Here is a 57671-nt window from a genome sequence, read left to right as displayed (position 1 = left end):
GAGATTGAAAATGAGCGATCGCCCCAACATCTGTGTTTAAAACCTATACATAAATATTGATCCCTGTCCCCTATTCCCTTACCTTCATATGCAACTACCTAATACTCTCAACACTCCCTCTTTTCTCCAAAAACTTCATTGGGTTGCCGATCCGGTAGGATATATGGAAAGCGCTGCTCAAAAATATCCCGATTTATTTACGGCTGAGATCATCGGTTTTGGAGATACAGTGGTATTTGTACAGCATCCCAAAGCTATTCAAGAAATTTTAACCAATGATAGAAAGAAGTTTGCTGCTCTAGGTGAGCCAAACAAAACCCTGGAACCTTTAATTGGGAACTTTTCAGTCATCATGCTGGAGGGAGAACGCCACAAACGACGGCGGCAACTTTTGATGCCTCCTTTTCATGGCAATCGCATGAAAGCTTACGGCAAGCTTATTTGCGATTTAGTCGAAAAAATCTTTAGCCAGTTACCGCATGATCAGTTTTTCTTAGCTAGAACTGCGATGCAGCAGATTTCTTTGGAGGTAATTTTACAAGCTGTTTTCGGTTTATCTCAGGGAGAACGTTACCAAAAACTTAAGCGCTTACTGACGTTGATTACGGATTTATTTGAGTCTCCTTTTACTTCTGGCTTCCTTTATTTCTCTTTTTTACAAAAAAATTTAGGTGTTTGGAGTCCTTGGGGAAAGTTTATCCGTCTCAGGCAGCAAATTGATGAATTACTCTATGCAGAAATTGCAGAGCGTCGGTTGCAAGGCGATCCCAACCGCATCGATATTCTTTCTTTACTCATGGCAGCGCAGGATGAACAAGGCGAATTCATGAGCGATCGCGAGTTACGCGATGAAATGATGACATTGCTGTTGGCTGGACAAGAAACTACAGCATCGGCAATGGCTTGGGGTTTATATTGGATTCATCGTTTTCCAGAAGTACGCGAAAAACTGCTCCAAGAACTCAATACCCTTGGTGATTCTCCCAACCCGATGAGCATTGTTCAACTACCTTATCTGACTGCTGTTTGCAATGAAACTTTACGAATTCACCCTGTAGCAATGCTTACGTTCCCTAGAGTAGTACAAGAACCAACTGAACTTCTCGGACATACTTTAGAACCTGGGGCAATACTAATGGGCTGCATTTATCTTTTGCATCAACGAGAAGATTTATACCCGCAGCCCCAGCAGTTTTTGCCAGAACGCTTTCTCAACCGTCAATTTTCTCCTTATGAATTTATGCCATTTGGCGGTGGTGTTCGTCGCTGTATAGGCGATGCTTTGGCTCCGTTTGAAATTAAGCTTGTGTTGGCAACTATTTTGTCACGCTATCAACTAGCGTTGGTTGCTCATCGACTAGAACAGCCACAACGCAGAGGTATTACCCTCGCACCCAAGAATGGAGTCAAACTAAGATTTTGCGGTGAGGTAGCCGCTTTTGTGAGTGGGTACTAGGGACTAGGAAAGAAGCTTCAGGAGCACAGAGGTAGTAATGTGCTGATTGGTTCTCCGTGTCCTTAATTGCCCCGTTCCCTTTTCTTGAATATTCAAAGGAGAACATAACCAATGAAATCACTTGGTATTGCTTGTGCATCCGGTAGTTTTAAAGGTGTATTTGTTCATGGTGTTTTAAGCGCACTTGAGTCAATTAACATCCGTGCTAATGCTTATGCTGCTGCATCATCTTCTACTTTATTCACTGCCTGTGCAGCCATCGGTAAAGCGCGTGAGGTTGGTATTGAGTACTGGTATCAAGCAATTAAGTTCTCAGAACAATCAGCTAATAACATGAGCCAAACAGTTCTCCAAAGCATTAGAGAATATGCACCTATGTTACGCGATCGCCTATTTTTGCCGGGTACACCGCGTTTAATTGTTGCAACCAGTGCTGTTGTTACATCAGAAGGTGCTGAAGAAACACAAGGAAATAAAGCCAGACGCTTGGGGCGTCAATTATTGGTTAGCTCTGCACGAGGCGATCGCACATGGGTAGATAAGCATCTTGTGACTCATTTATTTGACAGTGCTGGCTCTGATAACGCTCTACAACTCACTGCAAATAACTTTGACGAAGTTGCTTATGCATCCACACGGATGTTACATGCATGGGATATTCCTGCTTGGATAGACAAACAGCCATATGTTGATGCTTCTTATACTTGTTCTTGTCCGGCTGTGGAATTAGCTCAATTAGGATGTAGCGAAGTAATTGCCGTGGCTACTGAACCAGGTGATTTGTATCGAGATTTATTTCAATCTGCTCTGGTTCCAACTTCCTGGAAAGATGTACCAATTCATATCATCAAACCAGATCTAGATTTAAAGGTTCTTGGCGTAGACTTTACTGGCGCGACTAAAGATGGTTTGCGTGCAGCGTATCAGTATGGTGAAAATCAGGGAAAAGAATTTATTAGGAAAAAAGGGAACAGGGTTGGAGGAAATTAGGGATTGGGAAAAGGACGCGGGGAAAAAGGGACGCGGGGACACAAAGAATCGTGATTTATGCTTGATTTTTCCTTTCGCTACATGAGAACGCAGAATCAAAAATGGCACCATTGATTGAACAACAATTGGTGCTTTTATTTATTATTAGCTAGTTCTATTCTGAAGATATGAATTGAAGAGAATTAAAGATTAAAAGGAAATACAAAAGCATTCCTCTCTTCAATAAAGCTTGTCAATAAAGGAGTTCAGCTATGAAGAACAACACTCCCGACAGCATTACTAAGTTAGGCACACAAGCACAAAGAGTAGCCATGAAATCTGCTGAAATTTTGGCGATCGCTCAACCCGTGCAAGAAGTCGAGCAACTAGAGGAACGACGCTACCAGGCAATGCTTGCTCAAGATATCACTTTACTGGAACATCTGTTATCTGAAGATTTGAGCTATGTGCATTCGACAGGATTAGTTGATAGTAAAGCGAGCTACATTACATTTGTGCGATCGGGTGGCGTTCAATATCAAAAAATTGAGCGTGAGAATGTGCTGGTACGTACTTACAGCGATACTGCTGTTGTCACAGGCAGGATCTTAATGACTGTTGTTATTAAAGGTGAAGTCAGGTTCATAGACAACGTTTTTGTGAATATTTGGGAAAAGCGAAATCAGGGCTGGCAGTTTGTCCATTGGCAATCTACGCCCATCTCAAGATAAGACGTTGCTGAATCGCGGCATGAATCGGGGTGTAGAGGCGCGATATATCGTGTCTGGTCAAGGGTTTTGGCATTAGGCGAAATTATTTTACAACATGATTTTCATTTAATCAGGAGTTAAGTCATGAATACTATTACTCTGGACAATATCACTCAGGCAGTGATTAATCATGGTGATGGAGCAAAGACGCATCCACGACTCTACGAAATTTACAAAAGCCTGATTACACATCTGCACGCCTTTGTGCAAGAGGTGAATTTGACTGAGCAAGAGTTGCAGATGGGGCGTGATTTTTTTACTCGTGTCGCTCGTTCTTCTGGTGATATGCCGGATGGAGAGATTGCTATGCTTACAGACTTGCTGGGAATTTCGGAATTGGTGGATTTGCTGCACCGCACGAACCATGACACAGTAACAGAAAGCACTCTGGAAGGGCCGATGTACGTACCGGATGCACCAGAGCGTCAGATGGGCGATCGCTTGGGGATTGATGAGGACGGCGATGTACTTTTCATGTCGGGACGCGTCTTGGATGTGAACGGCAGCCCAATTGCCAATGCACTCATTGATGTTTGGCAGACGAATTCAAAAGGTTTTTACGATATCCAAGATCTCAATCAACCAAAAGGTAACTTTCGAGGACGCTTCAGGACTAATGCAGACGGCTGTTATGCGTTTGAGACTGTAGTCCCAATCGGGTACGATATCCCAGCTAACGGGCCGTGTGGCGAGGTGCTGCGGCTCTTGGGAAGGCACACTCACAGACCTGCACATATCCATTTCAAGCTTAGTGCAACTGGCTTTAATCCGCTGACTACGCAGACATATTTGAATGATGATCCTTACATTTGTTCAGATACAGTTTTTGCGGTAGTCTCCTCCACCATAATTACGCTGCAAAAACATAATGTACCCAACGGAATGTTAGTACATAATCAGAATAAACTGTTTTATACTGTCAAGTTCAACTTTGTCCTAAGTCCTGTTACTGAAGATGTCTAATCTTCATTTGTTTTTATTTTTCAGATATCATCCGGAACCATACAATCTGATTGTGTATCCCTGTTTATCCTTCTAACACATACATGAGCTAGTCAAGACTAAGCAACTTTACAGCAAGCGATCGCTTTACTTATCTAATCTTGTGATAGAGGGTTATATTTCACAATTCAATATTTATTGAATTCACAAGCTGAAAATATACTATTTCTCAGCTTAGTTATCTATTGATGTATTTTCTACTAATTCAAAATCCATCATAGTTTAAACAACTCGTTCAAATCCTCTCAATTTAATGCAAATTAACAATCAAAAATAAGGAGAAACAAAAATGCAACTTTTAGTAAATTACAGTGATAGCATATTCACTTCTGTTACAACCAGTGTAATTCCTAAGCGGTCAAAACTTTCTATGATTTGGACAAAAGAATATAAAGGAGAGCGCGAAATTTTAGTTGCTAAATGGATTGTTAAAGACTAGTTGCTAAGTAACTTTTACTTAATTAGTTATTAACTATTTGGTATTGATTATCAATTATTAAGTTATTAATACTTAAGAAGGCAGAAGTACGAAGGCAGAGGGCAGAAGGAATCCCCATAAATAAATTTAGGGGATTTAACAAGGACGTTGTAGCGACTGGCGTCAACTGCCGTGGGCTTGTGACCCTTTTAGCAGAGGGCAAAATATAGTTTCTCCCTTCAGCATAGCTGCCTCATGCCCTCTGCCTTTCTTCGGTCAAACAACCAAATTAAAACTAATGTACAATGCCTTATGGCAAGATCCCCGGCTTCTTAGAGAAGCCGGGGATCTGAGTTTGTAAAGACTCTCTTGTTTGCCGCTTGCCATACCGCCGATAAGGTGCGTTAAAGTAGCGCGCAACGCACCGTCAGATTGTGTGGTGCGTTATGGCTAGTTTATACTCTCTTTAACTCTCACATTTTTGTTTAGCCATAACACACCCTAATTTAACTTTTATTAATTAGAGTTTTTTGCTTTTAGTCAATCTTCCTTAAGACAGATATTAATATGATTTGCTATGTATTTTTAGGAAATGTTACTAGTAGAATCCTACAATTTGCAGTTCTAAATTTGGCAACTAAGTTTACAGAAAGTGCAAATGACTTACCTATTGGCAACCGTATATCTTAGTAAACAAGCAAAGAAGTTGAGTCGCCGAAAGGCAATCAACTAAAGAAACAATCAACACCAATCTTTACACAAACGAAGGAGTTTAAAACTATGTCTAACCAAGATTTCGCAACTGAATTGTTTGCTGACGTAACTGAAGAGCAACAGCAAATGGTTGCTGGAGGATCTTACTACGGCTACGACGGTATCTATTTCTCGAAGTTTGCTTCTTTCTTCAAAGATGTTGATGTTAAGGAAGTAACTGGTGTAGTATCAGCTGGGCCCGGCGGAGCTTACTCTGCTAATACTATCTTGACCCTCAGTGACTATACAAGTTCTTACGCTAGTGACTTTGCAAACATCAAGTAGTAACTTTATATACCTCTACAAGTAGGTGATTAGATTAGGCAATTAAATAATTTATCAATTTAATTGCCTAATTTTGATTCCAGAACTATGAAGCTTTATTGCATCATAAATAGACTGAAATATTTTGGCGTATAATTCATCAAAATTATTCAAGTATAATTCTGGAATCTACTTGAATTTTGCTTCTTTTTTGTATGGTTTTTTTGTATAATTCAGTCAGCTATCAGCTAATTCTAGGGTAAATTCCGTAGATATCATGCAGAGTCATCGAATATCTAACCCTTTTTGGCTGGTAGCTTACTGCTTCTATGCAGAAAAATTCACAAGGGTTAATCAGTAAAGAGGTGATGGAGTGGCTAACCATAATGAGTTCAAAAACTCTGATTTATTTACAGATTTATCAGAGCAAGAACAGGAAATTGCTACTGGAGGATATAGTTTTTTCATTCAAAAAACAGATATAAACTCATTTGCAAATGATGAAAGCTCTTTATCTGATGGTTCCGTTAGCTTTTCTTCCAAGAAAAGTGCTGCATATAATCTTTCGCAAGTCACATTTGGATTTGATTTAAATTCTCTTTTGGGAGAAGGGACTATAAGCAGGGTACGTAAATATGGTCTTAGCCCATTAAATTTAATTTACCGCTTGCTTGCTTATATGTTCATGTAAAAGACATCCAAAATTTTAGCAAAGATAAATAGATTGATAACTCTTTTGATTTTTAGTTTTCAATCTTTTGGGCGGGTAACCAATGAAATATAAAGTTGTTAAACAGCATAGTGAAGAAGACTGCGGGGCTGCTTGTATTGCTTCCGTTGCTAAATATTACGGGCGTAACTTCACCTTAAATCACATTCGTGAAGCAGTAGGCACCGGACAGTTTGGAACGACTTTACTAGGGCTGAAGCGGGGTGCAGAAACACTTGGGTTTAACGCCCGCCCAGTTAAAACTTCACCAGAAATTTTGAACCGGATCAAGGAAGCACCTCTACCAGCAATTATTCACTGGCAAGGTAATCATTGGGTTGTCTTGTATGGTAAGAAGGGCAATAAATGTGTAGTTGCCGATCCAGCGGTAGGCATTCGTTATCTTTCTAAAAAAGAGGTAGCAGATAATTGGACAGATTGGTTAATGCTGCTAATGCAGCCAGATCCAATTCGTTTTTCTGCGCAAAAAGATGATGAAATCGGTGGTTTCTGGCGTTTCTTTAAACGAGTTTGGAATTTTCGCAGCATATTAGCGCAAGCTTTGCCATTAAATTTGCTTTTGGGGGTACTGTCTTTAGCATCCCCTTTTTTGCTGCAAATTCTAACTGATGATGTATTAGTTCGAGGAGATACAAGATTACTTACTACTGTAGCAATTGCTGTAGTAGTAATGCATTTTATTTCTAAGAGTCTTTCATTTGTACAGTCTAACTTAATCGCTCATTTTGCCCAACGTCTACAATTAGGTTTGGTGTTAGAGTTTGGGCGACAAATACTGCGTTTGCCTCTTTCTTATTATGAAGCCCGGCGCAGTGGCGAAATTGTTAGCCGCTTGCGAGATATTAATCAAATTAATCAGTTAGTTTCTCAAGTTATTATCGGTCTACCCAGTCAATTTTTTATTGCGGTAGTCTCTTTTGGCTTCATGCTATTTTATAGCTGGAAACTAACTGCTGTAGCTGTAGTTATAGCTTTGGCAATGACTATATCTACAATTTTATTTTTACCAACTTTACGCGTAAAAACTCGCGAACTTTTAGTCCAAGAAGCTGAAGCTCAAGGTGTTTTAGTAGAAACATTTAAAGGAGCTATTACACTTAAAACTACTACAGCAGCACCCCAATTTTGGGATGAATTTCAAAGTCGATTTGGTCGCCTCGCTAATCTAACTTTAAGTACCATCCAAATTGCAATTGTCAATGGTACCTTCTCTGGTTTTGTCGCAGCAATTGGTGGTGTGATTCTATTGTGGTTTGGTGGTAATTTGGTGATTCGACCAGAAGAAAATTTAAGTATTGGGCAATTATTGGCATTTAATGCAATGAATGCCAATTTTCTGGCTTTAATTAGTAGCGTTATCAGTTTTGTTGATGAATATACTCATGCCAAAACTGCTGTTCAGCGTTTAACAGAAGTAATCGATTCTACCCCAGAAGATGATCAGGATGGTAAAAAGCAGTTTGCCAAAATTCCTGGAGATGCAGACATTATTTGTACTAATGTTAATTTTCACTACGCTGGTAGACTTGACTTACTTCAAGACTTTTCATTAACAATTCCTGGTGGCAAAGTTATCGCCTTAATTGGTAAATCTGGCTGTGGTAAAAGTAGTCTTGCTAAATTGATTGCTGGTTTATATCAACTGCAATCGGGTAATATCCGGATCGGACTATATAATTTAGATGACCTTGCTCTTGATTGTTTGCGGCAACAGATAGTTCTTGTTCCCCAAGAAGCTCACTTTTGGAGTCGTTCGATTATTGAGAATTTTCGCTTAGGAACACCCCATGTTGCATTTGAGGAAATTGTTAAAGCTTGTCAAATTGCCGAAGCTGATGAATTTATTAGTAAGCTGCCTGACAAATATCAGACTATTTTAGGGGAATTTGGAGCTAATATTTCTGGCGGACAACGTCAACGATTAGCAATAGCAAGAGCTATTGTTAACGATCCACCAATACTTATTTTAGATGAATCGACAGCTGGACTTGATCCAGTGAGTGAGGCGCAAGTTTTAGATAGATTAATAGAGTATCGCCGTGGGAAAACGACGATTTTGATTAGTCATCGTCCTAGAGTAATTAATCGTGCTGATTGGATCGTGTTTTTAGAGCAGGGTAAGTTAAAAATTCAAGGCTCTTTGGAGGAATTAAGCTCCTTGCCAGGGGAGCATTTAGATTTTTTAACTCCTTAAACTTGGTAGTGGTTAGTAGATAGTAAAAATAAATATTATTAACTAGCTACTAATAATCAACCATTAATTGATAACTAACAACTAACAACTAATTAGTAATATGCTCTTCACTCACAATCAAAAGATACTCCCATCGGTTAGCACTGATGAATTTCTGCCTCCTGTCAGTCGTTGGACATCTCTAGCAGGGATATTTTTAATTATCAATTGTTGTGGAGCGATCGCTCTAGCTTCATATATTAAATATAATGTGACAGTCAAAACTTCTGCAACTGTGCGTCCGGCTGGTGATATTCGTATAGTACAGCCGGAAAGAGAAGGCACGGTTAAAGGAATATATGTTAAAGAAAACCAGATAGTCAAAAAGGGAGATATTATCGCTCGCCTCGATGACACGGAAATAGATATAAAAAATAGCCAATTACAAAGCAGTATTCAGGATAGCAAGTTACAACTAGATCAAATTGAAGCCCAAATCATAGCACTAGATAATCAGATCAATGCTGATAAAAGGCTGACAGAACGAACGATTATTTCGGCAGAAGCTGATTTGGTACGAAATCAAAGAGATTATCAAGATCAGCAAGTAAAAACTCAAAACGATTTGACAGTAGCACAAGCCAACTTGCAAAAAGCTGAGGCGGGCTTACAAAAAGCTAGAGCAGACTTAGATTTTGCTATCCAAGATCGCGATCGCTATCAGGAACTTTCACAGCTTGGTGCAATTGGCAAGCGTGAATATGAACAGAGAAAATTAGCTGTCAGGCAAGCAGAATTACAAGCTGAAGCTGAACAAAAGGCTATTGATATTGCTCGTGCTAACGTCGAAACGGCAAGAGCTGCTCTCAATCCCAGTACAGCAACTGTCGCTATTGCTCAAGAGAGAATTGCTCAAGAAGGTGCTAAAGGAGAATCAAGTATTGCTGCTTTTGTGAGGGAGAAAAATGCCTTAATTCAGCGAAAAATTGAAATGCGCAATCAAATTAGACAATATCAAAAAGAAATACAAAGAAATATTTTTCATAGGCAAACTAGCGTGATTCGTGCTACTAGTGACGGTGTTATCCTCAAGCTGAATCTACGAAATGCCGGGCAAGTTGTACGTGGCTCAGAACCGATTGCTGAAATAGTACCAGATTATGCGCCTTTAGTGATTAAAGCTATCGTTCCTGTATCTGAAATTAAAAAAGTCGAAATAGGACAAAAAGTACAACTGCGGATTGATGCTTGCCCCTATCCTGATTACGGCACTCTCAAAGGCACTGTTAACAATGTATCACCAGATGCGATCGCACCAAGTACTCAAAATACGGCTACAATGACATCAGCAGCTAGTAGTGGTGGTGCTAGCTACTTTGAAGCAAGCATTCAACCTGAGAAACTAAGTTTTGGAGATTATAATAAGACTTGCAATCTTCAAGTAGGTATGAATGCTACCGCTGATATCATCTCCAAAGAAGAAACAGTACTACAATTTATACTTAGAAAGGCAAGGTTGATGACAGATTTATAATTGAGATATTCCTTTGATTTTAAAATTTTCATTCTGACATTCTGTCTAGTGCTGTCAGCCTTTCTGTAGTATTCACTCTTTTCTTCAGCAATAAAATACTTTGGTTATTGATTATGCAGTTTTCTGTAATCCAAATATCTTATTCTGGCAATTATCTTGTCTGGTTTCAACGATTTATTTGGCGTATTTCTGCCATATTCTACTTAATATTGACCTCTTACAGTAGGAAAATAAATCAAAATACAATGGCCTGTGAACAACCAACTAACAATACAAATTATAATTTTAATTGTCTACATAATTACACTGATTTTGTTTGTTAAATCCTATTATAAGGTTCAACAAGCGATACAGTGGTGGTCTTGTCAACAATCTCTAAAACTCTTCCTAGAAGCAGAAAAAATTCGGGACGATTTATTACAAGAATCTTTTATAATTCGGCGGAGTTTAGAACTCTTACCAGTAGAGTCTAGGGAATTATCGACCAACAAAACTCAAGAATTTTTAAAAAAAATTGATAATTTTCATCAATCCTTAGCCCAATTGAGCGATCGCCTATTCCCGGTATACCTGCAAGATAGTCTACCATTCGCTATTCAATCTCTATTGGAGCCTTGGCTTATATCTTATTCGCATATATATTTTCATATCGATTTACCCAGTGCTTGGCGGCAAGAACCGACAGAACGTAGCTTAGTACTCTTAAGAGCTTTGGAAGAATTACTAAAAATTACTCTTTCAGAAGCTTTAACACAAACTTCTATTTATATCAGATTAGAACAAAAAGCTAATTTAGGATATTTATGGGTACAAATAAATTATCCTGATGTGTCTACTCTTGTATTTTATACGAACTTACCAGAGTTAGATTATCTTTGTGAAAGTTTTAAATTTTTAACATCAGGCAAATGTGTTTGTCGTAGTAAAAATCTGAGCTTAAATTGCCAATTTTCTTGGTAATTGCCAAAAATTTCCCTTTGTCGATAGTTTACTATCACATTCATTTAATTTTTTATATATAAATTTAAATTTACTACCTTTAACATAAGTGATTTTATTGGTGTAAATTAATAAACACAACACATAACACATAACAATTTACTCATAGTGGGGGGTGTGAGCTATGAGACAAGTTTTATCAAAAACAGCTTTACTCAAAATTCTCGTTATTGACGATCATGAATCAGTTGTGGGCGGAACTATTGATGTTCTGCGAAACAAATATCCAGATGCCGAGTTTATCACAGCTTTAACTGCTCAACAAGCGCTCTCTCAAGTGTCAAGCATACAACCTGATCTTGTTGTTATGGATCTTTCTCTTCCAGAAAGCCCTGGCAAAATGGCACGACCGGAGACAGGTGTTAAACTACTGAGAACTTTAATGCAACACTATTCTAGCCTCAATATTGTAGTCCAAAGCGCTCATGTCAGAACATTAGTGAGAATTCGACCCGATATTGATGCTCATAAAGGGGGTTTTACAGTTGCAGATAAAAGTCTTGCTAGCCAGGAAATGTTAACCAGAGTCGATTGGGCGCTACAGGGATTAACTCATACCAAAGACATTAAAGGAATTCATTCTGGATTTGAGGTGAAGCCAGAATGGCTAAGAGTGCTAACTCTTGCATTTGAGGAAGGATTAACAGATAAGGCAATTGCAGAGCGAATGTGTGTTGGCGAACGTATGGTGCGTCATTACTGGAGTAAATTGCAAGACGCTTTAGACGTTTATCCTGAAGAGGGAAAAAATATGCGAATTCAAACGGAAATGCGAGCCAGAGAAGAAGGATTAATAGATTAGTCATTGGTAGGGGCGGGTTTTATTTATAAGCTTTCACTGACATCGACAATTTATCTTTTAAACCCGCCCGTACTAGGGGCGGGTTTTGTTGATCATCTTGCCGTTCAAACTGATAATTTATCTTCTCAACCCGCCCGTACAGTAGTTAGTAAAGGCGGGTTTCTTATAGATATTTTGTCGCCCGTAAAGTAGAGATGGGAGGAACATCGCATCTGTACAATTACTGGCAGATAACCAACAATTAAAGACTGACCTTTGACAGATGACAAAACAAAAAAATTATGCGGCGATTGTGGAGCAGAGTCAAAGAAGAATTCCTGATTTGGCGGGTGGGTGTATTACCAGGCATGGCAGTGATTGGTCTGGTGATCATTGCCCGTTTGACTGGTTCTATGCAATCATTAGAGTGGCTAGCCTTCGATAATTTTCTCCGTCTGCGTCCTATTGAAGCTATTGACGAACGCATTGTCATTGTCGGAATTAACGAACAAGATATTCGCAATCTCAGAAAATACCCCATACCAGATCGAGAAATTGCAGCATTACTTTATAAATTGCATTCTTTGACTCCTAGAGTCATTGGTTTAGATCTTGTCAGGGATTTACCTGTAGAACCGGGACATACTGAACTTGTTGCTGCATTTAATCAAATCACAAATTTAATTGCGATTGAAAAAGTATTACCTGAGCAAATTGCCCCTCCGCCAACACTCTCTCCTGAGCAAGTTTGTTTTACAGATCAAATTACAGATGCTGATGGCAAGTTACGACGCAGCTTGCTCGCAACACCGACACCCCAAGGTTATAAATTTTCTCTGTCTCTTTGTTTGGCAAAAGCTTACTTAGCTCATGAGGGTTTGAGCTTAGAAAACGGTATTCGCGATCCTGAGACAATGAGGTTCGGTAGGACTGAGCTACCTAAATTTTCTCCAAATTCCGGGGGATATATTAGATCCGATGCTGGTGGAGTGCAGGTGTTGCTGAATTTTCGTAGTGGTGCAGAGCGATTTAGGATCTTATCTTTAAACGATATTAATACGGGGAATTTTAAACCAGAGTGGATACGCGATCGCATCGTCATTATTGGAATAACTGCCTCCAGTGTGAAAGACTTCATCACTACTTCTGCGGTTATATCAACCAAGCCTGCTAGCGGACGCATTTTTGGAGTAGAAGTTCAAGCACATGCTATTTCCCAAATTATCAATGCAGTACTTGATTCTAGAGCACTGTTTAATTCTTGGTCAGACTGTTGGGATTATATATGGATATTGGGCTGGGGCAGCTTGGGAATTGCTTTAGCCAAACTTACCAAGTCTCCATACATAAACCTCTTTGCTGTCATTGTTGCTGGCAGTGGTTTAATTATTACTAGTTACTTACTTTTGTTCTACTGGGGTTGGTGGGTTCCATTAATACCAGCAATACTTGTTTTAAGTTTGAATGGTATTGCAATGACTGCTTTGTATCAATACGATCAAGCATTACGTTCTAGAATTGAAGCCCGTCAAGCCTTAATTGAACGTACATTTGAAACTATTCACAACGGCCCTTTGCAAACTCTTGCTAAAGCATTAAAACGTGTACGAGAAAAAGATGCAAGTGATGAAGTACTTACAACACTAGAAAAAGATTTAGAAAAATTAAACTATGAACTTCGAGGAATATATGAATTTTTACAACGAGAACCTCTATCTCAAGATAGAAGTCTTTATTTAGGAAATGGTTTATCGATAAGTTTGGAAGATCCAATTCATGCAGTTCTTTATCAAGTTTATAGTCATACACTAGAGCGAGAATTTCCATGCTTTAGTACTTTGAAAGTAAAAATAGTAACATTTGACCCTATAGATGAACGCTGCTTAAGTATAGAACACAAGCGTGGGCTGTGTCGGTTTTTAGAGGAAGCTTTGTGCAATGTTGGCAAGCATGCTATCAGTGTCACTCGTCTAGAGGTTAGTTATACTAAAAACGAAGGCTGGTACACTCTAAAAATTATTGATGATGGTTTAGGAATAGTTTCTTTTAGAGAAGGCCGGGGAACACAACAATTTAGAAATTTAGCTAGACAATTGAAAGGAAAGTTTACGCGATTGCCCCTTTCTCCGAGAGGAACTCTATGTGAATTATCTTGGCCAGTGACTAAGTTCTTCCTTTGGAGACATTTTTAGTATAATTTGAGTTTAAGCCTCTAAGATTTAGTTGTAGCACTTAATTATTAGTTAATATTAATTTAATAATAAATTAATGTTTTTGTCGTTAAAAACTTTGCATTCCATTTCCTGGGAAAGTGAATAAGATATAGTTAAGTATATATATCGTCAAATCAAAAAAATAAAAAATTTATACTGCAGAGTTGTAGTTAAATAAAATTCAGATTTTTAGTTACTACTACGGAGTGAAGAAAACTTAGTCCTTATTTGCTAAACATGAAAGAGAGTGAGAGTTGAAAAGCACAATCGCGATTTCGCAAAAACTTATTTATGTATATGTCAAATTTTTATCAGGAAACCTAAACCAAGGAGAGTGATTATACTGGGAAAAGAAAAATTGGATACAAATCATAGATAGCAAAAGTCCATAAAAATTAATGTATTTTTCTGTAAAATAAACGGCTAAAATCAGAAGTGAATTGAGACGTTTCTAGTAATACAATATATGGTAAATAGTTCTTTAACCCTCTATAGTTACTCCTACCAAAGTGCTATATGTACTGCTAGAATGCAAGAATCTTGTCAATCATGATTCACAACCAAAGAATTTCAAGAATAATTCTTGAGTGTGAATATTCAACAGTAGATTAAACAAGCTTGTAGTAGTAGAACCGGTTTGTTGTCTGACTAGAGTAATCAAAGAGGGTAAATTTATAACCTTTTATTGATAACTTTCTAGTGCAATGCCAGAGGGAAAGATGATGATTCGCAGAAAGTGGCTCTTGCACAAATCTTTTAATCCCAGGGTTTTATTAATTAGTGCTTTGACAATAACGCTTTCGTTGACTCAGGTGACGTTAGCTGCTTATCAACCACCGCGCGATCAAAAATCGCCAAGTGGGTATACAGACTCATCAGGAACAAGAGGGAGGTGCAAGGCTTCCCAAGCTGCCTCTTTAAGGCTACTTGCTCCCATCACTCATGTTGGGCAGACTACTTCATCTCACCCAACTTTTGCTTGGTTGCTACCCGCTCAAGAAAAAATACCGATCGAATTTACGCTCTATCAAATAGATAACAATGATCAGCTCAATTTAGCTTATAAGCTGGAAGTAGAGAGTTCTCCTGGCATCATGAAGTTATCTTTACCACAAACTTTACCAGGTTTGACTACTGGTCAAAGATATTTATGGCAAGTAGAAGTCTTGTGTAATCGCAACCGTCCATCACACAATCTAGTTGCTAGGGCAGAACTTGATATTGTAGCAATGCCAACAAATTTGAAAAATCTACTAGCTCGCAGTCAAAATCGCTTGCAAAGAGCTAACCTGTATGCTGAAGCAGGTATGTGGTATGACGCACTAGCCGAAGCTCTAAATTGTAGCCAAGGAGAATTGGGAAAAGTTGCAACTAGTTTACTGCAAGACCTTGCTAATTTAGAAAAACCATCCAAAGATGGGATTTCTCTAGGTATGCCTTAGCCCAAATTATGGTGGTATACTATCATACTCTGTTAATCAAACTGAATAAAAATGTTTGCCTGTAGTGAGGAATAAAGTCCTTACTACAAAATGCCTTTGCATGGATTTTAGGATTCTGCAAAATATTTTCTACATGAAATTAGCAATGCCAATTATTGATTTTAATACTGCTTTTAGCAGAAGAAATGCGATCGCATGATGACTGCGATATCACCACAAACAGGCAGGCTTTTATCCAGTTGAACTATAAAAAGCTTTTATTGCTAGCTTTACTGCACCTACACAGCTAGTGTGCCAGTTGCGTAAGTTACACACCTATTGAAAGAAACCTATCTAAAAGTAGATTTCGCTAGGTTCTCATAAGGTACTACTGTGGGATGGAACTCTGTGAATGCAGATGCCAATACAGAAAGAAATAGTATTCTCAAAAAGCTAGAATGCTAAACGAACAAATCAAGTTGAAGTGGCAAAAGACTAGCAAGTTCAATCTCATCTCTAGTCTTCGCGCACGTTTATTTATACTGGTTTTGTTATCCATATTCCCGGCATTGGGATTGATTGTTTACACAGCTTTAGAACAACGGCGTTCAGCAATAGCAGAGGTGCAAAAACAGGCACTACGGCTTGTGCACTTAGTAGCTAACAATCAAACGCAAGCCACTGAGGGAACAAAACAACTGCTGATCATATTGTCCCAACTTCCGGAACTGCGCGAGGATAATACAGATGAGTGCGATCGCCTCCTAGCAAACTTGCTTAAGCAATATTCTGCCTATGATCATCTCGGTGTACTAAATACTGACGGAAAAACTGTTTGCAGTGCTGATCCTGCTCGCAAACACATTAATCTAGCACAAGAGAGCAGTTTCCAACGTGCCTTGAAAACTCGGAAATTTGCAGTCGGTGATTACCAAATTGATCGAGTAAGTAAAAAAGGGATTATTAACTACGCTTATCCGATCCTCGATCATACAGGTCAGGTTCAACTTATTGTGATCGCGGCACTGAATTTAGCTTGGTTAAACCAGCTAGCTATGCAAGTCAAGTTACCTGAAAATTCCGTGCTTAGTGTAGTTGATCGCCAAGGTACGCTGTTGGTTCGCTATCCAGAACCTCAAAAATGGGTAGGAAAAACTTTGCCCAAAGAAACCTTCGACAGGATGATTCAAACCCAGGAAAAAGGCGCTGCTCAGATCATTAGCCTTGATGGTGTTCCACGTATCTTTACACTAGTAGCAATAAACGATTTATCACAAAATACAAATTATTACGTTGGCATTGGTTTTCCCCCGTCAGTTGTCTATTCTCAAGTAAATGAGCATTTAGCATGGAACCTTACAGCGCTAGGAGTTGTTGCTGTTTTAGGGCTGATTGGTGCTTGGGTAGGAGGAGATATATTATTTTTGCGACAAGTAAAGTCTCTTGTACATTCAACACAACAACTAAAGAACGGCAACCTTAGTACCCGTAGTGAATTAACCGAGCAAGCCGACGAATTAGGTTTAATTGCTCGTGCTTTTAATGACATAGCAGAAGTACTTGAGCAGCAAGTTAACGAATTAAAAACATTATTTGATTTTATTCCCGTTGGAATCGCGATCGCCGAAGATCCAAACTGTCATTATATTCATTTCAACTCTACTGCTGCAAAGTTATTTCGATTAGCTTTTGACGCTGATGGTTGTAAAATCTCAACTCAATGTCTACAAGCTTCACCATCCAAGCTATATCATCAAGGTCAAGAAATACTGACTGACAAACAACCTTTACAATACGCCATTACCCAAGGTGTGAAAGTTAAAGACTTAGAACTTGATTTAGTGCATGAGGATGGCACATTAATTACTTTACTTTGCTATGCAGCGCCTCTTTTCGATCAAAAAGGCCAATCGAAAGGGGGAATTTGCGTTTTTCTGGATATTAGCGAGTGCAAGCATACGCAACAAAGATGTGAGCAAATACTAAAACGAGAACAAACAACCCGTGCCGAAGCCGAGGCAGCAATACGTGTTAAAGAAGAATTTCTCAGCGTTGTTTCTCACGAGTTACGCTCACCCCTAAACCCCATAATCGGCTGGGTACAACTTCTCAAATCACGCAAGTTTGATGAGAAAACTACTGCTTGTGCTCTAGATACTATCGAACGCAACGCCTTATTACAAGCACAACTCGTTGAAGACTTATTAAATCTCTCTCACACCTTGCGTGGCAACATGGTTTTAAAAGTTGCTCCAGTTGATATAGTGACTATAATTAATACCGCAATAGAAAGCATCCAAGTAGCGGCACAAGCTAAAAACATTACCATTAAAACCAAGTTTGAGTTGAATACAGGCATAGTATCAGCAGATACTGGCTGTTTGCAGCAAGTATTTTGGAATCTACTTTCTAACGCAGTTAAGTTTACGCCCAATGGGGGCAAAGTAGAAGTCCTATTTAATACAGTAGATGCAATGGCTCAAATACAGGTTAAAGATACAGGCAAAGGCATTGCTCCTAAGTTTCTACCCCATGTATTTGAGTACTTCCGACAAGAAAATAGTGCTACAACTCGTGAATTTGGCGGATTGGGGCTAGGGCTAGCTCTTGCCCGCTATTTTACAGAATTACATGGCGGTTCCATCCAAGCATATAGTCAAGGAGAAGGGCAAGGAGCAACATTTACAGTCAAGTTGCCATTGTTAAAGCGGCAGCAAAGAGAGTGGGAGTTAAGAATAGAAAAACAAGTTGAGCAAGCCTCTGTGCTAGAGGAATCCTTTAGGAGATGGGGCAGATATAGAGTATAAGATTTTGTGTTTAGTCGGTAGGTGCGCGATCGCAAAGCGCAACGCACCAATGATGAGTGTATCCGATTGCTTCTAACAATACACTCAATATCCCGACACCATAGAAGGGTGCAGCTATATAAACCCAGCCTGCATAGGCTAGTTAAGTTTATTACTATTGCCAAATTCTCTACTTGACTTTGGGCGATCACAACTCTATTGTTGGATGGTTTATACAAGACGTGCTCAGTACAGCTTGAAAAACTCTACATATCTACTCTGTATTAAGGTAAAACGCCTAATGCCTTGACTATGCTTTTAAACACTGCATTTTTCCGCTTAAATACTTGCACTTGCACTAAACTTAGGCTACAGATTTTCTGTTGAGCTTTATTTTCTCAGTAATATCTACTATTACATTTAGGAAGGGAGAATTTGCAGAAGTTGTTAAACTTAAATTTTTAATAGTCAAAAATAAAGTATGAATGTAGCGACTACCGTAAATTCAAATATACGAGTATTATTGCTTACTCTTAAATGTTAAAAGTGCGGAAAATCAATGATTTATCTGAGATTTTTTAGTCAGGAGTTGATATGAAAAGTGATATAGCAGTAGAACAATTACGTCGCTATCAAGAGTATGGGGAATCTATTCTGCAAAGCCTAGAACTAGTGTCACAGAATCCACCTCCTCAAGAAAGCTGGGTGCCTACAAGTATTCATGAAAACATCCGCTATCTGCAACAGTCAGCTCAAAGAGTAGTAGAACTTGCCTCCTCACCCGTGAAAATTGGGATCATGGGAGAATTTAGTAGTGGCAAAACTTTGCTACTTGGTAGTTTAATTGGCTATGCCGATGCTTTGCCAGTGAGTGAAACACCAACTACAGGTAACGTCACGGCTATTCACCTGCATCAACAATCAAACTTACAAACAACTCAAATTAGCAAGTTTACAGTAGAATATTTATCTCATGAAGGGGTGAAAGAGTGTCTGCGTTTTATGCTCAAGGAAGCAGAGGTACGAGCAAAAGCAGCAGATATATCTTCGACAGAGATTGCATCTGTGCAAACTTTGTACCCGACGATGGCTGTTGATAGTAACGCTATCCTCAGATGGTGTGAACTAGTCTGGAATCAAACGCAAAGTTTAGAATTACGCTCATTACTACGAGAATTAGTTGGATTTTTGCGTACGTATAGCGCCTACGGTAAAGAAATTGGCGGTAAAAGTTATCAGATCGACCATATTACAGCTAAAAAAGGGCTGAGACTAGCTGAACCACCCATGAATATTTTGGAACTCAGCTTTGCCCAACTACCACCCCCCCCCATGCCTTGGGAAAGTTTTGCCCAGCCTACAGCAATAGATTTGCAGAAAAGTTTTTCTTTGATTCGGCGGATTGATGTCACGGTTGAGGTAGCAAAGCAAGTTTGGGATTTGTCTGGGTTGCAAGGAACAAATGAATTTATACTTTTAGACTTTCCAGGATTGGGTTCTGCCGATTCTGGTGTGCGGGATGCTTTTTTATCGTTGCGAGAACTAGCAGATGTACAAACTATCTTGTTACTACTCAATGGCAGATATCCCGGTGGGGCGATCGCTTCCAAAATTCGCACGATGTTGGAACGAGATAAGGGACAAGATTTAAGAGATAGAATTATTGTTGGCGTCGGGCGTTTCAACCAACTGCCTCTAACTTTAAGTGACGAACGGGCGATTGATGAACTTGTAGATGAGCCGTTACTTTCAGAAGAAGCAGTCTTAGAACGATTAGGCATCCTTCAACTTACCATTGCCAGTGCCAGCAACTTAACAACAGAGAAAAAAAATATTGTTTTACTATCGCAACTTTACGGGTTAACGAAACTTGCCGAACTATCTTCACTGGTGCAAGTTTCCTCCCCAGAATTTTTACCCGAACTAGATCTGCCCAACAAATTTCAGGAAATAGAACTGCGAGAGAAATGGGAGCAATTAAGTAAAATGCTACCTACTTCTAGCACCCTGCACAAACAACTCAGCGACTATGTTGAAGATGGAGGCATGAGTCGGTTGCGATCGCTGCTTAGGGATCATGTAGCGCAGCATGGCATGAAACAACTTGTGGAAGATACCATTAGGGCTGCTCACGATTTGCGCAAACAACAGCATCACCTTAAAACTCTCTTAGAAGAAATTCCATCATATATTCCTGTCCAAGAAAACCCTGCTTTTCTGAACTTAAGAGAAGCAATCGAAAATATAGTGACTATCTACAGACAATTTCAAACAGATTTAGAAAAACAGCCAATATTACATAATCGTAACGGTATAGCTGTGAGTGATGTAGTGAAAGACGAACTCACTAATAAAATTTTCTTTGATTGGAGTGAATGGACATTACTGTTTGATCGAACTAAAAATGGCACGATCGCTCTCACCAAAAGCGAAAGTTTTTTTGACGATGAAGAGATAGAAGATTCCATCCCTACTAAAAGCGACGATTTTTATCCGGCATTTGTACAAACCGTTCAGGAAATGCAAGTTTTTGCCCACGATCGCACAAAAGAGGCAGTCACAGATTTGTTTAGCAAATTGTCACTAGAAGTGGCGAGCGATCGCAACACAGTCAATGCACTGATACTACCAGAGATGGAACAGTATATTCAGGAAAACTTTGGTAGAAATCAACTCCGCCTCTTCCGTAATCTTTTACGAGCAATTGAGCCAGCAAATAAATGGCAAAAATTGATTATCGAACACAGCGGGCTGGCTGGCGGTACTATCTCCATCAACGCCGATGCCTTATTTCCTCTAGCACGCAAAGATGATAGACATCCAAACGGTCAAATTTTTGATTGGAGTCCTGATAAAAAATCTCCAGTTCCCCCTAGACCATTTAATCATCAAATTGCTGTTTTGCGATTGCGCGATGAGATTACAGCCAGTGCTGGTTTGCATCTTGTTCAATACGTAAGCCAGTTAACAAAACAGGTGAAACTGTCTTTTTCAAGAGCACTAAAGGAAATTGTAGACAGCCTCCAAGAACTTTTGAAATCTAAACACGAACCATTACTGCGATATATTGCCGCCGCTGAAGAACGTAACTCAGGCTCTACCCCTACTTGGCTAAAGACACTCTCTCAAGTTGCAACTATTTCTGAGCCAGAGAGTTAGTGGTTAGTAGAGGCGGGTTTTGTTGATAATCTTGCCGTTCAAACGGATAATTTATCTTCTAAAGCCGCCCGTACAGTAGTTAGTGGTTAGTAGAGAATTTTTACTTGTTAACTACTATCCCCCCAGCCCTATCCCCTGTTCCCTATCCCCTATCCCCTATAAAAATGCCCGTCAAAATTGAACTTTTTAATCGCTATCAACTGCGTACTCATCAAAACGATCCATCACTGTTGCTATTACCAGCAATCGAAATCAAACCAATTCCCAGTCTCAACTTACCCTATATCTCCCGAATTAATATCTCTGTGAGCGGTTTGCCAAAAGACTTGGCAACACAGATGCAAGCGGCGTATAAAAGTGTAGACTTTGGCACTAATAGACTATTAAAACTTGCTACACCTCAAAGATTGCGTCAAAGTGATTGTCGATGGAATCAACCTTTACCACCAGGTGTCAACTGCACTTTACAGGTAACCGTGGAGTATTTTGACTCTGATAATATGGATCAACCAAATTTGTCTAGCAGCAAACGTACTCTCGCGGAATGTAATATCTGGACTTATCCAATTAAAGATTATTCCCTGAAAGAACCGCTAATGACTTTTACAGAATTTACAGATTCAGTCTTAAACCCAATTAAGAGTACAGCATCTCCACCATCCCCAGAAACAGAATTAGCACCAGAAACTCAAAAGTCAGAAATCACCTATCCTGGCTGGTTTGCCATTGATTTTGGCACTTCTAACTCTACAGTTACGCTTTACGATCCCAAAGTGATTGTTACACCCCATAGTTTGCCCAGCGAACAAGAATTAAAGTTACGCGATCGCCTCTCGGCATGGATAACTCAACGCCCTGTAGATGATGTGCTTGGTGTGAGTCGTGAGGCTTGGGTGCAAGAGTGGCAAAGATTTCTGGCAGAAGTTAGTAAAAACCTACAAGACAATACAGTAAATCTACGCAATCTGCATGGTGAAAATTTTTTAGAGGCAATTCGGCAGATAGAAATTGCTCTAAGCAAGCGCTTGCCTTGGTTTCGTCGTGCTGCAAGCAGGCGCTTAAATCAAATTTATCACGAAGTTTTTCGCGTTCCTGCTCTAGAGTGGCAAAGTTTGATACCAGTAGAATTAGATAAAGATCGTCGTTTAAGTGAAATTCCGAGTGAGTTAGAAGTTATTAGTCTGGAACCAACTTTACCAACAGACGATCCAGCCAAAGTTAAAGTTAGCTTGGGTGAACAAGCTAAACAGCATCGACTTGATACTATTAGGTTAGGAGAGGAAATTGGCGGTAGATTCTTGCATTCACCCAAACGCTATTTTGGGCAAGAACGCTCTTTTCCAATTACTCTTAATGATAAAGAAGATAATATTCCTGTAAATAAGCTCCTGCAAGCAGCTTATGCCCAATTAATGAATTTGACGGAAGAATACCGTCAGCGATCGCTCAAATGTTCTCAAGGTAAATTTTATCGGGCAGTTGTAACTTATCCGACAATAGCTTCACCATTTGTCCGCCGAGAAATTGAACAATTGGTAAAACAATTAGATATCGAAGATGTACAGATGGCTTACGATGAAGCTGTCTCGGTGGCGATATTTTTTTTGTGGCGAGAATTTGGCGGTGACTTAAACTTAGGAATTGAGTCTTTTAAAACTCGCTGCCGTCAAGATGGAGATAAATGGTGGCAAAATGTTCTAGTGTTAGATATTGGCGGTGGAACTACTGATTTGGCACTGATTCGCCTTGCCTTAGAAGAAATCAACCCCTTCGAGCCTGGTGAAGATAGAGGTGATGGTGGACGCTACTATAAACTTACACCAAAACTGTTGGGTTCTTCTGGTCATTTGCAATTGGGTGGCGAGTTGATCACACTGCGGTTGTTTCTGCTGTTGAAGGCAGCGATCGCCGATTGCTTGCTCAGTGCCATAGCAGAAGATATTTTGCCCAAAGATGTCTTAAAAGTTCAGCCAGAAGAATTGAGCGATCGCTTTCTTGATAACGGTAAATTTCAAAAAGGTTCGCTGTTAGCTTGTGTAGATAACGAAATCCGCGAAGGGGAAGCTTACAAAGAAGCTTTAAATGATGCGGAAAAAGTTTTGCCCACTCGTTGGAAGAATGCACCTTCTCGCGCCCAAACTTTTTACAGTTTGTGGGAATATGCTGAAGCTGCCAAAATTACACTTGGACAAAAAAACAATACATCAGATGCATCGGTATTTATCTTAGATGGGCAAAAAATTTCAGAATTGCTGGCACAACATGATATTTACTTGCCCAGTAGTGCAATTGATAGCCTCAGCGTTACACTCACAGTCGAACAATTTGAAAAAGCAGTGGCACCCGTTGTACGTGAAGCCATTGGCATTGCCCAAGGATTAATCGAAAATGCCTTAAAAAACCAATCAGAAACAGTAGATTGGTTAATTCTCTCTGGCAAAACTTGCAATTTAGAATTAGTTGAACGTGAACTTTATCGAGTATTTAGCAAGTCTGATTATTTTGTTTGGAACGAAGAACGCGTTACCTTTGAACCCGAATATACTAAGTTAGCAACTTCAGCAGGAGCTTGTTTTGCTGAAAAACTCCGACAATTAAGTTTCGCTCCCCAACAAGCAAAAGAACTGCTTCGCAAAGGAGCCAACCAATTATATATAGATGTCAAAAACCTATTTTATTTTCTTCCTTGCTCCTTTGTACGAGAAGTAATTGGCGGTAGCCCCGATCCAATTTTTCATGCCGGGCAAGAACTATATCAACTCCAAGCCGGAGATGCGATGGCAAAGTTTCGTAGTCGCTGGTTGGGAATGCAATTAACTAACAATATCAGGCGTCAAGACTTTGAGAATATGAAACTCCAGCTTTGGGGTAGCTACAACGGTGATGCTTTAATGAAAAAGCTAGGCATAATTGAGGAAGATTTTAAGAATTCTATTCAAGTTCAGTTTGAAATTAATCAAAAATTAGATATAGACTTGCTACTTTGTCGGGGTAATCCTCATTATCTCATTTCTAGAAACATTCCTTACCTTGATGCAGCGAAAGCTATAGGCGTACCAGCATTGATTTCCAGTGATGTTAGGGTAATATGCGATATTGCAGTCAATGTTGCTGAATCTGCTAGTGTTCTTAAAACAGATGCTCACACTGTAGTATTTGCAGCGGAAACAGACTACAGCAAAGATTTACGAGTTTTTCGCGATTATGATGGTGGCATACAACAAAGCATGGGTTTAATTGCAGAGTTACCTCCATTTCCTGCCAGTGGCAAACATAGTTTTTACTTCCAATTTCGTAATCCAGAATCGAATAAATGGGAATTAATTGGCGAATTACCACAACCAGAAGTCAAAACCGAATATCCTTGCAAATATTATGCCTCTATTAACGAGCAAGGTGTATTGCGAGTCCATGTCTTTGAAGTGCCTTATTGGACATCACTAAATCCTGAATGTCTCAAGCAAGAAGGTTGTGTTTTTCGAGACTCTTTGCAAGCACAATCGAATAATGTTGAGACAGAACGCGATCCGTTTTGTGGATTGCATTGATTGCAAAGTTGCTCCATTGCCGTAAGCGATCGCTATTTTTTAAACCTTGTCAGTAACGCACCACGGCTAATTCTAATTCTTTTATACTCTCAAATTTTTGCATAGCCGTAACACAACAGCAGTTTTGCGGGAAGAAAATCTACACCGCAAACTGCCTCCCCTACAAATTGAAATTTTTATTTGAAACGAGAGACTTCTCACTTTACACTGCAACATCCGAAGTGAAAGCTGATTTGTTGGTGCGATCGCTTCTTTAAATAACTGCCAAAAAAATCATCCTCTTTATTGCTAAAAATTATCAACTATATTGTATAATGAACAGCGATCACTATCATCATACAGATAGTAGACTACTGTATAGCTAACTAATTTTTGCAATTATTTCTCATTATATAGTTTTACAGTGAGATAATTTACTCAAGCATTTACCATGACCCTAAGCATAAAAATACAAGACTGGATAGAAATGTGGGATGAAACAGCCCAAAGTATCACATCTAATCCAGATTTGCAGCCATTTGAATATATATCTCAATTACCTCAGCGATGGGGTCAAGGTGAGATAAAAAATCTGAAGATACATCCAGAAATTTGGTTAACAATTTTTGACTATGAATTGCGTGAAAATTTATTGGTGCAATACCCAGAGTCGGATCATCCGTTACAATTCTGTGTGAGTTTATGCGGAACTTATATTGATGAATATGGTGGAATGTTAGGAGCAGGGTATACCGCCATATCTGGGAGTGGTGTACAACGTCAGATGCTTGTCAAGTCTTCTAAATCTAGACATATAGGTATTGATATCCACATGTCACCTGATGTACTGCGGACTTTTTTTCCTAGTCGTGATGGCGAAATGCTTCCGCAATTGCAGTTATTAGCTAAGGGTAATGACTGGCAAACCTTAATTTATCCAGAAACTACAACTGCTATTGAACAAGTTACTAGGCAAATAATTAACTGTCCCTATCACGACACCACAAAGCAGATATATTTGCAAGGAAAAGTCATAGAACTTATGGCTTTGCAGTTAGCGCCAATTTTAAATGACCAAAGCCAACTACCACAACTACCAAGGCTCAAACCCACAACTGTTAACCGTATTCACCATGCCAGAGAAATTTTACACTTTCGTCTAGAAAATCCACCCTCGTTAGTGGAATTAGCACAAATAGTAGGAGTTAGTGACAGGACTCTACGCTATGGATTTAAAACATTATTTGGTACAAGCGTCTTTAATTATCTCACACAGAAGCGTCTGGAACGAGCCGAACAACTGCTGCGAAATGGTGGAGTCACAGTAGCAGAAGTAGCTAACTTATTAGGTTATTCTCATTTAGGACACTTTGCGGCGGCTTTTAAACGCCAATTTGGGATTACACCCAGTGAATGTTTGTTAGGTAAAAAATCTATTTCTTGACAAAAATATATACCAAATATAGCATTTAATAAAGTGTTTCAAAAGTATTTTATTAAATGTGATGGAAGTTAAAATTAATCTTGAGAACATTCAAACTCTCACCGACTTTAAGCGGAATGCCAAGGACTACGTAGAAAAGATCAAGCTGACAAAATCTCCGCTTGTGCTAACGGTTAATGGGAAAGCAGAGGTTGTAGTCCAAGAAGCGCAAGCGTTTCAAGAAGTAATGGATAAGCTTGAGCGTTTGGAGGAGGAATTGAAGACACTCAAACTTGAGATTTTACGAAGAGAAATAGCTATTGGAATCGAGCAACTTGATCGCGGTGAATATACAGAATACGATGAAGAATCGCTCTCAACCTTTTTTGAAGATATCAAAGCAAGGGGGCGCAAGAGGTTGGAGGATAGCAACACTCCGTGAACCGATTTATAATTTCTACTCAAGCAGCGCTTGACCTTGAAAATATCTGGAACTATGTTGCCAAAAATAACCCACGATCTGCTGATAAACTTTTTGATCGGCTGCGGGAAAAGTTTGCTAAACTTGCCAAATTACCGCAAATGGGAGAGAGGCGCGAGAACTTAGCTATTTCCCTGCGTAGTTTTCCTGTCGGAAATTACCTGATTTTTTACCGCACTATATATGAAGGAATTGAAATTGTGCGTATTATTCATGGTTCACAAGACATAGAACAAATCTTTCAAGAGGTTGAGGATACAGATGATATTTAACGCTCTTGGTATACCAAATATCTATTTTTGTCAGTTTACCTTGATGTGAGGGTGTGTTGTTGGATAAAAAATGAGCATTAATGCCGTTTATGGATATTAACGCCATATTTGGATAGACGCGATCGCACCTACTTCTCTAAACTACCTCTAAGTACAGTTGATAAGTTTACGCAATAAGTTCTGACTGGTGTGGAGAGTAGAGTGAATAGATTGATATTTCTAGCAAATATGCGTTTCTGGCTAGGGGCAAGTTTATTAGGATATTTTATTAGTTGTGCAAATCCTCAACCTGTTTTGGCACAAGTGAAGCCGAAAACTAGGGAAATTATCGAATTAGGCAAATTTAAAGCCCCAATTACTACTATTGATGGTTTGCTGTCTCAGTCACCAACAAACACACCTGCAACTCCAGGAGATATTGTCACAATTACAGGGGTGAAAGCCAATCCCACCGATAAAGGTGTGGAAGTGATTTTAGAAACAAGCCTTGGGGAAAAACTGCAAGTCGCCAATCGTAGTACGGGTAACAATTTTATTGTTGATATCACCAATGGACAATTACGATTGCCTAATGGAGACACTTTTACATTTAAATCCGAAAAACCTCTATCGGGAATTACGGAAATAACAGTTACAAATATTGATAAAAATACTGTGCGGGTGACAGTAGTTGGTGAGAAATCTTTACCTGCGGTTGAGTTATTTGATGGAGATGAAGGGCTGATTTTTGCTGTCGCATCTGCGGAAATGGCACAAAACCCCACCCCGTCTACGGCACCCCTCCCCTTACCAAGGGGAGGGGAAGGGGAGGGGTCAGAAGAACCCATAGTGCAGCAGGATGAGCCGATTGAGTTAGTAGTGACGGGGGAACAAGATGGCTATCGTGTGCCGAATACAAGTACAGGGACGCGGACGGATACGCCATTGCGAGATATTCCCCAATCAATTCAGGTGATCCCGCAAGAAGTAATCCGCGATCAAGGAGCCGATGTATATTCTGCGTTGAGAAATGTCGCCAGCATTCGGCAAAACAACCCTTCTAGCTTTCCTTCAATTCGGTTAACTAATCGAGGCTTTTTTATCAATGATTTCTTTGGCAATACCCTAAGAAACGGCATTAAAGATATTGGTGCGACAATTGGAGCCGAACTCGCCGGAATTGAAAGAATCGAAGTTTTTCAAGGCCCTGCATCCGTGCTGTTTGGTAACGCACCTCCAGGTGGGTCGATTAATTTGGTAACTAAACAACCACTCCGCGACCCTTACTATTCAGTTGAAGCAAATTTTGGGAGTTATGATTTTTATCGCGGTGCATTAGATATATCGGGGCCGCTAGATCCTGACAAGAAAGTTTTGTATCGACTAAATACAGCTTATAAAACTCAGAACTTTTTTCATGACTTCTCTGAACGCAGAGTTTTTGTAATTGCTCCAGTTATCAGTTTTGAAATTGGAGAAAACACGAAATTAACACTGGAAGCAGACTATGTAGATGTAGAAACTGATAACCTTTTCCTTGGTTTACCTTTAGTCGGCACGGTACTTCCCAACCCAAACGGCAAAATACCCCGTAACCGCAATCTCAACAAAGGCTATAACCAATTCGATTCGGCTTTGCGGATTGGATACGCATTAGAGCATAAGTTTAGTGATAACTGGTCACTACGAAATACTTTTCGATATGGAGATGTTAATTATCGAAATCGAGGTTATGGAGTCTCTACTCAACTTTTGCCTGACAATCGGACTGTAACCAGAGGATTTACAGAACGTTCAGAGCTTTTATATTCTGAGTACAACCTTCTCACAGATGTTATTGGCAAGTTTTCCACGGGATCAATTGAACATCAACTGCTATTTGGAGTTGATTTGAGAAGATTGGATACAGATACCATAGTAATTAATAGAGCTGGTACACCAATTGATCTGTTTAATCCTGTTTATGGTCTACCACCAGGGGCAATTACGTCTAGAACTGATACCAATACCCTCACAGATCAACTTGGTATCTACATACAAGATCAAGTCACCATAGCAGAAAACTTAAAATTGCTTTTGGGAGTTCGATTTGATACTTTCAGACAAGACAACCAAAACCGTCTCACTAATATTGAAACGAGTCAATCAGGTGATTCATTTAGTCCTCGTGTGGGGATTGTGTATCAACCTATTCCACCCATTTCGCTCTATGCTAGTTACACTCAATCATTTAATCCAGTGATTGGTACAGCTTTTGATGGCAGCACATTTGAGCCAGAACAGGGAAAACAGTATGAAATTGGAGTCAAGGCAGATTTAACTGATCGACTTTCTGCGACTTTAGCTTTCTATGACTTGACTCGTAGCAATCTCTTGACGACTGATACTAGACCTGGAATACCACTGGGCTTTTCTATCCAAACAGGTGAACAGCGAAGCCAAGGAATTGAATTTAATATTGCAGGCGAAATCTTGCCCGGATGGAATGTTTTTGCCAGCTATGCTTACACTGATCTTCGTGTCACTAAAGATAATATTCTTCCCATTGGTAGCAGTTTGAATGGTGTCGCAAAGAATGCCGCTAGTCTATGGACAACTTATGATATTCAAAACGGAAACTTACAAGGTTTAGGATTTGGTTTGGGACTATTTTATGTTGGAGAACGTTCAGGATTTCTTGATAATACTTACCAATTACCAGGCTACTTAACGACCGACGCTGCTATTTATTACAAACGAGACAGACTCCGTGCAGCACTGAATTTCAGAAATATATTTAACGTGGATTACTTTGAAAATTCTTTCGGTCGATTACGTGTTTCCTATGGTGCGCCATTTACGGTACAAGGAACTATTTCATGGGAGTTTTAAACAAGTTGAGATTAATAAAAGTATCCTGGCATAAGTTTACTTATCTATTGCTTTTAGGATTCTCAACATTGATATTTGCTACAGCTTGTGGTGTGGTCATAAATAACCAGACTACAAGTTTGTGGCAACCCTTGAAAGATTGTCGATTAATAAAGCACGTAATGGGAGAAACCTGTATTCCTAAAAATCCTAATCGCATTGTTACAGTCTCTCAATTTACCTTGGGTAATCTGCTTGTCTTAGGTCTGCAACCTATCGCTGGTGCTTCTGCTTTGACTGATTTAAATGGTTTTCCTAGCTATCTAGAACCTTACACAAAAAACGTAGCAAAGTTAGGCAATCAATATGAGCCAAGTTTAGAGAAAATAGCTTTGTTACAACCTGATTTAATCTTAGGTTGGGAAGCTATTCGTAAAGTTTATCCTCTGCTTTCTCAAATTAGTCCGACAGCAGTTGTTACTTGGAAAGGGACATCATCTTGGAAAGAACATTTTCAATTTCTAGCTCAAGCATTAGGAAAAGAAGAAGAATATCAAAAAGCTTGGGAACGTTATTTTCAAAGAATTAAGGAATTAAAAACAGCTTTAAATAATCGATATAAAGACAAGAAAATATCTGTCATTTCTTTTGGTAGCAGTTACGGCATCATTAGTTGGGTTAAAAGTTCATTTCCTGGTTCGATTCTAAACGACATTGGGCTGCAACAACCAAAAGCACAGGATATTATCTTACCTCGTGGTGATCGCATTTATGGTATTTCGGAGGAAAGGCTACAAGAAGTAAATGGAGACATTATTTTTATCCTAACTCTGAGGGAGCGTGACAGTAAAAAGTTGGAACAACTACAAAACAAGACTCTTTGGAAAACGCTCAAAGCTGTCCAGCAAGGACAAGTATACACTGTAGACGTGTTAACCTGGCTTGGCTCTAACTTAATTGCTGCGGATGCTGTGATTGATGATATTTACAGATACCTTGTCAACACACCTTAATTGTTATGCCTAAACACACTATATTCTTCTGTAAATCTTGCCACCATTCCTCAGAAAAAAGACCGAAAAATTCCCCATTTGATGGCACTATTTTACTCAATGAAATAAACACTCGGTTCCCAAAGCTAATGGTGAACATAATCATTCACAACTCGAAGTTCGTTAGAAATTTCAGTTCCATGATCCAATTTACATCAATTTTTGCCACTTCCTCTGACTATCCAGGTGTGCCATTTACAGTACAAGGGACTATCGCTGTGGAGTTTTAGAAGAAACATTATTGGGTTGCAGTGCGCTTAACCCAAGCGTGCGGTAAAATTGTTGCAATTAATTATCATTAAAATTTAATAATTTTAAAATCCGTGGCAATGAAAATAACTTTAACTGAAAAAGACTACATTGAATTGTTAGAAGAAAGTGAACAAAATAGTACGCATCACTCAGCCTTAGAACCATTTGAATATCTTCATGAAACCCCCAAACAATTGGGTAAAGGTTACTATCGAGCAATTGAAGTGTATCCTGAATTTTGGCTGGATATTTTTGATCGGGAATACAATCATGATATGTTGTTCAAAATCCCTGTGAATCACCACCCCCTCCAATTTGGAGCTTTAGCAGTAGGGACGTACACAGATACCTATGGAAAAGTTGGGGAAGGACATACATTTATTGCTGGTGGTGGGCTTCAACGTAAAATCGATATATTTCATCGTCAGTCCCAAAGGACACTAGGTATTTATATAGAAATGCCACCCCAGTTGCTGAGGAATTTTTTTCCTGGGGTGGATGGAGAAATTGCATCGGAATTACGTTTTCTGGCAAAGGATAACGATTGGCAAACATTATTTTATCCCCAAACAACTCCGGCCATACAGGGAGTAGTACAGCAAATTATTAACTGTCCCTATCAGGGAATCACAAAACGTATGTATTTGCAGGCGAAGGCATTGGAGCTAATAACTTTACAGCTAGCTCCTTTTTTAGCCGAACAAGGGAAACACAAGCCATCACCCCGACTCAAAGCCACAACTATTGCCCGGATTCAGCACGCTAGGGAAATTTTACTGTCGCGTTTGGAAAATCCTCCACCGCTACTAGAGTTAGCTCAGTTAGTGGGGGTGAGTGCAACTACGCTCAAACGCGGATTTAAGATACTTTTTGGTACATCTGTGTTTGCCTACCTCACAGATAAACGCATGGCATGGGCAGAACAGCTATTAAGACAAAATAACAGCAGTGTTGCCGAAGTTGCTAACTTGGTTGGATATTCTCACTTAGGACACTTTGCAGCCGCTTTTAAACAGAGATATGGTATTACGCCAAGTCAATGTTTGTTAGGCAAAAAAGTCGTTTCGGGATAGTAAAAGCTTTTTTGGATAGACTCGACTGGTTGTACTCCTCTACACTCTGGTTTATTGCAACTAAGAAATATACGCAATAAGCAGTATTTTTAATTGTGTAGGGAGTGGTATGAAAAGTTGGCGATCGCTCAAAATATATCTTTGGTTGGTAGTGAGTGCAGTCGGGATCATCGGTGGTATGCTTGCTCAACCTGAACGGGCATTGGCATCAAAAAAACAGCAGGATAAAGTTGTCACAACAATTCAAACACTCAGCGAAACCGAGTTTCCAGCTACTAGTGTCAAAGATTTATTTTCGCAATCACCAACTAATCCCCCTGTTTCCCAGGAGAGTGAAGTTGTACCAATCACGGGAGTGAAAGCAAATCCCACAGATAAAGGTGTGGAAGTGATTTTAGAGACAACCCAAGGGGAGAAACTGCAAGTTACAAATCGCAGCACTGATAAGAATTTTATTGCAGATATATCTAATGCTCAGTTACGTTTACCATCGGGAGAAGCTTTCGCATTCCGTTCCGAAAAACCAAATAGTGAAATTACTGAGATAACAGTTACGAATATTGATGCAAATACTGTGCGAGTAACGGTGGTAAGTGAGAAAGCTTTGCCCACGGTTGAGTTATTTGATGATAATGCAGGGCTGGTTTTTGCAGTTACATCTGTGGTAACAGCGACGCAGCCACCAGAAAAACCGCAAGCTCAAGAAGAACTTACAAACCAGACACCGCAAGAAGAACCCGCAGGAGAGGATGAGCCGATTGAATTGGTAGTGACAGGAGAGCAAGATGGCTATCGCGTGCAGGATGCGAGTACGGCGACGCGGACAGATACCCCATTACGGAACATTCCCCAGTCGATTCAAGTTGTGCCACAACAGGTACTTAAAGACCAGCAAGTAACCCGTTTAAGCGAGGCACTGAGGAATACGCCAGGTGTGGCAAGAGGGGGGACTACACCCCGATTTACTTTTGTTGAAGATGCATTGATTCGAGGCTTTGATGCCAATTACTTAGTCAATGGATTAAGCTCACTCACAGATTTTGCTCCGATTTTTGAAGCTTCAAATATTGAAAGCGTTGAGGTATTAAAAGGCCCAGCTTCAGTTCTTTACGGTCGAGGTTTTACTGGAGGCATCGTCAATCTAGTTACCAAACAACCACTAAGTAAGCCTTACTCTTTGCTGGAATTTTCTGCGGGTAGCTTTAATTTCTATCGGGGTTCCGTGGATTTTTCTGGCCCGCTTAATGATAATCGTACAGTATTGTATCGCTTTACTGGAGCTGCTCAAACCACAGAAAGCTTTTTTGACTTTTATGATGCTCAACGTTACTCTCTTGCTCCTACGCTGACATGGCAAATTAGCGATCGCACAAAAATTACTTTCGAGGCTAATTATGCTCAAGCAACCCAACCGTTTGATTTAGGGCTTCCTGCCGTGGGAACAATCTTGCCGAATCCTAATGGCAAGATTCCGCGCGATCGCTACGTCAGTGAACCCTCAGATCAAGGACAGTATGAAGCTTTAACATTAGGCTATGATTTTCAGCATCGTTTTAGCGATAATTTGGAAATTCGCAATGCCTTTCGATTTGTAGACTTCAATATTGACAGGCAAGCTGTATTTAGTCTAGGTTTAGATCCTGATGGTCGTACTCTCAATAGAAGATTTCAATCACCCAACTTTGGTGAGTTGGTTTACAATTTAGATACTTATGTAATAGGCAAATTTAATACAGGCTCAATCAAACACGAGATTGTAGCAGGTGTGAATTTATTCAGACGAGACTCAACACTAGCAGGTTTTAATCGCAGCGCAGCACCAATTGACTTATTCGATCCGGTTTATGGTCAACCTCTTGGAGATGTGATTGATCGTTATGATAATTTAACTAGAACTGATTCTGTGGGCTTTTATCTTCAAGATCAAATTGCTTTGACTAACAACCTTAAGCTGTTGTTAGGAGGACGTTTTGATATTACTAGTCAAAAATCAGAAGATTTTCTGGAATCAACTAGCTCATTTCAACAAGATGAAGCTTTTAGCCCTCGTCTAGGAATTGTCTATCAACCAATTCCAGCACTTTCATTCTATGGCAGCTATAGCCGTTCATTTCTACCTGTTGTAGGCCGAACTGCTGACGGTAGTCTATTCAATCCAGAGCGGGGGACTCAGTATGAAATAGGTGTGAAAGCTGACTTGAGCGATCAACTGGCGGCAACTTTAGCATTTTATGATTTGACTCGCAGCAATGTAGAGACTGCCGATTTGGAAAATCCGGATTTTTCAATTCAAACAGGCGAACAACAAAGTCAAGGAATTGAATTCAATATTGCTGGCGAAATCTTGCCTGGATGGGATATTATCGCAGGCTATGCTTACACAGATGCAAAGATTACCAAGGACAATACCTTTGCCGTTGGCAACAATATCAACAATATTCCTAAACATGCGTTTAATGTATGGACAACTTATAAACTGCAAGAGGGTGATTTGAAAGGATTAGGCTTTGGTTTAGGGCTATTTTTTGTTGGCGATCGCCCAGGAGATTTGGACAATTCATTTGAGATCCCCAGTTATCTACGAACTGATGCTGCTATTTTCTATACGAGAGATGGATTTCGTGCTGCACTGAATTTCCGAAATATTTTTAACATAGACTATTTTGAATCTGCCGGAAACATAAATCGTGTTATTCTGGGCGAACCGTTTACCGTGCAGGGAACTATTTCTTGGCAGTTTTAACAAGTTGAGTAAAACTTTAAGGGATAGAGCGCTCTGCTCTACCGCTAAATCTATCCCGCTTTCATCAGATTATCAAAATGTTTTTACGTCGGTTTGTTTATTTACTGTTTTTAGCTATATTAGTCTGCTTAATTGTTTGGGCTTGTAGCAGAAACACTAATCAGATCGCTACAAGCTCGAAGCCTTTATTGGAAGAATGTCGAGTAGTGCAACACGCAATGGGAGAAGCTTGCGTTCCTAATCATCCAAAACGTTTTGTAGCTTTGAACCCGGCGGCTTTAGGAAATGCGATCGCCCTTGGCATTCAACCAATTGGAAGTATTTTTGAGTTCGATAAAAAATTTCCTGATTATTTGGAGGGTAAAACAGAGGGAATAGAGCCATTAGGAGAATGGGCGCAGCCCAGCATTGAACGCATTGCTTTACTCAAGCCCGATATTATTGTTAGTTGGTATCCTCAATCAATTTATCCTCAGCTATCTGCTATTGCTCCCACAGTTTTATACGATTGGGGAGGTGGCATCACGGAGCAGAATAATTGGAAACAATATTTTAACTTTATAGCTGAAGTGTTAAACAGAAGGGAAATAGCACAGCAGGTTTGGCAACATTATAATCAGCGCATCGAGCAACTAAAGACTGCATTAGGTGTTAGCGCAGCCTCTTTGAAGGAGAATCGCTACAAGAATAAAACTATTTCTTTTGTCAACTTTTGTTGTGGAGGAATGAGTAGCGAAACGGAAAATTCATTCATTGGTTCTATTTTAAGTGATGCAGGGCTTCAGCGCCCGCCTTCACAACGGCATAATCCACAAGGAGTTATTAGCTTTTCTGAAGAAAACTTATACATGGCTGATGGAGATGTGATGTTCGTCGTTGCTTATGGCGCAAATGAAACAGGTGAGCGTGATTTAAACATTCTTCAGAAGAAACCACTTTGGAAAAAACTAAAAGCTGTTCAACAAAATCGTGTTTATTATGTAGATCCGACAACTTGGAGAGGTCGAACTCCTTTGGCTGCTGATGCAGTTATTGATGATTTATTTAAATACCTTGTCAACACACCTTAAATCTATTTTCAGGTGAATAGACCACACGATACTATAAAGGCGGATTTTGTTTGAATCAGCAAACGAATAATATTATGTTCGGTTGAAGACTTATCATTAGGGCTGACAGGGAGACGCGACGATAAGGAAACGTGGAGATTTTCAAATGATAAGCGATTAGACGGAGTTGATATAAGTTTACAACTACTATAAATAACCTATAAGTTACCAGTAAACAGCGAATAGTTATCAGTTAATTTTCTATTATTTGCGCCATTTGTACTTTGAGATGGCGTTCAAAAATGCAGAAGCTGAGATTAGCGATCGCATAGCATACCGTAAGCAATCGTTCATTGTCACTTCGGAGTCTGAACTGTACAGCCAAGCTAATGCGATCACCAAGCTTAAAAATCTGCGTTCGTATGCCTTGCGCGATCGCCTACTTTCAAAAATCGCTCCAATTGTGTTCTACTGAGAACCGTTGCACCTGTAATTTCTTGGCAAATTGGCGATCGCACAAACCTGAAACTATCAGCTGAGTACATCAATATTTCCGGTTCCAATGGGCAGATGGGGCTTCCGGCGAGAGGAACTATCTTGCCCAACCCGAATGGTAAAATCCCGTTGAGTCGCAACTTAAGCGAACCCTTTGACAAAGATGATGTTGAGTTATTTAGGATAGGATACGACCTGGAACACAAATTTAGCAACAATTGGCAGCTACGTAGTGTTTTTGAGGCTGCTTGGCTAGAACAAGACAGGGTAATTGTGTTTCCTTTAGGCTTAGAAGAGGACAATCGGACTTTACAAAGAGGGCTTACCAGAAATCCAATTGATGCTAGAAATATCACCCTTGACAACTACTTTGTTGGTAAGTTTGCAACGGGTAGGATTCAGCATCAGTTAGTTGCTGGATTTAATTACACTCGGACAGAGCAAGAAAGCTTTGAACGTGCTGATGCGCGTTTAGACTTAGCTCCCATAGATATTTTTAATCCTGTCTACAATCAGCCTTTAGGAGAACCCTCCGGTGATCCTTTTGAAGGAGAAGCCAATTCAAATGCCTATGGTTTTTACCTCCAAGATCAAATTTCCCTCGCAGATAATTTTAAGCTGCTTTTAGGCGGTCGATTTGATATTGCCAATCAGCGGATCGTCAATAATTATCCAACAGATGGTTCTGCTCAACAAGAAGTTTTTAGCCCTAGAGTTGGATTGGTTTATCAACCTATTCCTGCCATTTCTCTCTATGCTACCTATGGACAATCTTTTAGACCAATAATCAATGTGTTTGAAGATGGAACAATTTCCGAGCCGGAGCGCGGCACACTGTATGAAGTTGGAGTTAAAGCAGACATAAGCGATCGCATTAGTGCAACTTTAGCGTTTTATGACCAAACTCGTACCAATATCCGCACTGAAGATCCAAATGATCCATTGCGGACTATCCAGGTGGGTGAACAAAACAGCCAAGGGATTGAGTTCAACATAGCTGGTGAAATTTTACCTGGTTGGAACATTGTTGCGGGATATGCTTACACTGATGCTCGTATTAGCAAAGACAACAGCTTTCCAGTTGGTAATCGCATCAATGGTGTTCCTGAACATAGCTTTAACGTCTGGACAACTTATCAAGTTCAAGAAGGTAGTTTACAGGGGTTAGGATTTGGTTTAGGGTTATTTTACCAAGGCGATCGGCAAGGAAACTTAGCAAACACATTTCAACTCCCTAGCTACCTCCGCACGGATGCTGCTATTTTCTATGAACACCAGCAATTCCGAGCTGCCCTCAATTTTAGAAATCTGTTTAACATTAATTATTATGAATCTGCCTTCAACATCAATCGTATTTTTCCTGGTGCTCCCTTTGAAGTGCAAGGAACAGTTTCTTGGCGATTTTGATTCAACTTTAGTCTGATCCACTTTGGTAATAATGCTAAATTCAACCTCATACCAACCGTTCCCAAAACTTTGAGAATTCACATCTTGCACCAGTCGTTTAATTGCGACTTTTGTAAGGTAGGTAATGCCCACCTTACGGTTATTACAGTAAATTTCATTTATTTGTACCACAATTTTTTGTCGGGGAGCCAGTGCGGTGGTGAGCCAGCGCCCTTGCGGGTTAAGCGCGTTGTAGCGACTGGCGTCAACTGGCGTGCGGGTTTAGCAGATATCCTTTCGGTTTGAGCTAGAGATTGAAACAAAACCCGCCCTTACTTACAGTATTGTGTTGTCTATTCATCTGAAAATGGCTGTAAGAAAGGTGCAAGACATCAAAGAAGGGATTTAGAAAAATATTCCCCCAATGATCAAGAGAATTGGTAGTGCAATTATACTATTTCTATTTGTCGGTCTAACTATTATTCTGATTAAAGCTTGTGATGACCGATTTACAGAGTCTTCAACCAATATAAACAGATTGTCCTCTGCTAGTGAATGTCGAATAGTACAACACACAATGGGGGAAACTTGTGTTCCAAAAAATCCTGAGCGTGTTGCGACTATTTTTCATGGTACTTTAGGAAATACATTGGCTCTAGGTGTTAAACCGATCGCCAGCAGTGTAGTGGATATGCAGAATCCGTTTCCTGCATATTTAAAAGATAAGGTTAAAGGGATAGAAATATTGGGTTCTCAAAATGAACCTAATTTAGAGAAAATCTTGATGTTTAAGCCTGACTTAATTCTGGTTTGGCAAAATATTCAAGCCATTTATCCGCTTTTATCGCAAATTAGCCCTACTGCTATTGTACCTTGGCGCGGCCCAGCAGCGTGGCGAGAACATTTTGAATTTGTCACCAAAGCTTTAAGAAAGGAAGCAGAAGCGCAGCAAGCCTGGAAGCATTATTATCAGCGAATAGATGAATTGAAATTAGCTTTAGGCAGTCGATATCAAAATAAAGAAATATCCGTGGTTGTTCCCTCTATCCATTGGGGATTCTTTATTCAAGCGAAGAATTCCTTTGCTGGTTCTATTCTTAACGATCTCAAATTACCACGTCCAAAGTTACAAGATGTCAATACCTCAAGCGGTTACGTCACTTTTACATCTGAGGAAGAGTTGGGGATGATAGACGGTGATATTATATTCGTTTTGACTTCCAAAAATGACGAGCGAGAAGCCTTTGAAAAAATTCTACAAAAGCCTCTAGGGAAAAGGCTTAAAGCAGTTCAGCGCGGACATATATATTTTGTAGATACCTTGGCGTGGATTGGCTCAAACTTGCTTGCTGCTGATGTCGTCATTGATGATTTATTTAAGTACCTTATCAATGCACCCTAAAGCAAGATATTCCTAGCTTATCCTTGGAAACTACATGAATTTAGTTAACAGTTAACTGTCAAGTGTTAACTATATAAAGTGAGTCTTCCTTTGTTAGCTGATAAATAGCATCATTAAGTCTAAAGCTAGTAAGCGCCAGTTATGACAATCGCACTTACACAAAGTTAGAAAGAGGAACTTTGGGATGAAGCCGCACAGAATAGTCTACAACCTTCATTGCCAAACAAATTATTCTTTCTCGCTTAGAAAATCCTCCCGCGAAGCTCCTCTGAAAGAGGCTCGCTCACCAACTAATCCACCTGCTACCCCAGGGGAAACACTATCAATAACGGGTGTAAAAGCCAATTCTACTAAACAAGGTGTGTGTTCTAGCCTCTGTTGGCTTTTATCTTCAAATTTGTATACCATCATCCTCTAAACACAAGTCATTAATTATCCCAACTTGCGATCGCTCTAAGAAAGATATTATCTCTACTATTCCTTAAATCAATTCTGCCTTTTTCATGTAGGTGCAGCCAGATTATGCAATAATATTAGAAATATTTTTCATTTATCACTAAATAAAATTTACTTGGTTTAACTTTCTTACTTAAATTTGCGATATAAATTTGACTTTATATTTCAGTAATTTAACTATGACCATCTCCATCTCCAGCCCAACCTTTTACGAGTTACTGTATGAGGAGACGGTGAACAGTTTCCAACATCCAGATCCCGATGATAAGTTAGACGTGATGTATAATTTCCCCAAGCTACTAGGACAGGGCTATTGTCGGGAAATCAATCTGCGTGCGGGTTTAGAGTTACTGATTGGTGATTTGCGCCTATGCGATCGCATAATTTTTGAAGATCCAGAGAAAGAATGCTGCATAAGTTACCACTTTCATTTTTCAGGAACACACGAAGATAAACATACATCCACAGGTGGCGGACAGTATATTTTCCACGGCAGTGGTTTAGCTCCGCAAATAAAATCTCAATGTTATCATCAACAACCATACCTGGAAATTGAATTTTCAGTACAGCCGGAGTTACTGCGTTCTTTTATTGGAGATAGTGAAGGAGAATTACCACAAGAGTTACAGCACTTAATTCGGGAATCTGATTCTCAGATTTACCATCGTTTTGGCACTGCAACCTTACCGATGCAGAGAGTAGCACAGCAAATTTTACATTGTCCTTATCGGGGAATTACCAAACGGGTTTACTTAGAGGGGAAAGTGCTGGAATTGATGGGAATGCTGTTAGCCCAGGAAGTTGAGATTCATGATGGCAAGAGCAATCCTCAGCCTTTGCAACCAGATGTAGTAGATAGAATTCACCATGCGAGGGAAATTATATTGCAGCGGTTAGACAATCCACCATCTTTAAATGAATTAGCGCGATTAGTCGGTTTAAATGAATGCACCTTGAAACGGGGTTTTCGTTTGTGTTTTGGCACAACAGTATTTGATTATCTGCGTAAATACAAACTTGAGCAAGCGCGACAATTGCTAGAAGCAGGAGAGATGAAAATTACTGAAATTGCTCATGCGATGGGCTACACAAGTCGCAGTCCCTTTGCTGCTGCATTCCGCAAGCAGTTTGGCATGAACCCCAAGGAATATCAAAAACAGCGAAAAATTCCGTTTAGCTATCGAAAAAATTCCGTCTACCTATCGAATCAGTCTTCTGCCTCACTGAGTTTCACGGTATTTTGTTGAAACTAATTATTATTAACGGTGTGGGCAGTGATATCAAATTATTGCTGGTTGAAGATGTGGATGCTTGCTTCCATCTTGGGATTAATTGGCTTACCTGCTTGGGCAGAAACGAGTTTAGAGCCTACTAAGTCTCATCAAAATCCATCTCCAGTGGCAACTGCGGCTATAAGTAATCACAAAATTCTGCGTTTAACCGAAATTAAGCGTCCAGCAACTACAGTTAAACAGTTGCTTTCTCAAGGAATAATTCAGGTAACGGGTGTAAGATTAAGACAAACAGACAAAGAACTAGAAGTAATTTTAGAGACTACAGGTTCCGACCAGTTACAGCCTGTAAGTAAGAGTGAGGGAAATAATTTTATTGCAGATATCCCCAATACTAAGTTAAATTTGCCATCGGGTAGTGAGTTCCGTCAAGAAAATCCCGCTGAGGGAATCACGGTGGTGACTGTAACCAATATTGATGCTAATACTGTCCGGGTGACAGTGACGGGTGAGGCGAGTTCGCCCCAAGTTGAGTTATTTGATAGTGATGAGGGTTTAATTTTTGGCGTAGTGGTTACCGAGACGGCAAAAGCACCACCGCAAGCGGAAACAGAGAAGCCAATCACGAGTGAAGAACAACAAGATGAGCCAATTGAGTTGATAGTAACGGGAGAGCAAGATGGGTATCTTGTACCAAATACTAGTGTAGGAACAAGAACTGATACGCCTTTACGAGATATTCCCGCTTCGATTCAAGTAGTGCCACAACGAGTGTTAGAAGAACAGCAAGTTACTACTCTCAATGATGCACTCAGAAATGTTAGTGGTGTAACTCAGACTGCTCCTAGTTACTTTAATCAATTTGCCACTTTTACGATTCGAGGGTTTGAAGCTTCTGATGGTGCAGGTAATTTTACCAGGAATGGATTGAGAGATTTACAAGGGGGAGGTAAAGCAGCAAATTTTGCTAATATTGAACGAATTGAAGTTCTCAGAGGCCCTGCTTCAGTTTTGTTCGGTGGGGGCAATCCTGGTGGTACGATTAACATTGTGACTAAGCAGCCACTGCCCGATCCCTTTTATACAGTTGAAGCGACAATCGGTAGTTATGACTTCTATCGAGGTATGGTCGATTTAACAGGGCCGCTAAATGATGAAAAAACAATCCGCTATCGATTGAATGCATCTTACGAGAATGCAGGTAGCTTTGTTGACTTTCTAGAGCGAGATAATCCATTTCTGTCGGGTGCACTCAGTTTTGACCTTGGAAAAAGCACAACAATAACGGTGGATGCAGAATATAACAAAGTAAATCAAAACGATGATAATGCTCTTCCGGCAGTTGGCACTGTATTACCGAATATAAACGGTGAGATACCACCTAACCGTAACTCTGGGGAAAAAAATACCTTCTACGGGCCAGAAGTTTTCAGAGTTGGGTATAACCTAGAGCATCGATTCAATGAAAACTGGTTATTGCGAAATGCCTTTTATTATGGACATTTCTACAACAGAGGTAGAAACACCTATTTTAATAGGGAACTTGATCCAGATCAAAGAACCTTACAACGGGGTGTTGGAGGTCAAGATTATAAAGAACAAGTTTACGATCTAACGACAAATGTTGTGGGGAATTTCTCAACGGGTTCCATTAGGCATCAACTTCTATTTGGAATTGATCTAACCCGACTTGATAACTATCTGTACAAGGCTCAGTACCAAGAAGCAACGCCGCTTGATTTGTTCAATCCAGTTTATGGAGCCTTATCAAGGGGTGAAATCATAGACGAAGCTGATAGTACTGGCTTGACAGATTCTTTAGGTGTCTATGTTCAAGATCAAGTGGCATTGGCAGAAAATCTCAAGTTGTTACTGGGCGGCAGATTGGATTTCTTCGAGCAGACGAACAGAGATTTCATCAATGAAACAGAAGAATTTCAATCTGGAAATGCCTTTAGTCCCCGTGTGGGAATTGTCTACCAACCAATTCAACCAATTTCACTCTATGCTAGCTATAGTCGCTCGTTTGCGCCAAGCATTGGCAGATCGATTGATGGCGAACAATTTCAGCCAGAACGAGGGATACAGTATGAGGTTGGGGTTAAAGCAGATATTAACAACAGACTCTCTGCAACTCTCGCGTTTTACGATCTCACTCGCTCTAACGTCACAACTGATGATCTAAGCAATCCAGGCTTCTCGATTCAAACAGGTGAACAAAATAGTCGTGGTATTGAATTGAACGTTGGAGGAGAAATCTTACCAGGATGGAACATGATTGCAGGCTATGCTTATACCGATGCGCGGATTACAGAAGATAACACATTTGAACCTGGTAATCGTTTGTATAACGTACCAAAACATAGCTTCAATTTATGGACGAGCTATGAATTGCAAGAAGGCGATTTGAGAGGATTGGGCTTTGGATTAGGATTTTTCTATGTGGGCGATCGCCAAGGGGATTTAGAAAATTCATTTACGTTGCCCAGCTATTTTCGCACAGATGCAGCTATCTTCTATAACCGCGGGCAGTTCAGAGCATCACTTAACTTTAGGAATTTATTTGATGTCAGCTATTTTGAATCTGCTTACGATCGGCTTAACGTTTTCCCAGCGGAACCATTTACTGTGCAAGGAACGCTTTCATGGCGGTTTTGAGGAGTTAGCAATTCGTGAAAATCTCTCTACGCCGCCTCATCTATTTACTGCTTTTAGGAGTCTTAGCGGCAACACTGATTGCAGCTTGCAGTACGATTAACGATACTCGTGTGACAAATCATAAACTGCAAGTAGAAGACTGTCGAGTCGTGCGACATACAATGGGTGAAACGTGCATTCCTCGCAATCCTCAACGAGTCGTGACTCTTAGACCTGATACTTTTGTCAATAGCTGGATATTAGGTATTCAACTAATTGGCTCGGCATATGAACTCGGTTCCCAGCTTCCCAAATATCTTCAAGGCAAAGTTGAGCAAGTAGAGTTTGTTGGGAGCTATGATTCTCCTAATTTAGAAAAGATTTTGCGACTTAAACCCGACTTAATCTTATCTAACTCTTACATGAAAGATATTTATGAACAGTTGTCACAAATTGCACCTACTGTTGTACTAAACTATCCTTGGCCTCCCCTTGGTTGGAAAAAGCAACTAGAAGAACTTGCTCAGATATTAGGCAAAGAGAATATTAGTCAGCAATTTATGGATAATTACTGGCAACGGATTCAAAAACTCAAGCAAGCTCTGGGAGAGCGTCGCCATACCCTAAGGATATCCGTTGCAGATGTAACTGGAGAAAATCGATTTACGGCATACGGAGAAAAGCATTATTCGGGAACGATTCTCAAAGATATTGGATTGCAACGTCCGCGATCGCAAACAGGAGATTTCTTCTACATAGAAAATATTTCGGAAGAAACTATACCTGATATTGATGGGGATGTTCTGTTTCTTGTATCTTTGGAATTTTATGGTGACAAGACAAAATTGGAGAATCTTAAACACAAACCCTTGTGGCAATGGCTTAACGCCGTTCAACGCGATCGAGTCTATTTTGTCGGCGAACATTGGCATGAATCAGATATTTTCGCGATTAATGCTATCCTTGATGACCTCGAAAAATACCTTGTCAATACACCTTAAGCCATGCCTAAACATACCTTATTTGTCTGCAAATCTTGCCACCGTTCCTCAGAAGAACTACCAGAAAATCAACCTGCTGACGGCACTATTTTACTTGACAAATTAAACACTTTATGCGGGGGAAAATTACCATCAAACGAACTTGAAATTAAACCCGTTGAATGCCTCTGGGCGTGCAGTCAAGGCTGTGTTGTATCTGTATCAAGCCAAGACAAACCCACGTACTTATTTGTCAATCTGCCACCGCAAGAAAGCGCAATAGCGTTACTGGAATTTATGCAACTATATATCAAAAGTCGTAAAGGCAATGTAGCTTGGAAACAATTTCCGGAGATTTTACAGTCTGCTATTTTCGCGCAAATCCCGCCTGTTGAAGTGTAGCTGCGGTTAAAAAATATCGTCTGCCCACAAACTATAGGCATGAGCACGCACACAGATACACTTATATCAAGTCCGGCTGGTTAGTTATGATTCCCGTATCTGTGCAAAAATCCTGTCAACTCTCTCCTAGTGCTCCCCTACTTGGCGAGACTTGTCAACACACCGTAAACTCACGTGAGTTTCCAACTCTCGATTAGCACTCAAACTGGGTGGAAGTAAAAGGCAGCCCCAACTACAGCATAGGTTGCAAGCAGCAACATTCCCTCTAACCAATTGGAGCGACCATCTAAACTAATTAGATTGGCAATGACTACAGCAATAATGACTGCAACAACCTCAAACAAGTTAAAGTTTAAATCCATTGGTTGTCCAATTAGCTGCCCAACTAGCACAAGGATCGGTGCAACTAACAAAGCAACTAGCAAACTCGACCCCATTGCTACAGACACTGACAAATCCATGTTGTTCTTCATTGCTACTCGGACAGCGGTTACGTATTCGGCTGCACCTCCAATTAGTGGTAACAAAATTACTCCGGTAAATAGAGGCGTCAATCCTAGTCCCTTTGTTGCTTGTTCAACTGCACCAACAAAAATCTCGGACACGAAGGCTACGCCAATGGTTGCTGCAAGCAAAATACCAACCCAAAGAGCCAAATTTGGCTTTGAATGCTTATCTGCTTCTGTGGTTTGTTCCAAAGAAACGTTATCTTCTAGTTCTACAACCCCAACATCATAGAGGTAGCTGTGAGTCTTCAAAGAAAACAACAGCGTCAAGCCATAAACTACAATTAAAACAACCGCTACAAAAATCGACAAGTTGGTAATAGCACTTGGCTCAACAACATTAGATGTGGTGATCACCATCGCAGGCAGGACAATTGCAGTGACTGCCAGTGTCATTGTAGAACCATTGACTCGCGCGGCCATTGGCTGAAAAGTCTGCTCTTTGTAACGTAGCCCACCCAACAGCATAGATAGACCCATTACCAGTAGTAGATTACTGATAATTGTTCCAGTAATGCTGGCTTTTACAATATCTACCAAGCCTTCTTTGAGAGCTACTAAAGCAATGATTAACTCAGTTGCATTACCGAATACTGCATTTAACAAACCTCCGATAGAAGGCCCTAAAACCACAGCAATCTCTTCTGTTGCTCTACTCAACCAGATTGCTAAGGGAATAATTGCAATCGCTGATAGTCCAAACACTATTAATGCATCCCAGTCTAACTTTTCTGTGACAATTGCAATCGGAATAAAAACTAGCAAACCTATTGAAATTAGATTTTTAGTTTGTATGTTTTTGAGTAGATTTGACATCAGTATAGAACTCTAATAATGACTAGTTAGCACAAAATCTCACTGAATTAAATCAAAGCAATTGTCTTGTCTGTAACAATTACTAAGCAACTCACCAGTATAGAAATCTGATTTTCCAAAAGTATTTTAGATGCAGCGTTAAATCTAGCTAACTAGCTAAAGATGGATGATCGCCGCCGTGGATGTACTTTTTTAAGGATCGTAATGTTGATAAGCACGTGTTGCCAATGTGCTGAATACTAATGTCAGGGCGAAGCTCCACAGTAGGGTGACGATAACTGAACCTGCGACTGAACCACCCAAAGACAAACCACGAAGTGCTTGAGTCACCGAAGAAACCGGGTTGAATTCTACAAAGCCCTGAAGCCAGCCTGGAAAACCCTCTTTGGGTACATACCCGATGCTCAAAAACGTAAGTGGCAACAGCCATGGGATCATTGCTGCCTGAACCGACTCTGGTGTTTTGAATTTAACAGCGAAAAATACTGCCAGCCAGGCAAAGGATGAAGTAAATATAACAGGTAAAATTAGGAACGCCACAATAGCCAGGTAATTAGTTTGGAACCGAAAGCCAAGCAGATATCCCACCACTGTTATAATCGCCACCTGTATCAACAAACGACCACTACTACCGAAAATTCGTCCAGCTAGCACCGCAGACCGAGCAATGGGCAAAGTGCGTAGTCGAGTATCCATGCCGCTTTTGAGGTCATTGTGCAGTGTAGTCCCAGTATCAATAGTACTAAAAAGCAACCCCTGAACTATAGTTAGCGGCACCAGAAACTGAGCATAGTCAGCATAAGTACCATTGGGCATCACTACCTTGGCAAAGCTAGCGGTGAAAAGCAGCAATAAAAATACAGGGAATCCTGTGGCTCCGACAATGACAGATGGATTTCTCAAGTCGAGGAGCAAGTTACGGCGAGCAATCAGGGTTATTTCAGCAACTGTGCGGATGAAGCCCACTTCTTTGTGAGTTGATAGCAACCTAGTTGCAATTGGAGGAGGCATAGTCATTATGAAACCTTCTGGTAGAGATAAACAGCCAGAAATACAAAGATCAGCAACAATCCCAGCAGCCAACCAACAGACCAAAACAGAGGATTTAATATCTCGTTACCATTGACTAATGCCCTCAGTGCATTGGCAGTGTGGCTGACAGGTTGTCCGCGAACAATCGCTTGCAGCCAATGGGGAAAATTTTCTGCGGGACTAAAACCTGTGCTGAGTAAAAGCAAGGGAGCGTAAGGGATAATGCTCAGTGATTGTACTAAATTCGGTTCCTTGAGTCCGAGCGCCAGTACAGCATAACCGGCGATCGCAGTAGTCGTGAACAGCAACGTCAATGCTATAAACCCTACTACAGAGAACCAACCACCCTGAAAACGGAAGCCGTAAACATGGGCAAAGCAGACAAGAATCGCCAAAGCGATCGATGCCCGCACGATGTAAGCAATTAACAGCCCACCAAAGGCTGCTACTCGTGAAATTGGCATTGCCCGACACCGTTGCAGCATCCCTGCTTTGATGTCGGTAGCTAGGTTAATTGCTGCTCCCATTGCAGTAAAAAACATGGCTTGGAGTGTGATGATGGGAACTAAGTACTGCACGTAATTAATTTCTTGAGCGGCCATTAACCGTTCAAAAGTCAGTAGAAACCCACTGAGAAACATAATGGGTATAAGCACCACAGATACTGTAACTGCGGAAAATCGGCTCAATAAAATCAAGTTTCGGTGACCGATAATCAGACTGTCCGCAAACACTCGACTAATACCTGATTCGTTCCGAGTTGCCACTAACTTTTTCGCTTTTGTGTATAGATCGTTAGTATCCATCAATTTATTTAATAATTGAAAGTAAAATTCAATACATAAATTTAGACTCTTGATATCAAATTGAGAAATTGAGTAAAAATTTACGACTTTTCTAAATATTGTTACTTAGAAATGAGGATCGGTTGTGTGACCAGTCAAGGCAAAAAACACATCATCAAGACTGGGACGGCGCAGAGAAACGTCAGTCAGGTTAACACCGATAGCTTCTACTCTACGGAGCACCTCTGTTAAGGTGACTACACCTTTTGCAGCCGGAAGCGTAAGAGTAGTGCTACCAGTAATCTCACCAAGATCCGCCAATGAACCTCGCACCTTTTGCTCATCACCAGGATCGGCAAGTCGTAGCTCACAAAAAGTTTCTCCAACTCGGTTTTTAAGTTCATCAACTGTACCTTGAGCGATCGCCTGTCCGCGATCGATGACCACAATCCAGTCGGCTAGTTCGTCTGCTTCCTCTAGATATTGGGTAGTAAGGAGAATTGTCATACCCTGTGCCTTCAATGCTCTTACCATATTCCACACTTGGCGGCGGCTGTAGGGATCAAGACCAGTCGTCGGCTCATCCAAAAACAGTACTAATGGCTCAGTCACAATGCTGATCGCCAAATCTAGCCGTCGTCGCATACCGCCCGATAACTTTTTGACTCGCAGATTGGCTGCTGCTGTTAAGTCGAATTGTTCTAGTAATTCTGCGCCTCTCCGTGCAGCCTTGACGCTAGACAGTCGCAGTAAGCGTCCGAATAATACCAAGTTTTCCCGTGCTGTAAGTTCCTCATCAACAGCCGCAAACTGACCAGTCAGCCCAATCAACGCCCGCACTGCAGCAGGTTGAGTAACCACATCATAACCAGCGATCGTGGCACTACCATCATCTGGTTTCAGAAGGGTAGTTAGGCAGTTGATGGTTGTAGTTTTGCCTGCACTGTTCGGCCCAAGCATACCAAGGACTGAGCCTGCTGGTGCTGAGAAATTAATACCTCTCAATACTTCTGTTTTGCCAAAATACTTTCTCAAGTTCTTGACCTGCACGATCATATAGTCCATCGGAGTTCTTTTATCTCTTTAGTTTATTGACAAATTATTTTAATAAGTTTTTAGATATATAAAACGTAATAATTAAAAAGTAAATCTTAACTAGTACAAATGATTTTGCAAGGTTTGGATGTGGTGTTTAGTTATCCAATCAAAGAAGATCCAATTTCTGTGGAGAATCTAAATAACCATTCTTGTTCAAATAAGATAAGTATTTACTGATTAATTCAGTATTGGGTAATGGACAATTAATCGAACTATCTGCAAGTCCATCAAGTGTATTTTGGCAGTCATATTGTAGATGCAATAACTGTAATTGTTCTTCAGAAAAGCTTTCCAGAAACATCAAAGGCAATGACCTAATTGTATGTTCTTGAGAATATTTACTGAAATTCACCAATTTTGCCCTCCATTTATCATATTGAGCCATAGCGATAGGATAGCCAAATGAGCGTATATGGTTAATCATTGCACTCATAGACAGCGGATGGGGATTGAATAAGTGAAAGACTTTTCCTAGTGATTTTTGCTGCATAGATAAATGAGCGATCGCTTGACTCACATAATCTACAGGAGTAATATCCCACATCACATCTAAATCAGGTGCACTTCCAAGTTGGATAAAACTTTTGAGGACTGTACTTAGCAAGTCCTGGTGTTTACAAATTCCTGTGTGGCTACTTCCTGTAATCATTCCAGGTCTATAAATAGATACAGGTATTCCTCTTGAGCGAGCAATTGTTACTATCTTTTCAGCTACCCATTTACTTTGAGCATAACCATTGTGAAGTTTCTCCCAGGAATCTGAAAGATTCTCTTCTCGAATTACTTTACCTTGACAAGAGTTAACAGATTGCACAACGGACAAAGTAGAAATGAAATGCACAGGCTTAACTTTAACCAGGCTAGCTAACCTCAGAATTTCCTGAGTTCCCAAAACATTAATTGCCTTAAATGCAGTGTATGGCAAGATAGAATTAACTAAAGATCCATTATGATAAATAACATCAATCTGTTGCGCCAGCCTGTAAAATTGCTCTTTAGTTAGACCTAGACGAGGTTTTGATAAATCTCCGACTATAGGAATAATTCTGGCACTCAAACTTTCATGCCAAAGCAAATAAAATTCTAGATGACTTTTAATTTTATTTTTAGCTAAATCAGAATTTTCTGCACGTACTAAACAGTAAATATCTGTTTGAGTACTTTGCAAAAGTTCGTAAAGTAAAAAGGCTCCTAAAAAACCCGTTACTCCAGTTAAAAATAGATTATTTGCTTGAAACGCAAAAACATTTTCATCTAGAGGATGAATTGTTGAATCTAGTACAGCTTCATTTAATAATTTGATTGTCTTTTCACCGATACTATTTTTATTGTTAAAAAACTGAATAATTTCTGCTTTACGCTCAAATATCTGAGCTTTTAGATTTGACGTTATCACACCCTTAGGAGCATTACAACGGATGATATCATCATCAGCCCAAATCTTAATATCTAGATTCACAAGTTCAGATAAAAATTCCTCAATCGGCTTCATATTTCTATTCCCTCACGTTCGTAGTTATGCTCAACGGGCATAGACAAACACTTTTCAATAATTTGCATTTTCTCAATTCGTTCAGCTAACCCCGCCACTGTTGGTGACTCAAATAAATCTACAATTGTTAACTCTATTTGAAAAGCTTCCGATAATTGAGTAATCAGTTGAATAACTAATAAAGAATTTCCTCCTAACTCAAAGAAATTATCATAAATACCCACTTGATTAATCCCAATAATTTGAGAAAATATTTTCGCTATCATTTCTTCTATAGAGTTACGAGGCTTAACAAAATTTTCTGTTAGTTCCGGTCTATTTGTGTCAGGAATTGGTAATGCTCTACGGTCTACTTTACCATTAGGATTTAACGGGAGGCCTTTCAGCATTATGAAAACAGCAGGTACCATATAGTTTGGCAATTTCTTTTCAATGAAATAGCGCAGATCGCTAGTAGTAAGAATATGTTCTGGTTTCGCTACTACATAAGCTACAAGGCGCTTGTTCCCAGATTGATCTTCTTGATCTAAAACCACAGATTGAAGCACCGAGGGATGCTGGCTCAACACAGATTCAATTTCCCCAAGTTCAATGCGGAAACCACGAATCTTCACTTGATAGTCAACACGCCCCAAAAACTCAACATTACCATCTGCTAAATAACGGGCTAAATCCCCTGTTTTATATAATTTTCCATTGTCAAAGGGGCTGGGGATAAATTTCTGTTTAGTCAGCTCTGGTTGATTCAAATAACCCCTAGCCAGACCAATACCACTAATATATAGTTCGCCAGGAACACCAATAGGAACTGGCTGTAAATATGGATCTAGAATATAAAGTTTTGTATTTGCAAAAGGGCGTCCAATCGGGACTAGTCCACCAATTAACAAATTGTCTGGAGTCGTTTTAAAATATGAACTGTCAATAGTGGCTTCACTCACACCATAGGAATTGATTAAACGAGTTTCTGGATGCAAAAAATGTTTAATTTTCTGATAATCTTCCACATACCAACTATCTGAACCAACAGCTAATAATCTCATAAAGTCGAGTTTTTGTCCTGTTCTTTCTAGATACTGAATCAAATGTTTTAGCACAACTGGCACAAACTCTGCGCAATCAACCTTTTCTTTGTGCATCAGTTTATATAGTTTCTCTGGTTCTAAAAGCCACTCCCGCTTACAGATAACTAGTTTGGCTCCAGAACAAAGCGCACGCACCATATCTCCAGAAAAAACATCAAAAGAGAAACTTGCCATTTGTAGATGACTGGAACACAAAGGGCGGAGTTGATATGCATCTTCCCAGGCTAGATAAGCATTCACCAAATTTCGATGTGTAACCATGACTCCTTTGGGGTTTCCAGTAGAACCAGAGGTGTAGATTACATAAACTAAATTTTCAGCTAATATCTCACTTGTGGGATTTTGTTTGTTTTGTTGAGAAATTAATTCCCAATCTGTATCTAAACAAACTACAGGGGATTTTATATCAGGTAAATCTGCTAGCAAATGCTGCTGAGTTAATATCACTGATACCTGGGAATCTGACAATATAGAGGCAAGACGCTGTTTAGGATAAGCCGGATCTAGAGGAACATAAGCTCCACCTGCTTTGAGAATGCCCAATAATCCCACAATCATTGCAATTGAGCGGTCTACACAAATACCAACTAAAACTTCTGGCTTTACACCCAATTTTTGGAGATAATGAGCTAGTTGATTAGCTTGTTGATTAAGTTCTTGATAAGTCAATTGCTGGTCTTCAAATATTACGGCAATAGCATTAGGTGTCTTCTCGACTTGATGTGCAAATAATTGATGAATGCAAGTTGCCTGGGGATAATTTACATCATTTTGATTCCACTCTAATAATTGCTGTTGTTCAGCTAGAGTTAATAAAGGTAATTGATAAACTCGTTGATTGGGATTAGCAACAATTCCAGCTAATAATGTCTGAAAATGTCCAATCAGACGAGTAATAGTAGAATCATTAAATAGCTTAGTGTCGTATCCTATTCGCCCTACCAAACCTGATTCTTCTTCTACTAAATGAAGTGTGATATCAAACTGAGCTGTTTGATTATCAATTAATGAGTATTTTACATCTAGACCTGGAAGTTCTATGTCCCGTGATGAGGTGGCATTTTGCATCACAAATAGTACTTGAAACAACGGTAAATAGCTTAAATTCCGCCCTAGCTGCAATTCCTCTACTAGTTTTTCAAAGGGTAAGTTTTGGTGAGCAAAAGCGCTTAATACTACCTCCCGCACCTGGTTTAATAATTCTCGAAAGCTAGGATTACCCGACAAATTGGTACGCAGTACTAATGTGTTGATAAAACAGCCAATTAAATTTTCAGTTTCGGGTTGATGGCGATTAGCGCTCGGTGAACCAACTAAGATATCCTCCTGTCTGGTGTAGCGGTAGAGTAAAACTTTAAACGCTGCTAGTAGCGTCATAAATAAGGTAGCTTCTGTTTGCTGGGATAAAGCCTTGAGCGAGTCGATCAAGGTTTTTGGTAATACAAAAGACTGCATCTTACCAGCAAAAGAAGGGGTTGGCGATCGCGGTCTATCGGTGGGTAATTGCAGTAAAGCGGCAGCACCTTGCAATTGCTGCTTCCAGTAGGATATTTCTTTTTCCAGTTGCGTTCCTTGGGTAGCCTGCCTTTGCCAAGCTGCAAAATCTGCATATTGGATTGGTAATTCGGCTAGGGGTGAAGGCTGTCCATTGGCAAAGGCTTGGTAAAGAATATTTAACTCTCGGAAAAATACGCCCACCGACCAGGCATCAGAGGCAATGTGATGCATTGTCATCAGCATCATGTATTCTGTAGCGTCTAGGTGTAGTAGGGTGACGCGCAGAAATAAATTAGCTGTTAAGTCAAAGGGTCTGCAAGCCTCTTCCATAGCTAATCGCTGCGCTTCTCGATCTCGTTCAGATTTGGGAAGCGATCGCAAGTCTATCAAGGGTAATATAAAGTTTACATGAGGCGAAATCACTTGAATGAGTTGCTTGTTTACAGTCTTGAGGGTAGTACGCAAGATTGCGTGGCGTTGAATAATTTCCCTGATGCTTTGCTCTAAAATTTTTACTTGTAGAGAACCACTGATGTTCACAGCGACAGGCATATTGTTAGATGTGGCACTTTTGACTCCTAACTGGTCTTGAAACCACATTCTTTGCTGGGCAAAAGATGCTGGTAAATTGTTATTTTCATCTCCAACTATTTTGGGAATTACAGATGTTTTTAAATGTTTTCCATGCTTCTGCTTCAGACGCAATTCTAGTAAAGCACGTTGTTCTGGAGAAAGCGCAGTAATTCGTTTGGAAAAGTCATTCATGACTCAAGTATCCTTATTACCTATCTACACATGATTAATTCTTTAATGAAGCAATGTTTTTGCTGTTTGAGGTACATTGTAATAGTCTTTAATTTCCTTGAGATATTCTAAGCTTTCCATAACCCAATCAAAATCCACTCCAAAATCAATTAGAGCAGCAACTTCATCAACTCCAGCTTCTTTGAGGATATCAATCATTTTTCGGCACATTTCTGGAGTTCCCATTAATACCTTATTATTGAAGTAGGACTCAAAACTAAATTCCAGCAAATCTTCTAAATCCTGTGCAGTCATTTTTTGAGGATCTACTGAAAATCTTAAATTTCCAGCAGTTTTTATCATGAGATCAAAATGGGTTTTGAGGTAATTTTTGAAGGGTTCTTTAACTCTTTGTTTAACTAAATTAATATCTTTGCCAACAAAAGTATGTATCATTACAGCTACTTTGTGCTGTTGAGGATTATGACCATTTTGTATTAAAGATTGACGGTAGAGTGAGATTTTCCGGAAGATATCTTCTAAGCTCTGATAAAGAGGTGAAGTTAGGATATTAGCACCTATTCTGCCTGCTTCAATAAATGTTTCATCGGCTAAAGAAGTAATCCAAATCGGAAGTTGCTTTTGTAATGCTCTGGGAAATGTCTGAATTTCTACAAGATTGCCTTTTCCGCCTTTGAATTTAAGAGATTTCCCTTGCCAAAGCTGTTGTACAATTTGGATATCCCGCCACATAATTTCTTTGTTATTGGCATACTTTTCTGGATAAAGAACAAAGTCATTAGGATGCCAACCTGGAGCAAAAGATAAACTAACTCTACCGTTTGACAAGTTATCAACTACAGACCATTCTTCTGCTACCCGGAGTGGATGCTGGAGAGGGATAACTACGCTACCAGAACGGATTTGAATTCGTTGGGTAATCGTAGCGATCGCAGCACCTAATACAGATGGATTGGGATAAAGACCACCAAATGCATCAAAATGACGTTCGGGAATCCAAACACCAGAAAATCCATGTTGATCGGCAAATTTTGCACCTTCAATTAATAAGTTATATTTATCATTTTTGGTTGTCGATCCATCACCAGAAAAGTAAAAAAGGCTGAATTCCATGAAATGTTTCCTCAATCACATACTTTTGAACCACAGAGGACGCAGAGAACGCAGAGTTAGAGGGTTTTGCATCTAACGTTGTTTGTGCGACGAGGTTTTCACTGGGAGTTACTTAGTTGTTCTTTGACTTCCTCCAGCGATAAACCCTCGATTTCTGCTAACACCTGATTCATCTCTTCAAGTTCTGCCTGCTGGAGTAAATTTTCGGTAATAGCACTAGCTACTTTAGCTAGGGTAGGAGCTTCTAAAAGAGTCCGGAGTGATAATTCAACTTGATAAATTTCACGCAGCCGTGAAACAATCCGAACTGCTAATAAAGAATGTCCGCCTAACTCAAAGAAGTTATCGTTAACGCCCACTGCTTCAATACCAAGTTGTTCCTGCCAAATTTGTGCAATCTGTTGTTCTATTTCGTTTCTCGGTGCTATGTATGTAGTAGTCTTTCGCGATCGCCCACGAGCTGATGGAGAAGTTTGTGTCTTCTGTGGGTTTAACTCTTCATTTTGGGCAATTCCGTCATGTTTTTGCTTCACAACGGCTTGTAAATCTTTTGTGGAAACCACAACACGATTGAGTCCGCTTTGGAGAACTCGGCTTAAGCTATCTAAACCCTCTTTGGGAGATATTCCTGTTCTAAGAGTTTCAAGATGCTGCTGCTTGAGAGTCTCAGAAATCTCTTGGGTTTTAACTCCCATCCCAATTTCTTCCCAAGCATCCCAATTAATAGATGTTGTGAAAGTTTTAGTTTGAGAAGCTTTGTAAGTGGCAAATACATCCAAAAAGATATTAGCTGCACAATAATCAACCTGTCCTGCACCACCGACGATAGAGCTTAGAGAAGAAAAGAGTACCAAAAAATCTAAGTGCGTATTTTTAAAAGTCTCTTCTAACACCAGAGTTCCTTTTACTTTCGGTGCCATGACATTTGCTGCCATTTCTGGTGTTTTGAGTTGAATAATACCACCACCAGCAATACCAGCTGCATGAAAGATACCTTGAATCTGACCAAAAACTTGCTGGCTACGTTCAGCTACCATTTGCATTTGAGCTACATTCGTCACATCTGCACTCAGAACTAGAACCTCTGCACCGAGGTTTTCTAATATCTGCACTTGTCGAATTTTAATAGCAGTAGCATCATGGCGATCGTGGTCTTTTAACCATTGTTCCCACTCATTTTTTGACGGTAAGCTTGAACGGCTAACTAGTATCAGTTTTGCTTGTACTGTCTGAGCTAAATATTCAGCAATTGCCAGGCCAATTCCACCCAATCCACCCGTAATTAAGTAAACTCCTTTTGGTTGTAAAGGAATTTTCTCGCGAGCGGTTTCTAAACGGACTGCTGTATAGGTTGGTAACCAGCGATAATTTCCTCTATAAGCAACAACTGTATCAGTAGATTGGGCAGCAATTTCTTGGATAATGCGATCGCTAATCTGATTTTTTGAGAATGATTCGAGCACAACATCAATGCTACAGCAGGTAATATTGGCATATTCTTGAGGAATGACTTTACAAGTACCCAAAAGAGTAGCTTTTTGTGGACAAATGGTTTCTGTTCCCGTGACATCTTGGATGTTACTAGAAACTACTCCCATGTGTATCGCACCCGTCAAATTCTGGTTGCCGATCGCCTGCGCCAAATAAAGCAAACTATAGAAACCAAGGTCTTGAGATGCTGCAAAGGATAGATGAGGTGTAATGCTCCATAGATGAGCGATGAAGGAAATTGGCTCTAATACCAAAATTTCTCTTAGCAATTGTTCATAGTGTTTTTGCTGTTGCGGATTGATGGTGTAAACGCGATCGCTATTTTTGCTAAACTCTGCACCAATTTTTACCTGGATCGCAGTATAACCAAGTTGTTCTAGTCGTTCTACCATGCCAGAACCTAAACCAGACTCATCTACAAACACCAACCAACAACGCTTTTGCTCATCCATCTTTGGCAATGGTGAAATAGACCGTTGCCATAAAGGAACGTAAAACCAGTCTGCGATGTCGGGTTTTTTGTCCAATCGTCCTTGGCGATCCGTCGATGGTTTTGGTGGATCGACCCAATAGCGTTGACGTTCAAAAGGATAAGTGGGTAAAGGTAAACGAGCAGGTTTTTGGTCAGCATAAAATCCCGACCCATCCACCTGCACCCCTGCTAACCACAGCCTTCCTAGTGCTTTCAGCAAAAATTCTAAATCTGACTTTTGCTCTTGGGGGCGAGGTAACGAAGATATGACGATTCGCTCAGATGTCTGTTGTCTAGTTAAAGTGCTTAATGTCTGTCCTGGCCCTACTTCTAAAAAAATAGCTTGTGTATCTTTTAATAACTCAGCAATTCCCAAGGAAAACTGCACGCTTTGCCGTAG

At 39.9% G+C, this 57671-nt stretch carries 40 protein-coding genes (1 of these 40 only partly in view); 31 read left to right on the top strand and 9 right to left on the bottom strand.

Annotation, left to right across the window (positions count from 1 at the left end; genetic code table 11):
• The first annotated feature begins 88 nt into the window (after window positions 1-88).
• The 27 genes from U2718_RS20385 (at window position 89) to U2718_RS20255 (ending at window position 39412) form a co-directional block, all read left to right on the top strand.
• Complete coding sequence (locus U2718_RS20385; RefSeq protein ID WP_342002100.1) at window positions 89-1456, top strand: cytochrome P450; 1368 nt, start codon at window positions 89-91, stop codon at window positions 1454-1456.
• A 111-nt stretch (window positions 1457-1567) separates the two neighbouring features.
• A complete protein-coding gene (locus tag U2718_RS20380) occupies window positions 1568-2446 on the top strand; it encodes a hypothetical protein (protein ID WP_342002101.1) in 879 nt (292 codons plus the stop codon).
• Window positions 2447-2697: 251 nt separating this feature from the next.
• Window positions 2698-3156, top strand: a complete 459-nt coding sequence (locus tag U2718_RS20375) for a nuclear transport factor 2 family protein (protein ID WP_342002103.1) — start codon at window positions 2698-2700, stop codon at window positions 3154-3156.
• A gap of 123 nt (window positions 3157-3279) precedes the next feature.
• The gene (locus tag U2718_RS20370; RefSeq protein WP_342002105.1) at window positions 3280-4158 is read left to right on the top strand and encodes a dioxygenase; all 879 of its coding nucleotides are present in this window, start codon (window positions 3280-3282) and stop codon (window positions 4156-4158) included.
• A gap of 328 nt (window positions 4159-4486) precedes the next feature.
• Window positions 4487-4636 carry a hypothetical protein gene (locus tag U2718_RS20365; RefSeq protein ID WP_342002107.1) on the top strand — a complete coding sequence of 50 codons (150 nt, stop codon included), beginning with the start codon at window positions 4487-4489 and terminating at the stop codon, window positions 4634-4636.
• Window positions 4637-5395: 759 nt separating this feature from the next.
• Window positions 5396-5653: a CTB family bacteriocin gene (locus tag U2718_RS20360; protein ID WP_342002109.1), complete on the top strand. Its 258-nt coding sequence runs from the start codon at window positions 5396-5398 to the stop codon at window positions 5651-5653.
• 352 nt (window positions 5654-6005) lie between these two features.
• Window positions 6006-6323, top strand: coding sequence for a hypothetical protein (locus U2718_RS20355; protein WP_342002111.1), 318 nt, complete (start codon window positions 6006-6008; stop codon window positions 6321-6323).
• An 82-nt stretch (window positions 6324-6405) separates the two neighbouring features.
• The gene (locus tag U2718_RS20350; RefSeq protein ID WP_342002113.1) at window positions 6406-8556 is read left to right on the top strand and encodes a peptidase domain-containing ABC transporter; all 2151 of its coding nucleotides are present in this window, start codon (window positions 6406-6408) and stop codon (window positions 8554-8556) included.
• A gap of 100 nt (window positions 8557-8656) precedes the next feature.
• A complete protein-coding gene (locus tag U2718_RS20345; protein ID WP_342002115.1) occupies window positions 8657-10069 on the top strand; it encodes an HlyD family secretion protein in 1413 nt (470 codons plus the stop codon).
• A 252-nt stretch (window positions 10070-10321) separates the two neighbouring features.
• The gene (locus tag U2718_RS20340; RefSeq protein ID WP_342002117.1) at window positions 10322-11029 is read left to right on the top strand and encodes a hypothetical protein; all 708 of its coding nucleotides are present in this window, start codon (window positions 10322-10324) and stop codon (window positions 11027-11029) included.
• Window positions 11030-11192: 163 nt separating this feature from the next.
• Complete coding sequence (locus tag U2718_RS20335; RefSeq protein ID WP_289791024.1) at window positions 11193-11870, top strand: response regulator transcription factor; 678 nt, start codon at window positions 11193-11195, stop codon at window positions 11868-11870.
• Between the two features lie 281 nt (window positions 11871-12151).
• A complete protein-coding gene (locus U2718_RS20330) occupies window positions 12152-14041 on the top strand; it encodes a CHASE2 domain-containing protein (RefSeq protein WP_342002120.1) in 1890 nt (629 codons plus the stop codon).
• 725 nt (window positions 14042-14766) lie between these two features.
• Window positions 14767-15504, top strand: a complete 738-nt coding sequence (locus U2718_RS20325; protein ID WP_342002121.1) for a DUF928 domain-containing protein — start codon at window positions 14767-14769, stop codon at window positions 15502-15504.
• 437 nt (window positions 15505-15941) lie between these two features.
• Window positions 15942-18290 (top strand): ATP-binding protein, encoded by a 2349-nt coding sequence (locus U2718_RS20320; protein ID WP_342002123.1) that lies wholly within the window; start codon window positions 15942-15944, stop codon window positions 18288-18290.
• A 573-nt stretch (window positions 18291-18863) separates the two neighbouring features.
• Entirely contained in the window at window positions 18864-21428 is a 2565-nt protein-coding gene (locus U2718_RS20315; RefSeq protein WP_342002124.1) for a dynamin family protein, read from the top strand.
• A gap of 164 nt (window positions 21429-21592) precedes the next feature.
• A complete protein-coding gene (locus tag U2718_RS20310) occupies window positions 21593-24976 on the top strand; it encodes a molecular chaperone (RefSeq protein WP_342002126.1) in 3384 nt (1127 codons plus the stop codon).
• A gap of 430 nt (window positions 24977-25406) precedes the next feature.
• Entirely contained in the window at window positions 25407-26399 is a 993-nt protein-coding gene (locus tag U2718_RS20305; RefSeq protein ID WP_342002127.1) for an AraC family transcriptional regulator, read from the top strand.
• Window positions 26400-26460: 61 nt separating this feature from the next.
• Window positions 26461-26820, top strand: coding sequence for a type II toxin-antitoxin system prevent-host-death family antitoxin (locus U2718_RS20300; protein WP_342002130.1), 360 nt, complete (start codon window positions 26461-26463; stop codon window positions 26818-26820).
• The gene (locus U2718_RS20295; protein ID WP_342002132.1) at window positions 26817-27131 is read left to right on the top strand and encodes a type II toxin-antitoxin system RelE/ParE family toxin; all 315 of its coding nucleotides are present in this window, start codon (window positions 26817-26819) and stop codon (window positions 27129-27131) included. The genes U2718_RS20300 and U2718_RS20295 overlap by 4 nt, the downstream gene beginning before the upstream one ends.
• A 201-nt stretch (window positions 27132-27332) precedes the next feature.
• Entirely contained in the window at window positions 27333-29981 is a 2649-nt protein-coding gene (locus tag U2718_RS20290) for a TonB-dependent siderophore receptor (RefSeq protein ID WP_411813331.1), read from the top strand.
• Window positions 29982-30049: 68 nt separating this feature from the next.
• Window positions 30050-30973: an iron-siderophore ABC transporter substrate-binding protein gene (locus U2718_RS20285; protein WP_342002134.1), complete on the top strand. Its 924-nt coding sequence runs from the start codon at window positions 30050-30052 to the stop codon at window positions 30971-30973.
• Window positions 30974-31341: 368 nt separating this feature from the next.
• Window positions 31342-32337 (top strand): AraC family transcriptional regulator, encoded by a 996-nt coding sequence (locus U2718_RS20280; protein WP_342002136.1) that lies wholly within the window; start codon window positions 31342-31344, stop codon window positions 32335-32337.
• Window positions 32338-32446: 109 nt separating this feature from the next.
• The gene (locus U2718_RS20275; protein WP_342002137.1) at window positions 32447-35080 is read left to right on the top strand and encodes a TonB-dependent siderophore receptor; all 2634 of its coding nucleotides are present in this window, start codon (window positions 32447-32449) and stop codon (window positions 35078-35080) included.
• Between the two features lie 77 nt (window positions 35081-35157).
• Window positions 35158-36150, top strand: a complete 993-nt coding sequence (locus U2718_RS20270; RefSeq protein WP_342002139.1) for an iron-siderophore ABC transporter substrate-binding protein — start codon at window positions 35158-35160, stop codon at window positions 36148-36150.
• 268 nt (window positions 36151-36418) lie between these two features.
• Entirely contained in the window at window positions 36419-36604 is a 186-nt protein-coding gene (locus tag U2718_RS20265) for a hypothetical protein (RefSeq protein ID WP_342002141.1), read from the top strand.
• The gene (locus U2718_RS20260) at window positions 36601-38031 is read left to right on the top strand and encodes a TonB-dependent siderophore receptor (RefSeq protein WP_342002220.1); all 1431 of its coding nucleotides are present in this window, start codon (window positions 36601-36603) and stop codon (window positions 38029-38031) included. Before U2718_RS20265 ends, U2718_RS20260 begins: the two co-directional genes overlap by 4 nt.
• 403 nt (window positions 38032-38434) lie before the next feature.
• Window positions 38435-39412 carry an iron-siderophore ABC transporter substrate-binding protein gene (locus U2718_RS20255; RefSeq protein ID WP_342002143.1) on the top strand — a complete coding sequence of 326 codons (978 nt, stop codon included), beginning with the start codon at window positions 38435-38437 and terminating at the stop codon, window positions 39410-39412.
• 228 nt (window positions 39413-39640) lie between these two features.
• Here U2718_RS20255 and U2718_RS20250 read toward each other — a convergent pair whose 3' ends face one another.
• Window positions 39641-39823 carry a hypothetical protein gene (locus U2718_RS20250; RefSeq protein ID WP_342002145.1) on the bottom strand — a complete coding sequence of 61 codons (183 nt, stop codon included), beginning with the start codon at window positions 39821-39823 and terminating at the stop codon, window positions 39641-39643.
• Between the two features lie 224 nt (window positions 39824-40047).
• Between U2718_RS20250 and U2718_RS20245 the strand changes: the two genes are divergently transcribed.
• From U2718_RS20245 to U2718_RS20230, 4 genes are read left to right on the top strand one after another with little or no spacing between them, the layout of a single operon-like run.
• Entirely contained in the window at window positions 40048-41115 is a 1068-nt protein-coding gene (locus U2718_RS20245; protein ID WP_342002147.1) for an AraC family transcriptional regulator, read from the top strand.
• A 27-nt stretch (window positions 41116-41142) separates the two neighbouring features.
• Window positions 41143-43758: a TonB-dependent siderophore receptor gene (locus U2718_RS20240; RefSeq protein WP_411813330.1), complete on the top strand. Its 2616-nt coding sequence runs from the start codon at window positions 41143-41145 to the stop codon at window positions 43756-43758.
• 14 nt (window positions 43759-43772) lie between these two features.
• On the top strand, window positions 43773-44738 hold the full coding sequence (locus tag U2718_RS20235) for an iron-siderophore ABC transporter substrate-binding protein (RefSeq protein ID WP_342002151.1): 966 nt from the start codon (window positions 43773-43775) through the stop codon (window positions 44736-44738).
• A gap of 3 nt (window positions 44739-44741) precedes the next feature.
• Window positions 44742-45119 carry a DUF1636 family protein gene (locus tag U2718_RS20230; RefSeq protein ID WP_342002152.1) on the top strand — a complete coding sequence of 126 codons (378 nt, stop codon included), beginning with the start codon at window positions 44742-44744 and terminating at the stop codon, window positions 45117-45119.
• Window positions 45120-45319: 200 nt separating this feature from the next.
• Here U2718_RS20230 and cax read toward each other — a convergent pair whose 3' ends face one another.
• The 8 genes from cax to U2718_RS20190 all read right to left on the bottom strand — a co-directional run.
• Window positions 45320-46441 carry a calcium/proton exchanger gene (gene cax / locus U2718_RS20225; RefSeq protein ID WP_276748705.1) on the bottom strand — a complete coding sequence of 374 codons (1122 nt, stop codon included), beginning with the start codon at window positions 46439-46441 and terminating at the stop codon, window positions 45320-45322.
• 192 nt (window positions 46442-46633) lie between these two features.
• Window positions 46634-47458, bottom strand: coding sequence for an ABC transporter permease (locus U2718_RS20220; protein ID WP_342002153.1), 825 nt, complete (start codon window positions 47456-47458; stop codon window positions 46634-46636).
• Window positions 47458-48279: an ABC transporter permease gene (locus U2718_RS20215; RefSeq protein WP_342002154.1), complete on the bottom strand. Its 822-nt coding sequence runs from the start codon at window positions 48277-48279 to the stop codon at window positions 47458-47460. Before U2718_RS20215 ends, U2718_RS20220 begins: the two co-directional genes overlap by 1 nt.
• A gap of 105 nt (window positions 48280-48384) precedes the next feature.
• Window positions 48385-49323, bottom strand: coding sequence for an ATP-binding cassette domain-containing protein (locus U2718_RS20210; RefSeq protein ID WP_411813329.1), 939 nt, complete (start codon window positions 49321-49323; stop codon window positions 48385-48387).
• A gap of 139 nt (window positions 49324-49462) precedes the next feature.
• A complete protein-coding gene (locus tag U2718_RS20205; RefSeq protein ID WP_342002156.1) occupies window positions 49463-50848 on the bottom strand; it encodes a thioester reductase domain-containing protein in 1386 nt (461 codons plus the stop codon).
• Complete coding sequence (locus U2718_RS20200) at window positions 50845-54195, bottom strand: amino acid adenylation domain-containing protein (RefSeq protein WP_342002157.1); 3351 nt, start codon at window positions 54193-54195, stop codon at window positions 50845-50847. Before U2718_RS20200 ends, U2718_RS20205 begins: the two co-directional genes overlap by 4 nt.
• 42 nt (window positions 54196-54237) lie before the next feature.
• On the bottom strand, window positions 54238-55308 hold the full coding sequence (locus U2718_RS20195) for an LLM class flavin-dependent oxidoreductase (RefSeq protein ID WP_342002158.1): 1071 nt from the start codon (window positions 55306-55308) through the stop codon (window positions 54238-54240).
• A gap of 98 nt (window positions 55309-55406) precedes the next feature.
• Window positions 55407-57671: the 3' portion of a type I polyketide synthase gene (locus U2718_RS20190; RefSeq protein ID WP_342002160.1), read on the bottom strand. 2319 nt of this gene lie beyond the right edge of the window; only the last 2265 of its 4584 coding nucleotides appear in the window; its start codon lies off the right edge, out of view — the gene reads right to left on this strand; the stop codon is at window positions 55407-55409.

Source organism: Chlorogloeopsis sp. ULAP02, assembly GCF_038404745.2.
Lineage (GTDB): Bacteria > Cyanobacteriota > Cyanobacteriia > Cyanobacteriales > Nostocaceae > Chlorogloeopsis.
The sequence above is the reverse complement of the archived record's forward strand: the minus strand, read 5'-3'. Positions and strand labels throughout refer to the sequence as shown.

Excerpts from the sequence above, each read along its gene's own strand:
- U2718_RS20330 (WP_342002120.1), top strand. The coding sequence starts at position 12,152 with ATGCGGCGATTGTGGAGCAGAGTCAAAGAAGAATTCCTGATTTGGCGG.
- U2718_RS20255 (WP_342002143.1), top strand. The coding sequence starts at position 38,435 with ATGATCAAGAGAATTGGTAGTGCAATTATACTATTTCTATTTGTCGGT.
- U2718_RS20315 (WP_342002124.1), top strand. The coding sequence starts at position 18,864 with ATGAAAAGTGATATAGCAGTAGAACAATTACGTCGCTATCAAGAGTAT.
- U2718_RS20205 (WP_342002156.1), bottom strand. The coding sequence starts at position 50,848 with ATGAAGCCGATTGAGGAATTTTTATCTGAACTTGTGAATCTAGATATT.
- U2718_RS20280 (WP_342002136.1), top strand. The coding sequence starts at position 31,342 with ATGAAAATAACTTTAACTGAAAAAGACTACATTGAATTGTTAGAAGAA.
- U2718_RS20370 (WP_342002105.1), top strand. The coding sequence starts at position 3,280 with ATGAATACTATTACTCTGGACAATATCACTCAGGCAGTGATTAATCAT.
- U2718_RS20195 (WP_342002158.1), bottom strand. The coding sequence starts at position 55,308 with ATGGAATTCAGCCTTTTTTACTTTTCTGGTGATGGATCGACAACCAAA.
- U2718_RS20275 (WP_342002137.1), top strand. The coding sequence starts at position 32,447 with ATGAAAAGTTGGCGATCGCTCAAAATATATCTTTGGTTGGTAGTGAGT.
- U2718_RS20360 (WP_342002109.1), top strand. The coding sequence starts at position 5,396 with ATGTCTAACCAAGATTTCGCAACTGAATTGTTTGCTGACGTAACTGAA.
- U2718_RS20305 (WP_342002127.1), top strand. The coding sequence starts at position 25,407 with ATGACCCTAAGCATAAAAATACAAGACTGGATAGAAATGTGGGATGAA.
- U2718_RS20365 (WP_342002107.1), top strand. The coding sequence starts at position 4,487 with ATGCAACTTTTAGTAAATTACAGTGATAGCATATTCACTTCTGTTACA.
- U2718_RS20300 (WP_342002130.1), top strand. The coding sequence starts at position 26,461 with ATGGAAGTTAAAATTAATCTTGAGAACATTCAAACTCTCACCGACTTT.
- U2718_RS20350 (WP_342002113.1), top strand. The coding sequence starts at position 6,406 with ATGAAATATAAAGTTGTTAAACAGCATAGTGAAGAAGACTGCGGGGCT.
- U2718_RS20310 (WP_342002126.1), top strand. The coding sequence starts at position 21,593 with ATGCCCGTCAAAATTGAACTTTTTAATCGCTATCAACTGCGTACTCAT.
- cax (WP_276748705.1), bottom strand. The coding sequence starts at position 46,441 with ATGTCAAATCTACTCAAAAACATACAAACTAAAAATCTAATTTCAATA.
- U2718_RS20385 (WP_342002100.1), top strand. The coding sequence starts at position 89 with ATGCAACTACCTAATACTCTCAACACTCCCTCTTTTCTCCAAAAACTT.
- U2718_RS20270 (WP_342002139.1), top strand. The coding sequence starts at position 35,158 with ATGTTTTTACGTCGGTTTGTTTATTTACTGTTTTTAGCTATATTAGTC.
- U2718_RS20320 (WP_342002123.1), top strand. The coding sequence starts at position 15,942 with ATGCTAAACGAACAAATCAAGTTGAAGTGGCAAAAGACTAGCAAGTTC.
- U2718_RS20335 (WP_289791024.1), top strand. The coding sequence starts at position 11,193 with ATGAGACAAGTTTTATCAAAAACAGCTTTACTCAAAATTCTCGTTATT.
- U2718_RS20375 (WP_342002103.1), top strand. The coding sequence starts at position 2,698 with ATGAAGAACAACACTCCCGACAGCATTACTAAGTTAGGCACACAAGCA.
- U2718_RS20325 (WP_342002121.1), top strand. The coding sequence starts at position 14,767 with ATGCCAGAGGGAAAGATGATGATTCGCAGAAAGTGGCTCTTGCACAAA.
- U2718_RS20250 (WP_342002145.1), bottom strand. The coding sequence starts at position 39,823 with ATGATGGTATACAAATTTGAAGATAAAAGCCAACAGAGGCTAGAACAC.
- U2718_RS20200 (WP_342002157.1), bottom strand. The coding sequence starts at position 54,195 with ATGAATGACTTTTCCAAACGAATTACTGCGCTTTCTCCAGAACAACGT.
- U2718_RS20210 (WP_411813329.1), bottom strand. The coding sequence starts at position 49,323 with ATGGACTATATGATCGTGCAGGTCAAGAACTTGAGAAAGTATTTTGGC.
- U2718_RS20215 (WP_342002154.1), bottom strand. The coding sequence starts at position 48,279 with ATGGATACTAACGATCTATACACAAAAGCGAAAAAGTTAGTGGCAACT.
- U2718_RS20345 (WP_342002115.1), top strand. The coding sequence starts at position 8,657 with ATGCTCTTCACTCACAATCAAAAGATACTCCCATCGGTTAGCACTGAT.
- U2718_RS20230 (WP_342002152.1), top strand. The coding sequence starts at position 44,742 with ATGCCTAAACATACCTTATTTGTCTGCAAATCTTGCCACCGTTCCTCA.
- U2718_RS20265 (WP_342002141.1), top strand. The coding sequence starts at position 36,419 with ATGGCGTTCAAAAATGCAGAAGCTGAGATTAGCGATCGCATAGCATAC.
- U2718_RS20220 (WP_342002153.1), bottom strand. The coding sequence starts at position 47,458 with ATGACTATGCCTCCTCCAATTGCAACTAGGTTGCTATCAACTCACAAA.
- U2718_RS20245 (WP_342002147.1), top strand. The coding sequence starts at position 40,048 with ATGACCATCTCCATCTCCAGCCCAACCTTTTACGAGTTACTGTATGAG.
- U2718_RS20380 (WP_342002101.1), top strand. The coding sequence starts at position 1,568 with ATGAAATCACTTGGTATTGCTTGTGCATCCGGTAGTTTTAAAGGTGTA.